The 57,671-nt window shown below is 49.9% G+C and carries 49 protein-coding genes (2 of these 49 cut by a window edge); 35 read left to right on the top strand and 14 right to left on the bottom strand.

Annotation, left to right across the window (positions count from 1 at the left end; all coding sequences use genetic code 11):
- The 11 genes from HPY28_RS25205 to HPY28_RS25255 all read left to right on the top strand — a co-directional run.
- Positions 1-599, top strand: the 3' portion of a protein-coding gene (locus tag HPY28_RS25205) for an ABC transporter substrate-binding protein (RefSeq protein ID WP_017251563.1). Its footprint begins 589 nt before the window's first position; the window shows 599 of its 1,188 coding nt (coding positions 590-1,188); its start codon lies off the left edge, out of view; its stop codon occupies positions 597-599.
- Between the two features lie 84 nt (positions 600-683).
- Entirely contained in the window at positions 684-1,511 is an 828-nt protein-coding gene (locus tag HPY28_RS25210; protein WP_173622852.1) for a methyl-accepting chemotaxis protein, read from the top strand.
- Positions 1,512-1,626: 115 nt separating this feature from the next.
- Positions 1,627-2,595, top strand: coding sequence for a 1,2-phenylacetyl-CoA epoxidase subunit PaaA (gene paaA / locus HPY28_RS25215; RefSeq protein ID WP_174226323.1), 969 nt, complete (start codon positions 1,627-1,629; stop codon positions 2,593-2,595).
- Positions 2,596-2,605: 10 nt separating this feature from the next.
- On the top strand, positions 2,606-2,938 hold the full coding sequence (gene paaB, locus HPY28_RS25220) for a 1,2-phenylacetyl-CoA epoxidase subunit PaaB (RefSeq protein WP_015893218.1): 333 nt from the start codon (positions 2,606-2,608) through the stop codon (positions 2,936-2,938).
- Between the two features lie 17 nt (positions 2,939-2,955).
- Positions 2,956-3,789 carry a 1,2-phenylacetyl-CoA epoxidase subunit PaaC gene (gene paaC, locus HPY28_RS25225; protein WP_173622853.1) on the top strand — a complete coding sequence of 278 codons (834 nt, stop codon included), beginning with the start codon at positions 2,956-2,958 and terminating at the stop codon, positions 3,787-3,789.
- A 17-nt stretch (positions 3,790-3,806) separates the two neighbouring features.
- Positions 3,807-4,310, top strand: coding sequence for a 1,2-phenylacetyl-CoA epoxidase subunit PaaD (paaD, locus tag HPY28_RS25230; protein ID WP_017251559.1), 504 nt, complete (start codon positions 3,807-3,809; stop codon positions 4,308-4,310).
- A 24-nt stretch (positions 4,311-4,334) separates the two neighbouring features.
- Positions 4,335-5,777, top strand: a complete 1,443-nt coding sequence (locus HPY28_RS25235; protein ID WP_017251558.1) for an NAD-dependent succinate-semialdehyde dehydrogenase — start codon at positions 4,335-4,337, stop codon at positions 5,775-5,777.
- Positions 5,778-6,333: 556 nt separating this feature from the next.
- Entirely contained in the window at positions 6,334-7,206 is an 873-nt protein-coding gene (locus tag HPY28_RS25240) for a cytochrome c oxidase assembly protein (RefSeq protein WP_017251557.1), read from the top strand.
- A gap of 43 nt (positions 7,207-7,249) precedes the next feature.
- On the top strand, positions 7,250-7,708 hold the full coding sequence (locus HPY28_RS25245; protein WP_173622854.1) for a DUF420 domain-containing protein: 459 nt from the start codon (positions 7,250-7,252) through the stop codon (positions 7,706-7,708).
- A gap of 96 nt (positions 7,709-7,804) precedes the next feature.
- Positions 7,805-8,740, top strand: coding sequence for a heme o synthase (cyoE, locus tag HPY28_RS25250; protein WP_017251555.1), 936 nt, complete (start codon positions 7,805-7,807; stop codon positions 8,738-8,740).
- 122 nt (positions 8,741-8,862) lie between these two features.
- Positions 8,863-9,777: a COX15/CtaA family protein gene (locus HPY28_RS25255; protein ID WP_017251554.1), complete on the top strand. Its 915-nt coding sequence runs from the start codon at positions 8,863-8,865 to the stop codon at positions 9,775-9,777.
- A 495-nt stretch (positions 9,778-10,272) separates the two neighbouring features.
- Here the strand turns inward: HPY28_RS25255 and HPY28_RS25260 are convergent, their stop codons facing one another.
- The gene (locus HPY28_RS25260; protein ID WP_174231662.1) at positions 10,273-11,022 is read right to left on the bottom strand and encodes a hypothetical protein; all 750 of its coding nucleotides are present in this window, start codon (positions 11,020-11,022) and stop codon (positions 10,273-10,275) included.
- A 172-nt stretch (positions 11,023-11,194) separates the two neighbouring features.
- Between HPY28_RS25260 and HPY28_RS25265 the strand changes: the two genes are divergently transcribed.
- The 8 genes from HPY28_RS25265 (at position 11,195) to HPY28_RS25300 (ending at position 27,613) form a co-directional block, all read left to right on the top strand.
- Complete coding sequence (locus HPY28_RS25265) at positions 11,195-12,436, top strand: exonuclease SbcCD subunit D (protein WP_017251552.1); 1,242 nt, start codon at positions 11,195-11,197, stop codon at positions 12,434-12,436.
- Positions 12,433-16,083, top strand: a complete 3,651-nt coding sequence (locus tag HPY28_RS25270; protein ID WP_174231663.1) for an AAA family ATPase — start codon at positions 12,433-12,435, stop codon at positions 16,081-16,083. The genes HPY28_RS25265 and HPY28_RS25270 overlap by 4 nt, the downstream gene beginning before the upstream one ends.
- A gap of 15 nt (positions 16,084-16,098) precedes the next feature.
- Positions 16,099-19,596, top strand: coding sequence for a helicase-exonuclease AddAB subunit AddB (gene addB / locus HPY28_RS25275; protein WP_174231664.1), 3,498 nt, complete (start codon positions 16,099-16,101; stop codon positions 19,594-19,596).
- Positions 19,565-23,398, top strand: coding sequence for a helicase-exonuclease AddAB subunit AddA (gene addA, locus HPY28_RS25280; RefSeq protein WP_174231665.1), 3,834 nt, complete (start codon positions 19,565-19,567; stop codon positions 23,396-23,398). The genes addB and addA overlap by 32 nt, the downstream gene beginning before the upstream one ends.
- A 427-nt stretch (positions 23,399-23,825) precedes the next feature.
- Positions 23,826-24,293, top strand: coding sequence for a DinB family protein (locus HPY28_RS25285; RefSeq protein ID WP_174231666.1), 468 nt, complete (start codon positions 23,826-23,828; stop codon positions 24,291-24,293).
- Between the two features lie 116 nt (positions 24,294-24,409).
- The gene (bcaP, locus tag HPY28_RS25290) at positions 24,410-25,831 is read left to right on the top strand and encodes a branched-chain amino acid transporter BcaP (protein WP_305820439.1); all 1,422 of its coding nucleotides are present in this window, start codon (positions 24,410-24,412) and stop codon (positions 25,829-25,831) included.
- Between the two features lie 118 nt (positions 25,832-25,949).
- Positions 25,950-26,468, top strand: coding sequence for a ribonuclease FAU-1 family protein (locus HPY28_RS25295; protein ID WP_017251546.1), 519 nt, complete (start codon positions 25,950-25,952; stop codon positions 26,466-26,468).
- A gap of 242 nt (positions 26,469-26,710) precedes the next feature.
- Positions 26,711-27,613, top strand: coding sequence for an Ig-like domain-containing domain (locus HPY28_RS25300; RefSeq protein WP_174231667.1), 903 nt, complete (start codon positions 26,711-26,713; stop codon positions 27,611-27,613).
- A gap of 295 nt (positions 27,614-27,908) precedes the next feature.
- Here HPY28_RS25300 and HPY28_RS25305 read toward each other — a convergent pair whose 3' ends face one another.
- The 3 genes from HPY28_RS25305 to HPY28_RS25315 are packed head-to-tail and all read right to left on the bottom strand — an operon-like array spanning position 27,909 to position 30,395.
- Complete coding sequence (locus HPY28_RS25305; protein ID WP_174231668.1) at positions 27,909-29,456, bottom strand: MFS transporter; 1,548 nt, start codon at positions 29,454-29,456, stop codon at positions 27,909-27,911.
- Positions 29,453-29,893 (bottom strand): SRPBCC family protein, encoded by a 441-nt coding sequence (locus HPY28_RS25310; protein ID WP_173622862.1) that lies wholly within the window; start codon positions 29,891-29,893, stop codon positions 29,453-29,455. The genes HPY28_RS25305 and HPY28_RS25310 overlap by 4 nt, the downstream gene beginning before the upstream one ends.
- A 13-nt stretch (positions 29,894-29,906) precedes the next feature.
- Positions 29,907-30,395, bottom strand: a complete 489-nt coding sequence (locus HPY28_RS25315; RefSeq protein WP_017251543.1) for a MerR family transcriptional regulator — start codon at positions 30,393-30,395, stop codon at positions 29,907-29,909.
- A 203-nt stretch (positions 30,396-30,598) separates the two neighbouring features.
- Between HPY28_RS25315 and HPY28_RS25320 the strand changes: the two genes are divergently transcribed.
- Entirely contained in the window at positions 30,599-32,797 is a 2,199-nt protein-coding gene (locus HPY28_RS25320; protein ID WP_174231669.1) for a DNA topoisomerase III, read from the top strand.
- 66 nt (positions 32,798-32,863) lie between these two features.
- Here the strand turns inward: HPY28_RS25320 and HPY28_RS25325 are convergent, their stop codons facing one another.
- Entirely contained in the window at positions 32,864-33,241 is a 378-nt protein-coding gene (locus tag HPY28_RS25325; protein WP_026043325.1) for a VOC family protein, read from the bottom strand.
- A gap of 316 nt (positions 33,242-33,557) precedes the next feature.
- On the opposite strand from HPY28_RS25325, the gene HPY28_RS25330 reads away from it, so the two are divergent.
- From HPY28_RS25330 to purU, 5 genes are all read left to right on the top strand, one after another.
- Positions 33,558-34,748 (top strand): HlyD family secretion protein, encoded by a 1,191-nt coding sequence (locus HPY28_RS25330; RefSeq protein ID WP_174231670.1) that lies wholly within the window; start codon positions 33,558-33,560, stop codon positions 34,746-34,748.
- Positions 34,745-35,503 carry an ABC transporter ATP-binding protein gene (locus tag HPY28_RS25335; RefSeq protein ID WP_174231671.1) on the top strand — a complete coding sequence of 253 codons (759 nt, stop codon included), beginning with the start codon at positions 34,745-34,747 and terminating at the stop codon, positions 35,501-35,503. Before HPY28_RS25330 ends, HPY28_RS25335 begins: the two co-directional genes overlap by 4 nt.
- Positions 35,500-36,639, top strand: coding sequence for an ABC transporter permease (locus tag HPY28_RS25340; RefSeq protein ID WP_174231672.1), 1,140 nt, complete (start codon positions 35,500-35,502; stop codon positions 36,637-36,639). The genes HPY28_RS25335 and HPY28_RS25340 overlap by 4 nt, the downstream gene beginning before the upstream one ends.
- 18 nt (positions 36,640-36,657) lie before the next feature.
- Complete coding sequence (locus HPY28_RS25345) at positions 36,658-37,338, top strand: TetR/AcrR family transcriptional regulator (protein WP_017251537.1); 681 nt, start codon at positions 36,658-36,660, stop codon at positions 37,336-37,338.
- A 116-nt stretch (positions 37,339-37,454) separates the two neighbouring features.
- Complete coding sequence (gene purU, locus HPY28_RS25350) at positions 37,455-38,351, top strand: formyltetrahydrofolate deformylase (protein WP_017251536.1); 897 nt, start codon at positions 37,455-37,457, stop codon at positions 38,349-38,351.
- A gap of 77 nt (positions 38,352-38,428) precedes the next feature.
- Here purU and HPY28_RS25355 read toward each other — a convergent pair whose 3' ends face one another.
- Positions 38,429-39,322 (bottom strand): LysR family transcriptional regulator, encoded by an 894-nt coding sequence (locus tag HPY28_RS25355; RefSeq protein WP_173622867.1) that lies wholly within the window; start codon positions 39,320-39,322, stop codon positions 38,429-38,431.
- A gap of 124 nt (positions 39,323-39,446) precedes the next feature.
- Between HPY28_RS25355 and HPY28_RS25360 the strand changes: the two genes are divergently transcribed.
- The gene (locus HPY28_RS25360) at positions 39,447-40,679 is read left to right on the top strand and encodes an MFS transporter (RefSeq protein ID WP_174231673.1); all 1,233 of its coding nucleotides are present in this window, start codon (positions 39,447-39,449) and stop codon (positions 40,677-40,679) included.
- On the opposite strand, the gene HPY28_RS25365 is transcribed toward HPY28_RS25360, so the two are convergent.
- The 3 genes from HPY28_RS25365 to HPY28_RS25375 all read right to left on the bottom strand — a co-directional run bounded on the left by HPY28_RS25365 (position 40,657) and on the right by HPY28_RS25375 (position 42,918).
- Positions 40,657-41,421: an alpha/beta hydrolase gene (locus tag HPY28_RS25365; protein WP_174231674.1), complete on the bottom strand. Its 765-nt coding sequence runs from the start codon at positions 41,419-41,421 to the stop codon at positions 40,657-40,659. The two genes, HPY28_RS25360 and HPY28_RS25365, sit on opposite strands and share 23 nt — an antisense overlap.
- A 101-nt stretch (positions 41,422-41,522) precedes the next feature.
- Positions 41,523-42,179, bottom strand: a complete 657-nt coding sequence (locus tag HPY28_RS25370) for a CoA transferase subunit B (RefSeq protein WP_048034676.1) — start codon at positions 42,177-42,179, stop codon at positions 41,523-41,525.
- A gap of 46 nt (positions 42,180-42,225) precedes the next feature.
- Entirely contained in the window at positions 42,226-42,918 is a 693-nt protein-coding gene (locus HPY28_RS25375) for a CoA transferase subunit A (protein WP_015893185.1), read from the bottom strand.
- 265 nt (positions 42,919-43,183) lie between these two features.
- On the opposite strand from HPY28_RS25375, the gene HPY28_RS25380 reads away from it, so the two are divergent.
- The 5 genes from HPY28_RS25380 (at position 43,184) to HPY28_RS25400 (ending at position 50,008) form a co-directional block, all read left to right on the top strand.
- Positions 43,184-44,431, top strand: a complete 1,248-nt coding sequence (locus HPY28_RS25380; protein WP_174231675.1) for an efflux RND transporter periplasmic adaptor subunit — start codon at positions 43,184-43,186, stop codon at positions 44,429-44,431.
- Positions 44,424-47,672, top strand: coding sequence for an efflux RND transporter permease subunit (locus tag HPY28_RS25385; RefSeq protein ID WP_174231676.1), 3,249 nt, complete (start codon positions 44,424-44,426; stop codon positions 47,670-47,672). The genes HPY28_RS25380 and HPY28_RS25385 overlap by 8 nt, the downstream gene beginning before the upstream one ends.
- A 110-nt stretch (positions 47,673-47,782) precedes the next feature.
- Positions 47,783-48,286, top strand: coding sequence for a VanZ family protein (locus tag HPY28_RS25390; RefSeq protein WP_017251529.1), 504 nt, complete (start codon positions 47,783-47,785; stop codon positions 48,284-48,286).
- Between the two features lie 62 nt (positions 48,287-48,348).
- Positions 48,349-49,467, top strand: coding sequence for an acetate/propionate family kinase (locus HPY28_RS25395; RefSeq protein WP_173622873.1), 1,119 nt, complete (start codon positions 48,349-48,351; stop codon positions 49,465-49,467).
- Between the two features lie 127 nt (positions 49,468-49,594).
- A complete protein-coding gene (locus HPY28_RS25400) occupies positions 49,595-50,008 on the top strand; it encodes a S1 RNA-binding domain-containing protein (protein WP_007718541.1) in 414 nt (137 codons plus the stop codon).
- Positions 50,009-50,063: 55 nt separating this feature from the next.
- Here HPY28_RS25400 and HPY28_RS25405 read toward each other — a convergent pair whose 3' ends face one another.
- Complete coding sequence (locus tag HPY28_RS25405; RefSeq protein WP_174231677.1) at positions 50,064-50,450, bottom strand: rhodanese-like domain-containing protein; 387 nt, start codon at positions 50,448-50,450, stop codon at positions 50,064-50,066.
- A gap of 120 nt (positions 50,451-50,570) precedes the next feature.
- Between HPY28_RS25405 and HPY28_RS25410 the strand changes: the two genes are divergently transcribed.
- Positions 50,571-51,458, top strand: a complete 888-nt coding sequence (locus HPY28_RS25410) for a LysR family transcriptional regulator (protein WP_017251526.1) — start codon at positions 50,571-50,573, stop codon at positions 51,456-51,458.
- A 5-nt stretch (positions 51,459-51,463) separates the two neighbouring features.
- Positions 51,464-52,264: an alpha/beta hydrolase family protein gene (locus tag HPY28_RS25415; RefSeq protein WP_174231686.1), complete on the top strand. Its 801-nt coding sequence runs from the start codon at positions 51,464-51,466 to the stop codon at positions 52,262-52,264.
- Here HPY28_RS25415 and HPY28_RS25420 read toward each other — a convergent pair.
- Both HPY28_RS25420 and HPY28_RS25425 read right to left on the bottom strand, forming a co-directional pair.
- Entirely contained in the window at positions 52,261-54,081 is a 1,821-nt protein-coding gene (locus tag HPY28_RS25420; RefSeq protein WP_017251524.1) for a sensor histidine kinase, read from the bottom strand. The genes HPY28_RS25415 and HPY28_RS25420 overlap by 4 nt on opposite strands.
- Before the next feature lie 5 nt (positions 54,082-54,086).
- Positions 54,087-55,097, bottom strand: a complete 1,011-nt coding sequence (locus HPY28_RS25425; protein WP_173622876.1) for a BMP family ABC transporter substrate-binding protein — start codon at positions 55,095-55,097, stop codon at positions 54,087-54,089.
- A gap of 168 nt (positions 55,098-55,265) precedes the next feature.
- Here HPY28_RS25425 and HPY28_RS25430 point away from each other — a divergent pair, with 168 nt between their 5' ends.
- Positions 55,266-55,457, top strand: coding sequence for a hypothetical protein (locus HPY28_RS25430; RefSeq protein WP_174231678.1), 192 nt, complete (start codon positions 55,266-55,268; stop codon positions 55,455-55,457).
- 119 nt (positions 55,458-55,576) lie between these two features.
- Positions 55,577-55,930 (top strand): response regulator, encoded by a 354-nt coding sequence (locus HPY28_RS25435; protein ID WP_017251521.1) that lies wholly within the window; start codon positions 55,577-55,579, stop codon positions 55,928-55,930.
- A 66-nt stretch (positions 55,931-55,996) separates the two neighbouring features.
- Here HPY28_RS25435 and HPY28_RS25440 read toward each other — a convergent pair whose 3' ends face one another.
- On the bottom strand, positions 55,997-56,983 hold the full coding sequence (locus tag HPY28_RS25440; RefSeq protein ID WP_174231679.1) for an ornithine cyclodeaminase family protein: 987 nt from the start codon (positions 56,981-56,983) through the stop codon (positions 55,997-55,999).
- Between the two features lie 17 nt (positions 56,984-57,000).
- Positions 57,001-57,671, bottom strand: the 3' portion of a protein-coding gene (locus tag HPY28_RS25445; RefSeq protein ID WP_174231680.1) for an MFS transporter. 631 nt of this gene lie beyond the right edge of the window; the window shows 671 of its 1,302 coding nt (coding positions 632-1,302); its start codon lies beyond the right edge, outside the window; it ends in the stop codon at positions 57,001-57,003.

A 57,671-nucleotide genomic window follows, 5' to 3' on the forward strand; every position in this document is an offset into this window, starting at 1 on the left:
AATTGCAAAAATATGCGCCTGAATACGGCATCACGATTGTAGCCGAGGAAAAGTACGGCACAAAAGATCCGTCTATGAGCTCCCAATTGACCAAGATCAAAGGGACGGATGCGCAGGCACTGATTGTGGCAGGTACGAATCCTGGACCCGCTACGATTGTGAAGGAAGCCAAGCAACTGAACCTCACTATTCCGATCATTAGCAGCCATGGCTCTGCGAATAGCAAATTCCTCGAACTGATTGGAGACGCAGGCGAGGGTGTCCTGATGGTAGCTGGAAAACTGCTTATTCCTGAACAAGTAGCGGCAGACGATCCGCAATCTGCCATCATCAAAAAATTCGTGGATGGTTATCAAGCTGCCTACAATACACAGCCAGACGGCTTCGCGGGATACGGATACGACGGCTTGAATCTGCTCGTGGAAGGCTTGAAGCAAGCAAGCGGCGACACCTCTAAACTGGGCGAAGTATTGGAAAAGGCGAAATACGTAGGGGTAACCGGAGAATTCAAGTTCACGGCTGATGATCATAACGGTCTGACAGAAGACAGCATGATCATGGTTGAAGTGAAGGATGGAAAATTCCAGCTCGTTAAATAAGAGAAAGAAGTTCGTTCCCTCCGCGTCGTGAAGAAGAATGCGGGGGGAATCGTTGTTTTCATCACAAGGGTAGGAGGATCATGCATGTCTCAATTGCTGAATAGCGTCTTAATGGTCGCACCGATTTTACAAAAGGCGTTTTTGTCTGAATGTATGGTAGGAGTCACCGACAAAGAGAAGTTTCTCGCCTATTATCCGGCACAGGGCTTGAACCTGGGGATTCGAGTAGGAGACGAATTGCGCCCGGGGAGTATCAATGCGACGGCGGTAAAAGAGGGCAAGCGGGTCGTGAAGAAGATTTCCAAAGAGCTCTACGGCATTCCGTATATCGCAGTCGGTTATCCGCTTGTCGAAAACGGGCGTGTAGTTGGTTGCTTGGCGACAGGCGTGACGACCGATGAAGAGGATCGTTTGCACGGTTTGGCTCAAAACTTGACGGACGCGCTGGAAAATATCGCACAGCATACAGAAAGTCTGGCAAAGGACGCGGACAATTTGGCACAAGCTAGCCACACGCTGAGTGATGCAGCTGGTCAATTAGAGCTGAAAATTGCAGAAACGACCCAAATCAACGAATTGATCCGCAATATCTCGACGCGATCCAATGTACTCGGCTTGAATGCCGTCCTCGAAGCGGCACGGGCAGGTACTGCTGGTCGCGGCTTTTCCGTGGTCGCAGAGGAAATTCGTCAGCTTTCCCAGACGACCGCTACTTCAGCGAAAGGTATTTTCCAGCTATTAGATGAAATGAATGCACTCGTCGGGACGGTAACGGGCGAAATGGAGAAGACGATGAATCACAGCGTGCAGCAGTCAACGCGAATACAGGAGCTGGATGCAGTCATGCAGGAGCTGCGGCAAATGGCCGAGCAATTAAAAAAGGCAGCAGAAATAACTGGGCGCGGAGAATAGGAGAGTCTCAATGTAAGCGTATTGCAAAAACGTATGACGATATGTTATTATTGCGTTATAAAAACGTATTATAATTTTAACATAATGCATATCTGATAAAAGGAGGGCGTTCTCCATGCAAATGAGGCTCGAACATGCCGATCTGACTGAAAACGAAAAGTTGGAAGCGTTTTTAGCGAGAATCGAACGCGGGGAAAAAATAGAGGCAGACGATTGGATGCCAGACGACTATCGCAACCAGTTGATCAAGTTGATTTCGATGCATGGCATCAGTGAGATCATGGGTGCCTTGCCGGAAAAAGAATGGGTACCAAAGGCGCCGACACTGCGCAGAAAGCTGGCAATTATGGCGAAGGTCCAGGACGAGATGGGGCATGGTCAATTGCTGCTTCGCGTCGTAGAAGACTTGCTTGGGCCATTGGGCAAGACGCGCGAGGATATCATGAATGATTTGTTTACAAAAAGACTGAAATTTCACAATGTATTCCACATGGAGGCGCCTACCTGGGCTGATGCTGGTGTGATTGGCTGGCTGGTTGACGGCGCGGCTATCATTACGCAATCGATGTCCCTCGATACATCTTATGCACCTTACGCCCGTGCTCTGCATCGGATCTGTGCGGAAGAAAAGTTCCACGCCCAACACGGGGAGAGCATCGTCTTGGAGTTGGCAGAAGGCACCGATGAACAGCGCCAAATGCTGCAAGATGCTATCCATCGTTGGTGGCCAGCGCTCTTGATGTTTTTCGGACCGCCGGAAAACGGCAACATTACGAGCAATCAGGAATCCAACATGCGCTACAAGATTCGTACACAGACCAATGAAGAATTGCGCCAAGTATTCCTGAAAAAGTATTTGCCGCGTATTTTCCACCTTGGCTTCACAGTTCCAGACGATACGATTTACTTCGACGAGGCAGAAGATAAATGGGTCTACCAACAGCCTGACTGGGAAGAGTTCAAGCAAATCGTCAAGGGGAACGGACCACGCTCCGCTCACCGTCTGAATCTTCGGGTAATGTCTTATGAAGAAACCAAATGGGTGCGTGACGCGATCATGTCGTACGGCCGACAAGTAGGGTAGGTGAATGTGGATGAGCAACGAAAACTTTTTCATATACGAAGTATTCAGCCAAAAAAGCGTAAATGCTCCGTTCGTCCAACAGTTCAGTTTGTTGGCACCCAATAAAGAAGTCGCATTGAGCATGGCGAGGGAAAATTTCTTGCGCCGCGAGCCTTGTTTTAATTTGTGGGTAGTCAAGCGCGACGACATTTTTGGACTACCGCCAGAGGAGCGTCCTTTCCTGGAAAGACTCGACAACAAGAGTTATCGGGAGACCAAAGGATACGGCGACTTGCAGTCGAGATGGCGTCACCATCGCGAGCAGTACGAAGAAAAACAGAAGCATGCAGGCAACGGCAGTTAAGCAGGAGGGATACAATCATGGGCGACATTTTACATGTAGAAACAGTGGAAGTAGCAAAACAAAACCCGGCATTCGCAAAAGCCTTAACCGACCTGTTGTTCCAGCTTGCTGATGACGATTTTATATTAGCTTATCGCGGATCGGAATGGCTTGGGCTTGCTCCGCATATTGAAGAAGATGTGGCCTTTTCTTCGATGTCCCAGGACATGATGGGCCATGCCGTGATGTTTTATGAAATGCTGGAGCAACTAGGAGTGGGCAAAGCAGATGATCTCGCACAGCTGCGCGAGGCGAAGGCGTTTTCCAATGCGATCTTGGTAGAGCGTAAAAACGGCGAAGGTGAATACAACGATCATCCTCATTACGATTGGGCTTATGCGATTGTTCGCAGCTATGTGTACGGCTTATACAAGCAGGTTCGCTTGGAGGCACTTACGCAGTCGTCATACGCACCACTCGCGCTCGTCAGTCGCAAAATGATGACAGAGCATCGCTATCATCTGATGCACTGGCAAGTTTGGCTGAAGCAACTGGCGAACAGTACGGCTGATGCACGTCAGAGGCTGGAGGCAGCCATTGCAAAAGTTTGGAAGGATGCCGGGGAGCTGCCTCATCTCGGACCAAACGAGGTCGATATCGTTCAATTTGGCCTGATTGTAGAAGAAGAGCAACTGAAACAAAAATGGCTGACACTGACCCAAGACATTTTCGAAAAAGCAGGACTCGAATGGCAGGGGGAGCCAGGAGTGCCACAAGAGCGCGGACGTCACGGTGAACATACTGCTGATCTGGTGCAAGCTTTGGCTACCTTGTCTGAAGTGTACCGCATTGATCCGGCTGCAGGCTGGTAAAAAGGAGTGATTCTCTCATGGCGCAAGAAGAACTGCAACTGCATGAAGGGCTTGAAGCGACATGCTGGGAACTGCTGCAGCAAGTAACAGATCCCGAAATTCCGGTGATCAGCATGGTAGAGATGGGGATGATTCACAAAGTGCGCGTCGAGACAGACGTCGTACACGTCGAGGTGCTCCCTACCTTTGTCGGCTGTCCGGCACTCGAGATCATGAAGAAGAACATCACAGAAAAGCTGGTGGAGGTAGAAGGAATCAATCAGGTTCAGGTAGCGTTCGTCTATGATCCAGCCTGGACATCTGATCGTATCGCCTTGGATGCTCGTGATAAGCTGAAAAGCTTTGGCATCGCGCCGCCACCGCTTGACTTCAAACCGGGAGATACATGGGAAGTGGCATGTCCCTACTGTGATTCCCCTTATACACAAATGGAAAATTTGTTTGGCCCTGCTGCTTGTCGAAGTATTTTGTATTGCCGGCACTGCAAAAATCCGTTTGAGGCCCTAAAACCAATCTATTGAGAGAGATTGAGAGGAGCGAATGTCATGGGAGAGTACAAGCAAATGTTTATTAATGGAGAATGGGTGAATGCCGAGAGTGGCGAGTCCATTCAAATTACGAATCCTGCTACAGGCGAAACAGTTGGAACAGTAACCTTCGGCGATGGTCGTGATGCCAACAAGGCCATCGACGCTGCTCATCAGGCATTTGCAAGCTGGTCTCGACTGACTGCTCGCGAGCGCGCCAAATATTTGTACAACTTGTCCGAGCTGGTGAAAAACAATCGGGATGAACTAGCGGGCATCATTTCTGCTGAAATGGGCAAGCCTTTGGGCGAGGCAAAAGGCGAAGTTCTGGGTGCCGCTGATAATTTCGTTTGGTACGCAGAAGAAGCCAAACGTGTCAACGGAGAAACGATCCCATCCTCCGTTGCGAACAAGCGAATCATGGTGCTGCGTCAGCCTGTAGGGGTGGTTGGGGCGATTACCCCGTGGAACTTCCCGGTGAACATGGTTGCACGCAAGATCGCTCCGGCATTGGCTGCGGGCTGCACGGTGGTTTTAAAGCCAGCAGAAAGCACGCCGCTGTCTGCGATTCGTATGTTTGAGCTGATTGAGCAGGCTGGTTTTCCAAAAGGCGTCGTAAACCTCGTCATTGGAAATCCTGAATCGATTGGGAAAGAGTTCATCGACAATCCGAAGCTTTCCAAAATCGGATTTACAGGCTCCACTCGTGTCGGCAAGCTGCTGATGGAGGGGGCGGCGAAGCAAGTGAAGCGCGTCAGCATGGAGCTTGGTGGTCACGCACCGTTCATCGTATTCCCGGATGCCGATCTGGATGCAGCCGTAAAAGGTCTGTTTGAGAGCAAATTCCGTAACTCCGGTCAAATGTGCATTTGCACGAACCGTCTGTACGTCCACGAGGATGTCGCAGATGCGTTCACAGAAAAGCTGGTAGAGCGTCTGAAGCGTGCGAAGGTAGGAGATGGTCGCCAGAAAGAGACAGAGATCGGTCCACTGGTGAACGAGCGTGCCTTGAACAAGGTGCTCGAGCATATCGAGGACGCCAAGGACAAAGGCGGGCAAGTGGTATACGGCGGAAATCGTTTGGTTGAAGGTGATTATGCGAAGGGCTTCTATTGCGAACCGACCTTGCTTGCTGGCGTTACATCGGATATGAAAATCTCTTTTGAGGAAACGTTCGGTCCAGTCGTTCCACTCGTGCGTTTTACAGAGGAAGCGGATGTTGTACAGATGGCAAACGACACACGTTACGGCTTGGCTGCTTATGTGTATACCCGCGATAATCAGCGTTGCTTCCGTATGGCTGAGCTCCTCGAATACGGAATCGTAGGGATCAATGATGGTTCTCCTACGCAGACGCAAGCGCCGTTTGGCGGATTCAAGGAAAGCGGAATCGGCCGTGAAGGTGGCCGCTACGGAATGGATGAGTATTTGGAAACCAAGTTCGTTTCCTTTGGACTGTAAGATAGGAAGAGAAGAAGAGTTCAGACAAGATCTGGACTCTTCTTTATTTTCATATAGGAAAGATTTTAAAAGGTACTGATGAACAAACAAAGCAGGTGAGAAGAAAAAGCACAGGGCTCGTAGACCTTGACACCGCCAACCCAGTCGGAACTTCAAAAAGGGGACCACGCTTGTCGAACACTTCTTCCTTGAGAAACGTCCGCCCGTAGGGTGGCTTTGGCTCGACGGTCCCCTTTTTGAAGTGGAGACGGCCAGTCAATCCCACATGCTGGCGTGTCAGAGTCGAAGAGAACTGTGCTTTTTCTTCTCCTCCACTATGCTGACTCCACTCATAAGGAGTTTTTTTTATGTAAATTTTGTGAATTGTTTTGTTCAACACTTTGTTCATTTTTATCTACAAAGAAAAAGGGAATCAACGGTATAATGGAGATTGGATCAAGGGCAACATTTAATAGATAAAAATTGGTATTTCATATTGACGCAATATGTACATATGACGACGCCCAGCAAGAGTGTATCGTCCAAGATTTTACATTTTGGAAGGGAGGATATAAACATGGGAAATGAACATCAAATGCACGAGATGTCACCGGCTGTCGGAACCGCAACCTTTTCAGATTTGTGGAGTCCGGATGTGATGCTTTTGTCGTTACTCGTGACTACTGTCTATTTTCTCGTAACCGGTCCTATGCATAAACGTTTTGAAAACGCTACACCGGCGACTGGCAAGCAAAGATTACTTTTTGTGTTGGCAATCGTGTTGTTTTACACCGCACAAGGAAGCCCTATCAGTTATTACGGCCATCATTACATGTTTAGTTTGCACATGCTCCAACAATCGATTTTGTACTTTGCCCTGCCACCGCTTATGCTTCTCGCAATGCCTGAATGGCTTTTGGCCAAGATTTTCCGTCCGAAAGCGATGAAGTTCATACTAAACTCTTTGACACACCCGTTAGTGGCAGCGCTGTTGTTCAACTCACTGTTTTCGTTTTACCATGTTCCATTTATTTTTGATGCCGTCGCGATTAACCATGAGTGGATGACGTTTTATCATGTCATTCTCGTGATTGCCGCATTTGCGATGTGGTGGCCGATTGTGAGTCCGTTGTCTGATAACAAGCGACAACTGGCTGGATTGAAAAAACTGTCGTACGTTTTTGCAAACGGTGTCTTGATTACGCCCGCCTGTGCGCTGATTATTTTTGCTTCGGAACCGCTGTACGCTACGTATATAGCTGCGCCACAGCTATTCCAAAGCCTCGACGCGTTTAACGATCAGCGTCTTGGCGGAATCATTATGAAGCTGGTACAGGAGCTTGTTTACGGCTGTGTGCTGGCCTATGTCTTCTACCATTGGTACAAGGCAGAGAAGCAGGACGACATGCCGATGGATCAATCTTTCGGTGCTGAAAAGCCGACTTTTTAAATATGCGCGAACAGCAGAAACGTTTGTTGAATGAGGTGAAAAAATGGGGCTCATATTGCCTACGGTAAGTACGGCTTTTATCGTGATTAGCGGAATTCTCGTTGCGATTGGCTGGTACGCCATTGCGAAAAAGCAAGTAGAAAAGCATATGAAGATTATGAAATGGGCTGCGTTCTGTGCCACGATTTTCTTTATCACTTATGTATCCAGAACGGTCTTTGTCGGAAACACACATTTTGGCGGACCAGACAGCATCAAGCCAATCTATCAGACGTTCTTGTTCTTCCACATCATCCTGGCAACAGTCGGTGGTGTGATGGGTCTGATTACACTCAGATACGCTTACACGAAAAACTATGCTTCTCATCGTAAGATCGGTCCTTGGACATCCATTGTGTGGTTTGTCACTTCCATTACAGGAGCGGCGGTTTATTTGCTGCTGTACTGGATTTATCCGGGTGGCGAGACGTCTGGCGTACTGGATGTAATTTTTGGTAAGTAATCGTTTTAGTAGTTTTTTGGGCATTGGATACAATGTAGTTAGTTTATCCAGTCATGATTCGGATGTTCAGATAGAAGGAAACAGGAGGTACAAAACGTGGACCAGCAAATGCCGATGCAGGAATCGCTTGATGCCGATGCTGCTTTGCAGACACAGCCGGTAGGGCCAGCTACCTTTCAGGATTACGTACAACTGACGAAGCCTGGTATTACCCTGTCAAACTTGATGACCACTTTTGCTGCTTTATGGTTAGCGTCCTACGGTTATCCGAACTGGAAACTGGCTTTATTCACCATGCTAGGAACCGCTTTGGTCATTATGTCGGGTGCGGCTTTAAATAATTTCTACGACCGTGATCTGGACAAAAAAATGAAGCGGACGCAAAATCGTGCGGTAGCGACAGGAAGAATTTCTGCACGTAACGCGATCCTCTTAGGGATTGGCCTGCTGTTGGCAGGGGTTACTGTGTTGGCTGTATATGCGAATCCCTTGGCGGCGGTTTGGGGATTAATCGGTCACATTTTTTACGTCTTGATTTACACGCCGCTGAAAAGAGTAACAACTCTCAATACGGTGATTGGTGGTATTTCAGGTGCAGCTCCTCCAGTGATTGGGTGGGTAGCAGTAACAGGCACCATGGACATGACGGCTTGGCTGTTGTTCCTGGTCTTGTTCTTGTGGCAGCCACCCCATTTTTTGGCGTTGGCCATGCTGAAAACAGAAGAATACCGTGCAGGTAATCTGCCGATGCTACCGGTAGTAAAAGGCTTTGCCGAGACGAAGCGACAAATGGTGCTGTGGGGTTCGGTGTTGTTCCCGGCTTCTTTGCTGCTGTTCGTCCACGCTAGCCTAGGCTATGTGTATTTGCTTGTCATGGGCGTGATGGGGATTGTGTACATGGTTCTGCTTTTACAGGGGTTTAAAACCAAGGATGATCTTGCTTGGGCACGCAAACTGTTCGGCTATTCCATCCTTTATTTGACCGTGTTTTGTGCAGCGATTGTCATTAGTACCATGGTCAACTATTATTGACACGAAACACTCACTAAATGTTCACGGAACATCCCTTGCTTAGCAGGGGATGTTTCATTATCGTAAAAGAGGACATAGAACGAGGTGTTGTTTGATCCTCACAAGAAACAGGGTGAATTACTATGGAAAAATGGCTGAAGCCGTTAGCTTTTCTTGCTACCTTGATCATGTTTATCGTGATGGTAGCCGGTTCGCTTGTTACCAAGACAGATTCAGCACTCGGCTGTGGAAATGACTGGCCGCTGTGCAACGGAAAATGGGTTCCGGAATACACGTTGGCATCCATTATTGAATATTCTCATCGCCTGATTACAGGTGTTGCCGGTATTGTTGTCGTGATTTTCTCTGTACTTTGCTGGCGCTATTACAAAGGCAACCAAGAAGTTCGCAATCTCGCTATTTTTGGTTTGTTTTTCATCGTAGTGGAGTCCATTCTCGGCGCTTCTGCCGTCATTTGGCCACAGTCCTCATCTGTTTTGGCTCTGCACTTCGGATTCTCCTTGCTTGCTTATTCAGGCGTGTTCTTATTGAGTGTGTTCGTTTATCAGCGGGAAAAAACGCAAAGCTTGGTGAAAACGACCGTCTCAAAAGGCTTCCGCAACTGGATGTGGTTCGTCGCTACTTATACGTACGCTGTTGTTTATCTCGGAGCGTATGTCAGACATACGGGTTCAAGTATGGCATGCAGTGACTGGCCGCTGTGCCAGGGACAGATTATCCCAGAGTTGTACGGACAGACTGGTATTCATTTTGCCCACAGAATCGCTGCGATGGTGTTGGGATTCTTGTTGTTGGGGACAATGATTTACTGCATACGTCATTTCAAGGAAAAACGGCGTGACTTATACGGTGCGAGTATCCTGAGCTTTATTCTTTGCATCGCGCAGGTGTTCAGCGGTGGCTTCGTCATTATTTACAAGCTTCACCTGTACGCTACGCTGACTCATTCCATGATTATCACCATTTTGTTCGGGATCATCTGCTACATGTGCTTGCAGACATTGAAGTCACCGACAAATGAAAAGCTGAGAAGATAATAATGAGGAAAAGCTGCGCTCCTAATTCGTGGAGGCAGCTTTTTTATTATATAGCTGTAGTGGTGGGGAAGAAGCGCATTTCCAGTCAACGCTTCAGCCTACGCCCTGCAAGGGGGATTCACTGTCCGCTCCGAAATGAGTGGCAGGAGCGCTTCAAACGTTGAAGTTTCGAGGAAGGATCTCATAAGTGAAGCTGAAATTCCCTGCCATTCATTTCTGCGCTGGGTAGGGCTCCAGAGGCGCTTGGACTGGAAATGCACTTCTTCCTACGCAACTTTTTATTAAACGTCTTGTGAGTAAATTCAAGAAGCTCCTTGTCATACTTTCACAATGATGTAAAAGCATCGAATCAGATACACAGCTGTTGGGAAGACCTGTCACATGTTCGGAAGGAGACCGCCCGAACGAAGAGAGGAAAAAGGCGACTGGAGAACATGTGGCAGGGCTTCGCCCCCACCACAATCGATAGAGGACATCGAATTACAGACCGTCAGGCTATTGCCCAGACGGTTTTTCCACATTCATAGGAACAAAAACACCATTTTCCCAACGATAAATTTGCAAAGCAGTCTCAGGCTTGCCCGGCAGCAGTTCACCTGTATCCGGGTTTAGCTCCTGCTTCGTTTGCCAGTGGTAGAGCAGTGGTTTTGTTTCGTCATCATGTACGATTTGATAACTGCCGACCGTCCGGAAAAGTTGACCACCCGGCACGGAAACCGTTTCCCGCAGCAGTCCTTCCCATGCTTTGACCAAACGACCTTTGTCCAAATACCACAGATTCGCCTGGTAGACCGATATGCCTGATCCGCCAGTATGCTGGACGGTTTCAAATACTCGTTTTTCTGCGAGTAGACGCGGTTCAACTTCAGTGTTCTTATCAATCTCGGAGTAATTTACTTCACGTGTATAGTCCCAATGATCCAATTGCAGGCGCGGTGGATTCCATTCCTCTTCCGCGATGAGGGCATACGTACGATCAGGCTTTTGATCCAAAACGTAAAAACTCCCGATATGTACGCTGCCGTTATGCTTGGCGGCAATTTCTGGTTCCGGGTCATCATCGAGATTGACGAGTTGAAAATCAAAGTTGTCGGAAACAACTGGATTTTTGGCTTGCTTGTTAATCCAATCCATTATTTGGGTCTTGGTAGGCTCTCTGGAGGCAAGGGAAGAGGGGGCAGTGAGGACGAGACTGGAGACGGCAAGTCCTACTGTCAGGGTGAGCAACAGGCGGGAATTACGCAACGGTAACGAGCTCCTTTCCGGGATGAGATCGATCAATCGCGACCTTTTCAGTTGGAAGACGAGCAGTCAGGAGCAAAAGTAACGGGGAAGTGGAGTAAATTTCAACCGCGAACCGCGCTGTCTTTTGTTACAATGAAAAGCAAACACATGATCGTGGAGAGTGATAGTAGACATGCGGATATTACATACAGCCGACTGGCATTTCGGGCGGCAGCTGGAAGGGCGGGACCGACGGATAGAACAAACAGCTTTTGTGGACGAGCTCTGTCACATCGCTGATGAGCGGGAAGTGGATTTGGTGCTCATTGCTGGGGATGTGTACGATTCGGTCAATCCGCCTGCTTGGGCGGAAGAGCTTTTTTATGATGCATTAGAGCGCTTGTCTTCGGAAGGCAGGCGAGGTGTTGTCGTGATCGCGGGGAACCATGACCAGCCTGAGCGGGTGCGGGCAGCAGCGCCGCTTGCCACAAAGCACGGAATTGTATTGTTGGGGTTGCCGAAGGAAGCGCCATTGCTGACGCAGGAAGCATCGACTGATCGCGTGCAACTTGTGCAGGGAGGCCCTTCTTGGCTAGAAATGAAGATTCCTGGCTGCGCAGCGAATGCGGTCATTTTGGCTTTGCCGTATCCTTCTGAATCGCGATTAAAGGAGCTGTTGAGCGAAAGCTTTACCCAGGAGCAGATGCAGCTTGCTTTTTCCGAGCGCATTGCACAATTGCTTGCTGATCTGTCTGTTCATTTTCGTGAGGATACGGTCAATCTGGTCACGAGCCACTTATTTGTCATGGGCGGTAAGGAAACAGATTCGGAGCGACCGATTCAAATTGGGGGAGCGTTGACTGTATCACCGCAGGCTTTTCCGAAGAACGCTGATTATGTGGCGCTCGGCCATCTCCATCGACTGCAAAAGCTCAGTGACAAGCCGTTGGTGCGTTACAGCGGTTCACCGATTTCGTACAGCTTTTCCGAAGCAGGTCAGAGCAAGGCAGTCGTACTGGTCGAGGTGGAGCCAGGGCAAGAAGTGCGTGAGGAGATCATTTATTTGACGAGCGCACGGCCATTGGCACGTTGGAGGGCGACGGAGGGAATTGAGCAAGTCGAGCGCTGGTTGGAAGAGGGACGCGATGCAGGGGCGTGGATTGACTTGGAGCTGCATGTATCTGGCGTGATCGACCCGGCAGAATTTCAGCGTGTCCGCAAGCTTTCGGATGATTTTTTGAAAATACAACGTGTTGTCGTGAGGGAAGAGCGTGAGGAGGAAGAGGAGCAGCGGGTCGAGCTGACAGAGCTGACGTCCGATCAATTGTTCAAACGCTTCTATGAACGGAGACGGGGAGCAGAGCCGGATGAGCAGCTGGTGGCCTTGTTCCAGCGTCTATTGGCAGAAACCGGAGGAGAGGGGGAAGAAGAGTGAGACCGATACGATTGAAGCTGGCAGGGATGCACAGCTACAGAGAAATGCAAGAGGTCGATTTCGAAGTGCTATGTCAGGCGGGACTGTTTGGGATATTCGGTCCGACTGGAAGCGGGAAATCGACAATCTTGGACGCGATCACGCTAGCGCTGTACGGGCAGGTCGTCCGGTTGGGCGGGGGAAACCATCCGAAAGAAGTGCTGAACCAGCTGGAGCAGCGCGTATTTGTGTCCTTTACCTTTGAGCTGGGGACTGGCGATGAGCGCAAGCAATATACGGTGGAACGGGAATTTGGCCTGGATAAAAAGGGGAACAAGAGACAACCGGAAGTAAGGCTGATTCAGTCGGGAGCCTTGACCGGAGAGCCGGATGTCGTATTGGAATCCAAAGCCACGTCCGCGACTGCCGCGATTGAGGCGCTGATTGGTCTCACTTTGCAGGACTTTACCCGGGCGGTCGTTTTGCCACAGGGGCAATTTTCCCGTTTCTTGATGCTGAAGGGCAGTGAGCGCAATGAAATGCTGCAACGAATGTTCCGCCTACATATTTATGGGGAAAAGCTGAGCGAGCGCGTACGGCACGCGTTGGAGCAGGTCAAGGAACAGATGCATCGCTTGCAACTGGCGAGTGCAGCTCTGGGTGACGCAGGTCCGGAAGCCTTGGAGCTGGCGAGACATACATGGGAGGAAGCTGCGCAAAAAGAGCAGGAATTCACCCAGCAAAAACAGGAGCTGGCCGGGAAGCTAAAGGAGCTGGAGCAGCTGAACCAGTGGCATCAGGAGCTAGTGCAAGTCCAGGCGCAACTACAGCAGCAGGAAGCAAATGAAGCGGAAATGGCATCCCTAACCGCGAAGATTCGCGAATGGGAGTCGAGTATTCGATTGTGGCCATTACTCCAGCAATATGAGCGTTTGGATCAGGAATGGCATGCGACCGGTACGGCATTGGAACGCAGCCGCGAACAACAGGAGAGTGCTCGTTTGGCCGTAGATGAGGTAGAGCAAGCGTATCAGAAGGTTCATGCCGAATTGGCTGTACAGGAGCCGTTACTGATTCAGCAAAAGGGCAGGCTGGTACAGGCACAGGAGTGGGAAGAGGAGCTAAAGGCGATCCGGGAAGAGTGGACAGGTCTGGAGCGAGAGTGGAATGAAGTGTCAGTCGCCTTGACCAACATCGAACAACAGTTGGAAAAGGATGAAGCCGAATTAAAAAACTGGGAGCTAGCGTGGGCGGATCTGCAAGAACAGATGAAGCAGGTCACGATCTCTCCAGAATGGCGAGCACAAATAGCGGCAGCCAGAGAAGCGAAGCAGCAGTGGGAACGGGACTATGCCAAGGTACGTGAGCTGGAAAAAGAACAACTCGCAGCAGAGGAGCACATCCAGGCGGCAACCCATACGGCCGATGAGAACAAGCGCAGCTGGGAAGTGTGTGCGAATCGGTTGGCACAAAAAAGAGAAGAGCTTGCAGCACCTACCGACTCGGCTTTGATGAGCGAAGCAGAATGGGAGAAAGCAAGAAATGTACTGGTAGACATGAAGCAGGTAGGCCGCCAGTGGCGGGAAGTATTGCAGGCTTTCTCATCATGGCAGGAGAAGTCGCAACACATCGTCCAGGAGCGTAAGCAGTTGGATGAGCGCAATCAAGAGCTGACTCGGGCAGTAGAGGCAAGCGAAGCACTTGTGAAGAGTCAACTGGTCCAACGAGATGAGCTGCGCCAAGAATGGGAACGCTGGCAGCAGGAAAACATGGCGCGATTTTTGCGCGAACGTTTAGAGGAAGGCAAGGAGTGTCCGGTATGTGGTTCCGAACACCACCCACACGGGCACCAGAACCATACAAAAGCGTCTGAAGTGGGGACGGAGGGTGATGCCCTGCGTGCGCGAATCAAAGCGTCAGAAGAGGCTTTGCGTGCGGCTGAGCAAGAAGCAGGCAAGACCAAGGAAGCTTGGTTGGCAGCGAAGGGAGCGCTTGCTGCTTTTGATGAGCGCCTAGCAAGCGTAAAGGCTGAACAGGAACAGCTGGAAGCGCGCTTGGAAGCGATCAAGGCAGAGTGTCGCGGGTACGGACAGCCTTGGATCGTGGATTCTTTTGAAGAGCTACTCGGAGTCTATCAGCGCGAGGAAAAAGAACGGATCGCCAAGCAAGCGGAAAGAGAGCGACTAAAAGCAGAGCGTGAGCAATTGCAGCAGCAGCTGGAGGCCTTGCGTGAGGAAGAAGCGGAAAAGAAACGCTTGATGGAGCGGAGCACGCTGTTGCTCGAGCAGGCACAGAAGGCAATCAATGACAATAAAGCTCGCCTGGACGCTGCATCCATGCAAGAAAAGCATGCAAGAGAAGAGCTCGACAAGAAACGCAATGAGCTTCCCATCGAGGAAATCGAACAGCGGTACGAGGAAATCGGAAAATCAGATCGCCGTTTAGCAGAACTACAGCAGGTACGATCCGAGAAAGAAACGCTGCGCGGAAAGCTGACGATGCAAGTAGAAGCCGCCAAGTCGCGTAAGGTAGAGGGCAAATCACGGGAAGCGGCGCTGAAGGAAAAGCTTGAAGATAGAAAGCGCATGTGGGAACAAAAACATGCCCAATGGCTGGAACGCACGGGAGGACTTACTGCGCAGGAGTGTCTGATGCGGGTAGAGGATTCTCTCCTCGGTTTGCGTCAGGCAGTCACGTTGGCAGAGACAAAGCGCAAAGAGGCCGCCGAGGCGCGGGAAACGGTGCAAAACAATCTGGTCAAATATTCGGAGACGTTGGCCATCCTCACACGGCAACGTACGGAAGCTCACGAGACATTGTACCAAGGCTTGCAAGAAACAGGTCTCGGCACTGTCGAGTATGTACGGGAGCGGTACGCAGAGCGCGAGCAATTGCCACAGGCACAGGAACAAGTCGAGGCTTACACGCGAATCGCAGGGCAGCTTCGTTACGAGGAAGAAAGGCTACAGCAAGCAGTAGCAGGCCGTTCGTTTACGCAAGAAGAGCTCACCACTGCAAAAGAGGCATGGGAGCAATGGGAGCAAGCCTTCCAGGAGGCGCAAAAGCAAGTCGCTGTCGCCAAAGAGCACGTGGATCGCATGGAAAAAAATCATGACAAATGGCAAGAGCTTCATAAAGAGATGGTACAGCAGCAGGATGAGCAGAGCCGCTTGGAAGAGTTGAAAAAGTTGTTTGAAGCCAAGGCGTTTGTCCAGTTCATTGCGGAGGAAAAACTGGTATCAATCGCCAGAGACGCTTCGTATCACCTGAAGCGGATGACCGCCAATCGTTACGGGCTGGAAATCGGCGACGAGGGCGAATTTGTTTTGCGAGATGAAGGAGCTGGAGGAATGCGCCGTCCAGTAAGCACATTGTCTGGCGGGGAAACATTCCTGACTTCCTTGTCGCTGGCTCTTGCCCTGTCGATGGAGATTCAAATGCGTGGCGGCCGCCTGGAGTTTTTCTTCTTGGACGAAGGCTTTGGGACACTCGATCCGGAGCTATTGGAAGTCGTTATGGATGCGCTTGAACGACTGCGCATGGACGATTTTACCATCGGGGTCATTAGCCACGTCCCGGAAATACGTGTGCGCATGCCGCGTCGTCTGGTCGTGACACCAGCAGAACCGATGGGAAAAGGCAGCATGCTGCATCTGGAAATGGAGTAGGGAAGGGGAAAAATCATGGCAGTCCAATTTATACTGGGACGGGCAGGAACGGGGAAGACAGAATCGATTCATCGGCAGATGCAAGCCCGGCTACGGGAAAAGCCGTTGGGTTCGCCTATGATTCTGCTCGTACCGGAACAGGCCAGCTTTCAGGAAGAGTATGCGCTCGCCACACTGCCAGAGCTAGGCGGTGTGATGGGGACACAAGTGCTCAGCTTCGGTCGATTGGCTCACAGGCTCATGCAGGAGCTGGGCGACCTGACTACCGTGCCTGTTGACGATCTGGGCAAGCATATGGTTTTGCGCATGCTTTTGGAGAGGCACAAGGAAGAGCTGAACGTATTCGGGCGCTCGGCGACACAGCCTGGGTTTGCTTCTCAGCTCGGTCGCTTGATTAGCGAGTGCAAATCGTATGGGGTATCCTTCACCGATTCCGAGAATCTGGAGTGGGGAGGAGCCAATCTCAATCAAAAAATACATGACCTTCGCTTGATTATGAATGCGTACGAGGCTTACTTGTCGGAGGGGTATTGTGATGCGGATGACATCCTGAACCGAGTGGCCACAATGGTACGTGATTCCATGTACATCAAGCAGGCTGAAATATTTATCGATGGCTTTACCGGATTTACGAATCAAGAGCTGCGCTTGATCGAACAGTTGATGCAGCACGCCAAGCAGGTGACGATTGCGCTGACGCTTGACCCGAATGAACGGGACGCCTCTGTGGATGAACTGGGGCTGTTCCACCCTACACTGCGAACATACCAAGCCTTGACACTGATGGCGCGTGAATCGGGTGTCTCAATCGCCAAGCCGCTTTTATTGACCGAGGCACAGCGATTCAAGAGCAGTCCATGGCTGCGTCAGGTCGAACAAGTGTATTTCCAATGGGGAGACCCGCCAATCCCGGATCAGCCCGGACGTTCGGACGAAGTGACGATGCTCTCAGCAGTGAACAGGCGAGCAGAGGTAGAGGCTGTGGCGCTGAAGCTCCTGACTCTGTCGAGAGAAGAGGGGTATCGCTGGAAGGACATGGCGATTTTGCTTCGGGAAATTGGTACGTACGCTGACGAGATTTCGGCTGTATTTACCGAATACGGCATCCCGCACTTCTTGGACCAGAAGCGCTCTGTCATGCACCATCCCTTGGTCGAGCTGGTGCGCTCGGCATTGGAGGTCATTGTCACAAAATGGCGCTACGACGCTGTTTTCCGCTGCTTGAAAACAGACCTGCTCCTGTTGGATATCACCGATGAGCATACAGCCCGGAAGGAAATCGACCGACTGGAAAACTACGTGCTGGCTCATGGTGTCTTTGGCTATCAATGGGCAGAAGAATCTGCTTGGCATTTCCGCGGGCAAGCTGGTGCTGAGGAAGACGCGAAAATCGATGAATTGAGACGCAAATACGCAGCGCCGCTCCTGTTCTTTGAAAAAGAGATGAAGCAAGCAACGGGCAATAACGTACAGGAAATGACTCTTGCTCTGTACAATCTTCTGATCGCGCTGGATGTGCCTAACAAGCTAGAGAATTGGCAGAGGAAGGCAGAAAATGACGGTGATCTCGATGCAGCACAGGTGCACGGGCAAGTATGGACGGGATTGATCGAGCTGATGGATCAGGTCGTGGAGGTCATGGGCGACGAGAGCATGGATCTGGCGACATTTGCTCGTGTGCTCGACAGCGGTCTGGAGACGATTGAATTGGGACTCGTTCCCCCGGCGCTGGATCAGGTGCTGATCGGGGCCATGGAGCGCTCCCGTCAACCGGATGTCAAAGCTCTGTTTTTGCTTGGCGTTAACGAGGGCATTATTCCGTTGCGTCCAAAAGAAGAAGGAATTCTGGATGAGGCGGAACGTGAGCGACTGGCTGAAATGGGCATGTCGCTGGCACCGAGTGCAAAGCAACGGCTGATGGCTGAGCCTTACCTGCTGTACCAAGCGATGACGAGACCATCGGAGAGACTAATCCTGAGCTGTGCGTTGGCAGATGAAGAGGGCAAGGCACTGCTGCCCTCCTCCGTGTTTACACGCATCCGGGAAGTGCTGCCAGATATCCCGCATCAGGTGTTTTATAACGAACCGACGGGGCAGCACGAGACCGATGCATTCTTGCTCGGTCATCCGAGACGTGTGTTCCGCCACCTGTTGACGCTATTGCGATCTATGAAGAAAACAGGAGAGCTGCCAGATTTCTGGTGGGAGGTATACGATTGGTATATTCGTACCTCTTCCGATGTCAAACGGGAGCAGTGGCTGTTGTCCGGCTTGCGTTACTTCAATCGACCGCAGGAGCTGGATTTAGAAACGAGCACGACCTTGTACGGCAAACAACTAAAAATGAGCGTGTCTCGTCTGGAGCGGTTCCAGTCATGTCCGTTCTCGCATTTCTCTTCCCACGGTCTCAGATTGGCAGAGAGAACGATGTACAAGCTGGAGCGTTTCGATGTGGGAGAGCTGTTCCACGCATCACTCAAGCGAGCCGTTGAAAAAATGAACGAAGACAATCTGGAGTGGAGCAAGCTGACGGAAGACAATAGCATGCAGCTTGCAAATGTGGTTGTAGAAGAACTGGTTCCTGCGACTCGCAGCAGCATTTTGACGCGGACAGCCCGGTATCGTTATTTGTCCGGCAAGCTGAAGCGAGCAGTTGGCCGCGCGATTTACGTACTCGGGGAGCATGCGAAGCGCAGCCGTTTTGCACCAGTAGGACTGGAGGTTTCGTTTGGGCCAAGTTCAGATTTACCGGGATTGGCTTTAACACTTGAAAATGGCGTGGAGCTTCAGTTAATCGGACGAATTGACCGCGTTGACCAATCACTGGATAGTGAGGTCCCGTATTTGCGCGTGATTGACTACAAGTCCAGTCCCAAGCAGCTGTCTCTCTCCGACGTGTGGAATGGTCTGAACTTGCAACTGCTCGTCTATCTGGATGTCGTCGTGGCAAATGCGGAGGAATGGCTGGGGAAAAAAGCCGAAATGGGAGGCGTTTTCTACTATCAGGTAGCCGATCCTTTTGTGACGGCAAAACGCTTGCTAACGGCTGACGAAGCGGCAAAGGAGCGGGCAAAGCGCTTGCGCATGAAAGGCTTGATGCTCGCAGACCCAGAGCTGGCACGAATGATGGATGGCTATGTAGAGCAAGGGGCGTCAGAGCTGGTGCCATTTGAAATCAAAAAGGACGGAACGCTTTCGTCGCGATCATCTGTGGCAACAGCCGAGCAATTCCAAGCCTTGACCTCCTATGTTCGCGATACCGTGAAGCAAATCAGTACGCGCATGACCAACGGGGAAATCCAGATCGAACCGTACACAAATGGGACGATGACTGCTTGCGATTACTGTTCGTACAAGCCTGTATGTAAGTTCGATGGAGATGCAGGCGGGAATGAGCACCGCCAGCTTGCCAAGTGGAACAACAAGCAAATATGGAGCATGCTGGCAGAACAGCAGATGGCAGGAGAAGGAGGAATGACCGATGGCGGATCAACAATTGCAGGCCAAGCCTGAACAATGGACGGACGAGCAATGGCAAGCGATTATCCAGCGCGGGAATAATCTCCTGGTGGCAGCGGCAGCAGGCTCAGGGAAAACCTCTGTTCTGGTTGAGCGGATTATCCGACGGATCATGGACGAGAAGGACCCGGTTGGAGTCGATCAGCTGTTGGTGGTGACCTTTACCAATGCGGCAGCGGCTGAGATGCGTCACCGGATTGGCGATGCATTGCGAAAAGCATTGAAAGATGACCCGCACTCTTCTCATCTGCGTCGACAACTGGCGCTGCTTCAGCGGGCGACGATTACGACGCTTCACTCGTTTTGCTTGGGGATTTTGCGCCAGTATTACTATCTGATTGAACTCGATCCTGATTTTCGCATTGCCGATCAGATGGAAGGCGAGCTTTTGCGGCAGGATGTCTTGGAGGAACAGCTGGAGAGCTGGTATGAGAATGACGTGGATTTTCATGCATTAGCTGATGTGATGCTGGACGGTCAGGACGATCATGCTCTCACCATTTTACTGCTCAGGCTGTATGAGTTTTCACGCAGTCATCCGGCACCAGAACAATGGCTCGGGGAAGCAGCTGGAATGTTTGCGGTTCACGATAAAAACGCTCTGGACGGACTGGAGTGGACCAGAAGCGTGCTGCGTTCTGTGGAGCTGGCACTCGGTGGAATGACGGCTAAGATGCGCAGGGCAGTTCTATTGGCAGGCTCACCGGAAGGGCCTGCTGGCTATTTGCCTTTGCTTGAGGCGGAAGCAGCTGCCCTAGAGCGTGCTGGAGCGGCTTGCATAGATGGCTGGGAAGCGACTGTCGGAGCTGTCCGAGGAGTTGTATTTGCCAAGCTGCCTCCAGTGAAAGGTACAGATCCGCTCGTGAAGGAACAGGTGCAAGACCTGCGAAACAGCGTGAAAAAGGAACTGGCAGAGCAAATCGAGCAGTACTTTTCTACGACAGCCGAGCAGTACGTTGCGGATTTGCAGCGGATTGCTCCTCACATGCAGACATTGGCAAGACTGGTGACAGCATTTTCGGACGCATTTCAATTGGAGAAGCGCTCGCGTGGCTTAGTCGACTTTGGCGACTTGGAGCATCTTGCACTGCGCGTTTTAACCGAAACGAATGAGTCTGGGGAGACTGTTCCATCGTCTATCTCGACCCAATTGCGTGAACAGTTCGCTGAAGTGCTGGTAGACGAATATCAGGATATCAACCTCGTGCAGGAGACCATCTTGCAAATGGTTTCCCGAGACGGAGCGGATGGTCAGCCAGCGAATCGCTTCATGGTAGGTGATGTGAAGCAGAGTATTTATCGGTTCCGCTTGGCAGAGCCGAAGCTGTTTCTCGAAAAATATGTGACCTATCAAAAAGATAGGGACGCTGACGAAGTGTGCATCGGACGGCGTATTGATCTGGCGGCAAACTTCCGCAGTAGAAGAGAAGTCGTAGATGCCGTTAACTTTTTGTTTCGTCAGATCATGTCTCACGGGGTAGGTGAGATTGGTTATGATCCTTCGGCGGAGTTGATCAACCGTGCGTCTTATCCTGAAGCACAGCCGAACCGTTTGCAGGCAGAGATGCATCTGATCGACCGGAATACAGCGATAGCAGAAGAAGGTCAGGTGGTAGTTGCCGAGTCGACAGATGAGGGCGAAGCAGGTATTCCCGAGACAGCAGGAGAGTCCGCAGAGGAAGCGAGTGTAGCACAGCTGGAAGCGCGACTGATTGCCAGCCGCATTCGACGTTGGATGGAGCCAGGCGAGGGAGAAGAGCCACTGCTCGTTTTCGATAAAAAGACTGGGGGAATGCGTCCGCTGGCCTATCACGATATCGTTATTTTGCTTCGTGCGACCTCAGGTTGGGGGCAGACAATGCAAGAGGAGCTGCACGCGGCAGGAATTCCCGTGTATGCGGAGCAGACTGCGGGTTATTTCGCGGCGACGGAGGTAGAAACGATGCTCTCTTTGCTGCGTGTCATTGACAACCCGCTCCAAGACATTCCATTGGCAGCTGTATTGCGGTCTCCTATCGTCGGCTTGCGGGAGGAGCAACTTGCTCAAATCCGCATTCACTACGCGACAGGGCCGTTTCACCAAGCTGTACTCCAATATGCAGAGGAACGCCCGGCCCAAGAGTCGTGGGAGAAAAGGCTGCGACAGTTTTTTGGCCGATTGGATCTATGGCGGACAGAGGCTCGCAGAGGTGCTTTATCGGAACTGCTGACGATGCTATACCGGGAGACGGGCTATCTCGATTATGTGGCGGCTCTGGAAAACGGTCAGCAGCGACAGGCCAACTTGCGTGCGCTCTATGATCGTGCGAGACAATACGAAGCTGGCTCCTATCGAGGTTTGTTCCGCTTTTTGCGCTTTGTCGACCGTCTGCAAGAGGCGGGCAATGATATGGGCGAAGCAAGAACCATCGGAGAAAACGAGGATGTCGTACGAATCATGACGATCCATAAAAGTAAGGGGCTGGAGTTCCCAGTTGTATTTGTGGCGGGCATGGGTAAGCAGTTTAATACGATGGATTTGAAAAGCCAGTTTTTGCTGCATAAAGATCTGGGCTTTGGCCCAATGGCAATCGAGCCCTCCATGCAGCTGCGCTATCCGAGTCTGGCTGCGCTAGGCATCCGGCAAAAGCTGCGTTGGGATATGCTGGCAGAAGAAATGCGTGTGCTTTATGTGGCTTTGACGCGTGCACGCGAGAAGCTCATTCTTGTCGGTTCATCGAGGGATCTCGCAAAAAGTGTGACGGACTGGGGCAGACAGGATGATAGCGAGCGGCTCAGTGACGAAGATTTGATACAGGCAAAAGGTTACCTGGATTGGGTAGGGCGTGCGATGCTTCGACATCCTGGCGCAGGATTGCTGCGGGCATATCCAGAGCAACAAGGCTCAGGAGATGTCGTGAGAGTCAGAAGTGTGCAAGATGATTCGGTTTGGTCGTTTCATTTCTATCAGGCAGATGAGCTCCGTGCTCAAGGAGAGTCAATCAACGACGATGCGTCTCTGTGGGAGCGTATGACCAGACGAGAGGCGATTGAGGAACGGCCGTCTGATCACACGTTGCGAGAGATTGTAGACACGAGATTAGGTTGGCAGGACCCGCATCCTATTGCGCCACGCGTCGCTGCGAAATGGAGTGTCAGCGAACTCAAGCGACATGCCAAAGTCAGCAAAGGCGGACAGCCACTCACACTGCCGTCGATTACGGAAAAGCCAAAGTTTTTGTCTGAGCAAAAATCCAATCGACTGACAGCAGCAGAAAAAGGGACAATCACGCACTTAGTGTTCCAGCATCTCGATTTGAAGCGTCCGCTGGATGAAGCGGATATTCGGGAGCAGGTGATGGCACTCGCGGCACGTCGCTTTTTGACTGACGAGCAGGTACAAGCAGTAGATGTTCCCCAGATCGCCCGATTCTTCGCTGATCCTTTGGGGCAGCGAATGAAGTCGGCGGCGGTCGTGCATCGTGAATTACCATTTACCCTCGTGCTTCCTGCTTATGAAGTAGAAGCGGAGTTGGGTGAAGAGAGCAACGAGCAGGTTGTCGTTCAAGGGGTCATTGATTGCCTGTTGGAGGAACAGGATGGAAGCCTCGTCCTGATCGATTTCAAGACAGATTGGATGGCAAAAGAGGCGACTGCCGTAGCCATCGAAGAGATGAAAAGAAGATACGAAGGCCAGATCAGGCTATACGTTCGGGCGATCAAGCAGATCATCAAGCCAAAAGGGAACGTGTCTAGTTTTCTTTATTTACTCTCAGGTGGATTCTCTCTTTCGTTTTCGGATGAAAGCATGGATTAGTATGTTGGACCGTCAGGGTTAGCTCTGGCGGTCTTTTTGTTAGTTACTGCTACTGTAGTGGAGGAAGAAGCGCATTTCCAGTCTACGCTTCGGCCTACGCCCCACAAGCGGGAATGACTGTCCGCTCCGGAATAAATGGCGGGAGCGCTTCAAACGTAGAAGTTTCGAGGAGGCTTCTTTGAACGGCCACCATTATGATCTAACAGCCAGAAGAGATCAAAGCTATACGAAAGCACTGTCACATGTTTGGAAGGAGACCGCCCGAACGAAGAGAGGATACAGGCGACTGGAAAACATGTGGCAGGGCTTCACCCGACCACTACCGTTAGAAGACAAGCACACAGGATTTCACAAAACACGAACGTACGTGCTATAATTAGTTAAAATTTTCCTAATCTACAAAATGATCAAACAAGGAGCGAATCCAATGAAAATGTTTTTCCAGTATAACTGGCAGGTACGGGACGAGTGGATGGAATGGTGCAAGCAGCTGTCGTCAGATGAATTGCTCCGCGAGCGTACAGGTGGGGCTGCCACGATTTTGTACACGCTGTTTCACATTACAGATGTGGAGTATAGCTGGCTTCGAGGTGTACATGGGAAGCCGGATATTCAGGTATCGTATGAAGATTACAAGTCTCTGGAAAAGGTAAAAGAACTATCAGATGCATGGCGCATAGAATTGCGTGATTTCATCGAGAATTGGTCAGACGAGATGGAGAACGAATCGGTAAAGGTCGCCTGGGATGATGAAGTGTACACGAAGGGGGAGCTGCTTCGCCATGTCATCGCCCACGAGATTCATCACATGGGACAGTTGTCCATTTGGGCGAGAGAGCTTGGGATTACACCAGTTTCCGCCAATGTCATTGGGCGCGGATTAGCAAGTAGGTAGCCCTGACAAAATCCGCCCAAACTGCACATGTGCATAATTTTCCTCCAAACGGATCATACTCCAACTGTTTTCAATCACGGTTGGAAGTGAATGACCCGCTTGGGAGGTCGCACATGATGTCATGGAAAAATCAATTGCTGAGGAAAAAGTCAGTTGCACAAATGCTGGAGCAGGTGGATAAAAACGAAAGCTCTCTCAAAAAGTCATTAGGTGCTTTTGACCTGACGATGCTGGGCATCGGCGCGATCATGGGAACAGGGATTTTTGTGTTAACGGGAGTTGCCGCTGCCTTGCACGCTGGGCCAGCACTTGTTTTGTCTTTTGTTATTGCGGCACTTGCCTGTGTGTTTGCCGCACTCTGCTATGCGGAATTTGCTTCGACTGTTCCAGTGTCGGGAAGCGCATATACATACAGTTATGCGGCATTTGGCGAGTTTGTCGCCTGGATGATTGGCTGGGACTTGATTCTCGAATACGGAGTGGCTTGTGCTGCGGTGGCAAGCGGATGGTCGGGGTATGCACAGGGATTGCTAGCCGGGTTTAACATCCACCTGCCACATGCGCTCACGAGTGCATTTGATGCATCGAAAGGAACGATCATGGATCTACCTGCGGTCCTCATCATTGTCATCATTACAGCTTTGTTGATGAAGGGAACGAGAGAGTCAGCGAGCTTGAATACTATTATGGTGTTAATAAAAATAACGGTAGTTGTCCTGTTCCTCGTCGTTGGGGTCATGTATGTCAAGCCGGAAAACTGGAGTCCATTTATGCCGTTTGGTTTTGCGGGAGTAGCGACTGGTGCCGCAACGGTGTTCTTTGCTTTTATCGGGTTTGATGCGGTGTCCAGTGCGGCCGAAGAAGTGCGCAATCCCCAGCGCGACATGCCAATCGGGATCATCTCGTCCTTACTCGTGTGCACGATTTTGTACATTGCTGTCTCGCTGACATTGACAGGGATTGTTCCGTACAAATTGTTGAATGTCAAAAATCCGGTAGCGTTTGCGCTCAGTTATGTCAATCAGGACTGGGTAGCCGGCTTCATTTCGTTGGGTGCTATCGTCGGGATCACGACCGTTTTGTTAGTCATGATGTATGGACAAGCCCGGATGTTTTTTGCGATGAGTCGAGATGGCTTGCTCCCTGAGCTCTTTTCGCACGTACATCCCCGCACACAGGTACCACAAAAGAGCACGCTCGTCGTGGCAGTATTAGTTGCAACCTTCGGTGGATTATTGCCCCTCTCGAGCTTGGCCCAGCTCACTAACATCGGAACGCTGTTTGCTTTTATTTTGGTCTCGATTGGACTAGTTGTACTGCGCCGTACTCATCCGCAATTACCGCGGGCTTTTCGCGTCCCATTTGTTCCGCTTGTTCCCTTGCTCGCGGTTCTCTTTTGCGGATATCTCGTTTTCAATCTGCCTACGCTGACCAAGATCGGTTTTCTCGGTTGGCTGTCGGTCGGAGCGATCGTCTATTTCCTTTATGGGCGCAAACACAGTCGATTGGCAGCAAAAGACGACTCCTCCCAAACATAAGTGGCAGGTTCATCCGTTTAGGCATGTTCTACGTGAGCATGTCTTTGTTTGCTATCTGACAAAGCGATCCCATTCATGTTAGAGTAAAAGCAACCAAAACGACGAGGGAGAGCAGGCTATGAAGCGAAAACGAGCAGATCGACCTGGTTGGAGACGCGTGAAGCGATTGGGCTACCAGCAAAAGTGGGTAGAAGCTTTATCTTTCTCTGGGTACACTGTCCGTCTGACTCTGGACGAAGTGAGTGAGCCTGCTTACATGCCTGTCGGGGATAAAACTCTGTGTGTGGGCGATCGAGGATATGTGTACTTGCAGTATTTTCCCCATGGTCAAGCTTATGCCGTTACGAAAATGATGGATGAGTTAGGGAATACGGTGCAATGGTATATCGATATTTGCCGGGGACATGGCAAGGATGAGAACGGGCATATCTGGTATGACGATTTGTACCTCGACATCGTGGTACTGCCGACAGGAGAAGTATACCTGCTTGATCAGGATGAGCTCGATGAGGCATTGAAAAAAGGCGTTATCACGAGCGAGGATCACCAGTTTGCCTCCGAGACCGCTGATCTGTTATTACGAAATATTTTGGCGGGCAAACGGGATGACTTTGACTTTCCGAATTTTTTTGCATAAACGTATGGAAGAACGAAGGCGGTTGTTGCTTTCGTTCTTTTTTTGGTCGACGTACCGCTTTTTGGAGTGGAGACGGAGGCCGGGAGCTTGCTCCGAGTTTTCTAATTTAGGAAGGTCACGATGGATGAAAGAGATCCTAGTCCAAAATAACCGTATTTTTATTTCGTGTAAAAAACTGTATGTTACGCCTTAAAAATGAAATACGATTTTTATGAACAAACAAACCATTTTGGAGGAGAAGCATGAAGAGTTTATTTCAAGCCTTACTCGCAGTAACACTCATGTTCAGTCTAACGCTTAACAGCAACAACGTATCAGCAAAATCGGAGCAAGAAGAGCTTGGTGTACCGAATCAGTTCCTTGATGATGAGCAGCTAGAGGAAATTGTCGCGAAATTCGAAAGTGAATACCAGCTCGATAGCACGTATATTTCCGACAACCTAATCAGTTATCCAAAACCTGGGGATGTGTTCGTATCCGTTTCTAATCCTATTATTGCGCAGACAGATGTTCCTACAAACATTCAACCTGCGCTTACATTCTCGGTGCCAATTGCTTTTGACAATGATCCGTCAACAGTAGTATCTCTCTATAAGGTTGAAGGAAAATCACCAGTCAGCGGAAAATTGGAGATTAAAAATAACACACTCTATATTCGTCCTGACAAGACTTTGAAATCAAATACGAAATATGCGATCGAGATCGACAAAGGAGCAATTGTAAGCACCACTGATTCTACTAAATCGATCGATAAGTATTCATTTCAGTTTGTGACCAGCAACAACCAAGCGCCTATCGTAATCGATGTAAAGCCGTATGAAGAGGAAACAAAAGTGGATGTAAATGCGGTGATTAAAATGAAGTATGATCGCAAAGTGAAAAGTGGCACAAACGAATTCCTATTAATGGATGATAATGCTGCGGAGGTTCCTGCAACTTTTATCGTCAAAAATGACACGGTAACGATCCAACCGAATGCACCTTTAAAAAATAATGCAGAGTACTTCTTAGGGGTAGCCCAAGGAGCAGTAAAGGATACATCAGGGAATGAAAGCTATAAATATTTTTCCGTGTTCTCAACAGGCACCCCATCTGATGGAGGGGATGATCTAGAATTAGGTGACCTCTCAACAGAGGTTGAGTAGAAGAAATCAGTGAAGCATCTTCCTTTGACACCTCTGTTGCGACTGCTACAGGAAAGGGAGACAAGTGTATAGGGTGAAATGTAAAGATAGAAGGGTTGTCCCTATTCCAGAGACGGCCCTTTTTTCATTCATTCCTGCATTGGATTTCCCCTCCTACGGCTTTTTTGTTTACAATCGTTACAGGGTTGCTTGAATTGCCGATTGGTGCGCTTGCGTTTATGAAAAAGTTGTCTCGCATCCATGAGACAGCGGCAGCCTAGGACGAGAAAATTAAGTCCTTGACTGCCGCAGACAATTACATCTCACCTGGTGTTTTCTGCCCGATGCGGGGGATATGCCGAAGCTTGATCACGGTGAGTATGGCGATAGCGATCATGAGCCCGCCACTAACGGCCACAACAGCATGCATGCTGTCGGTAAATGCTATCTGGGCGCCATGAAGAAGTGTTGAACGAATAGGTTCGGGTAAAGCTTTAGCTGCCGAGACTGCCCCAACGAGACTTTCGCGGGAGGCTGCGGATGTGGAGGTCGTAACATCTCCCGGTATGAAGCCGGCAATTTGAGTGCGGTACACGTACGTTCCAATGCTGCCTAATACAGCGATACCCAGTGCGAATGCGAATTCACCGCTCGTTTGCAGCAAGGACGCCGCCGAACCCGCTTTCGCAGGAGGGGCTGAGCCGATAATGATATCGCTGGACAAGCTCGCAAACGGGGCTGCTCCCATATTAAAAAAGATATAACCGACGATCAGGGTAGAGAGTCCGGATCCCGCTCCTACCTGGGACAGTAGAATACAACCAGTCGCCGAGACGGCAAGGCCTGCCCCGATAAGGAGCGACGGTCGGACCCGCCGAGCGATGATCGGCGACAACAACATGCCTGCCATCGACGCAACCACTCCCGGGAGCATGCACATCGCTGCCGCAAACGGCGATAGTCCTTCCACGAATTGAAGATGCTGTGCGATGAAGAGCATGCAAGCGCCTGTCAATGTGATGCCGAACATGCCGCCCAGTGCTGTGCTGAAGGCGGGGGTTGCGAATAGGCGCAAATCCATTAGCGGACTGTCCAACCGTTGCTGCCGTCTTACGAATAACGTCCCGAAAACAACACCTGCCACGATGGCAATGAGCGGCAAGATATGTAGACCTTGCTTAGCGATTTCCTTTAGGCCGTATATTGCCGGTAGAATGGTGCACATCGACAGCATGACGCTAGTCATATCCAAATGACCAGGTGCGGGATCCCGATATTCTGGCAGAAGATGGGATGCAGTCAACAACAGCAGCGCCATGACTGGAACCCCGAGTAGAAAAATCGAACCCCATGAAAAATGCTCCAGCATCATCCCGCCGACTACTGGGCCAAGCGCCATGCCTCCCATGGAGCACATGAACCATATGCCTATGGCGAGGGAACGTTGCTTATGGTCGCGGAACATATTGCTGATCAATGCCAGGGACGAAGGCGATATCATCGCCCCGGCTATGCCGAGTAGCGCCCGTGCTGCAATCAACATTCCAGAGGTGCTGGAGTAAGCGGCCAACACCGATGCCGAACCGAATGCCGCTGCGCCGATCATCAGTAACTTACGGCGGCCGAGCCGATCTCCGAGCGAGCCCATCGTGATCAAAAAACCCGAGAGCATGAAGCCGTAAATGTCCATGATCCATAGCTGCTCTGTACTGTCAGCGCCGAGAGAGACGCTTATGTGAGGAAGTGCAAGAATCATGACGGACAAGTCAATCGAAACGAGCAAGGCAGGCAAAGAAAGCACGGCAAGCCCAATCCATTCGTTCAAACCGGCCCGGATATTCGATTCAATTGCAGCATCTTTCATTGGCCGTCCAGAACCTCTCCGAGCCGATCTAACATCACCTTTGTTCCGTGCTCACGCTGTTCAGCCGTATCGAGATCGTCAAGAAAAACGCCCTGCTCGGTATAGATCAAGCGCGTGCCGCCGTCCACGGAATCGAATTCCACCGTCGTCACGGAGACAGACATCCGCTTGTCTTCCATGTCCAGCGTATATGAGTATACAATTCGCCTATTCTGAACGATCTCCTGATAGCAGGCATCGAATGTGTAAACGGGTCCCCCAGGCGGACCACCGCGATTGAATTCGCGTCCGCCGACGCGGAAGTCGAACTCTTCGGCTTTAGGAAACCAGCTGGCTTTGGCTGCTTGACCCGCCCATGCAGCGAATACACGGGCAGGGGCATGTTTATAGTTCCTTTCGATAACAAATGTGGAATGTTTGGCAGATCGTTCACTCACAGTCGAAACCTCCTTATCCGGGTTCTTCCGGATGCTCGTCTAAATATTCACCAAGTCGATCGAGGTGGTGATCCATACTCGATTTTCTCTCGGCGAAAAATTTCTCATGCTTCATTCTCATCGTCCGTATGATGTTCATGAAATGCTCAACGGTAAACGGTTCGTTCCTTTGCATCCGACTCGATACATTCTCAAGCTCGTGCAAGAGTTTCTGCTGCATGCGGATACTTTCTTTCAGGCTATCTATTTGAATGGTAACAATGTCTGACAGGCTGAGTTGGTCTCCGGCCATAACGGCTTTAATCTGCTCCAGCGATAGCCCCAACTCCTTTAAGGACAAAATTTGCTGTAGACGTGAAATGTCCTTTTCGGTGTAGAGTCTGTATCCGGATGGCGAATAGCCGGATGGTGAAAACAAGCCTATCTGATCGTAAAAACGCAAAGTTCGTATCGTAATACCCGCCATTTTCGCAAGTTCTCCTACTTTCCACTGTTGCTTCATGATCAGCCCCTTTCTGGGTCGCTAGCGTTTCACCGGTGACTTCACTATAAACCGTTACGTTACGTAATGGTCAAGGAGCCTTATGAAGTTTTTTCCAATTCGTCTAAAACTTTATGATCTCGGAACATTTAAAAGCCCCTTCTTCCTGCTTTTTTGTTTACAATGGATACAGATTGTTGAATTGGTTTGAAAGGATGTCGTACATGAGTAAAACAGTTGTACTGGCAGAAAAGCCTTCGGTTGGACGCGACATTGCGAAAGTATTGCAGTGTCACAAAAAAGGAAACGGCTTTTTTGAGGGAGATAAATATATCGTAACGTGGGCGCTTGGGCATTTGGTCACTCTCGCTGATCCTGAAGCGTACGGGCAACAATTCAGTTCGTGGCGAATCGAGGATTTGCCGATTATGCCGTCCCCATTGCGCTTGGTCGTGATCAAGGAAAGCAACAAGCAATTCCAAGTCGTCAAACAACAATTGCGTCGCAACGATGTCGGGCAGATCGTCATTGCGACGGATGCAGGGCGTGAAGGAGAGCTCGTTGCCCGGTGGATTCTCGAGCTGGTGCACGTGAATAAACCAATCAAGCGTTTGTGGATTTCCTCGGTGACAGATAAGGCGATCCGTGAAGGCTTCCGCAATCTAAAGGACGGCAAAAACTATGAAAACTTGTTTGCCTCCGCCGCTGCTCGTGCAGAAGCAGACTGGCTCGTAGGAATCAATGCCACCCGCGCTTTGACGTGCAAGCATAACGCACAGCTCTCATGCGGTCGAGTCCAGACGCCCACACTCGCCATTGTGGCATCGCGAGAAGAGGAGATTCGTCGCTTTACACCCAAGCCATTTTACGGGCTGTCTGCGGTGGCCCAAGGTCCGATTCAACTCCAATGGCAAGATCAGCAAACGAAGGATGTCAAAACGTTTTCCAAGGAGAAAGCGGATCAGCTCACAGCTTCGCTCAAACAGGAGAAAAGCGCAGAAGTCATCGAGATTACTCGTGCACACAAAAAGACGTATGCTCCACAGCTGTACGATTTGACGGAGCTGCAACGGGATGCCAACCGGATGTTTGGCTACTCACCAAAGCAGACGCTGTCCATCATGCAAGGGCTATATGAGCATCACAAGGCCGTGACGTATCCACGAACAGACTCTCGCTATCTCTCTGCTGATATCGTCGAGACGCTGCCGGATCGAATCAAGGCTGTCCAAATGAAGCCATATGCGCCTCTCGCTGCCAGAATCCTGCGTGCGCCGATCAAAGCGAACAAATCGTTCGTGGATGACAGCAAAGTATCGGACCATCATGCGATCATCCCCACAGAGCAAGCTGTTTTTCTCGGTGATTTGAGCGATAAGGAGCGCAAGATTTTTGACCTCATCGTGAAACGCTTCCTGGCTGTTCTGCTGCCTGCCTTCGAATACGAGCAAACGACCATCCAGACGAAAATCGGGAATGAAACGTTCCTGGCAAAAGGAAAAACCGTGCTCTCCCAAGGCTGGAGAGAGGCGTATGACCACGATGTAGAAGAAGACGATGCGAAGGATGACGTAAAGGAACAGATTCTGCCTTTTCTAGCCAAAGGAGATCGCCTGCACATCCAGTCGATATCCCAGACTAAGGGCGAAACGAAGCCGCCAGAGCCTTTCACAGAAGCGAGTCTGCTGTCTGCGATGGAAAATCCGGCGAAATACATGGCGAACGAGAGCAAGGATTTGATCAAAACGATTGGGGAAACGGGCGGACTGGGTACGGTAGCCACACGCGCGGATGTGATCGAGAAGCTGTTCAACAGCTTTTTGCTAGAAAAGCGCGGCAAGCATCTTTTTGTCACCGCAAAAGCTAAGCAATTGCTAGAGCTCGTCCCAGATGAAATGCAGTCGCCGACCTTGACCGCCCAATGGGAGCAAAAGCTCGGTGCCATCGCCAAGGGAAGCTTGAACAAGCGAGCGTTTATCGAAGAGATGAAATCGTACGCCAAAGAAGTCGTCCAACAGATCAAGAACAGTGATCAGACTTTCCGGCACGACAACCTGACCAGAAGCAGGTGCCCGGAGTGCAATAAGTTTTTGCTGGAGGTAAACGGAAAGCTCGGCAAAATGCAGGTGTGCCAGGATCGGGAATGCGGCTATCGCAAAAGCATTGCCAAGCAGACCAATGCCAGATGTCCAAAATGCCACAAAAGATTGGAGCTGCGCGGAGAAGGGGAAGGACAAACCTTTGTCTGCGGTTGTGGGCACAAGGAGAAACTGAAGACCTTCCAGGAGCGTCGCGATAAGGAAAAGGGCAGCAAGGTTTCGAAGAAAGAAGTAACCAAGTATTTGAAGGGGCAAGACAAGGAGCAGGACGAAGGAATCAACTCAGCATTGAAAGACGCCCTGTCCAAATTAAAGTTCGATTAAACAGTCATGAAACAAAAGCATGAAACAAAAGGCGGCCGACCATTCAAGTCAGCCGCCTCATTATATTTACTTTTTCTCCAGCACAGCAAAGTAATTTTCTTCATCGTCTGCGAAGTTAAAGACGCGGCCCGAAGGCATCGTAACAATGTCTCCAACCTTCACATTTTTATTCATGAGGTCGTTACGCAAGTCCTCGATATTTTCCGAAAAGAGCAGGAGCGAAGGAGTGCCAAGATTCATTCCGGGCGACATTTTCGCAACCCATTCCTTATTGTGCAGAACGATGCTTGTTTCAGCGCCTTGTGCGGGAGCAATTTCAATCCATCTCATTTCACCGTTTTTCTCTTCTGAAACAACACGAAACCCTAGTTTTTCTGTCCAAAAGCTCACTGCTTGATCCTGGTTATTGACATACAGCATGATTTGACCGACTTTGCTAATCATCATAGACATTTTCACTCCCTACATGGTAGTTAAAAACCCGATGCTCCTAATCCTTTCCATCCCGACGGTATCTGATACACGATGCCAACGGACTTGTCTTCATCATAGCATGAATAATCAGACAGGGTTTCTTTTCGATTGCGCATTCTAGAAAAAGGAATTGCATTTCGTAAAAGAGGAGCATATACTCACAATTAAAAGTGAGTAATCACTCGCTAATCAAAAAGATCATCTAGAGCCTGGTTCTGTGGCTTGCTTTTTTCTCATAAAAAGAAAGTGATTACTCACTCTATTACGTAGGTAGGGGGAAGCGTTTATGAAACCAGTTGTTCGCTCTATATGTATCGGGGGACTGTTACTGGCATTGTCGGGCTGCAATTGGACATCCGAAAATCATCCGTCTCTGTCCGGCACAATTGAGGCCATCGAGCTGCCGATCGTAGCGGAAGTAGGCGGATTGGTGACAAACGTTACGGCAGAAGAGGGAAGTGCAGTAAAAAAAGGACAAGTGCTAGCCCAAATCGATAAACGAAGCTACCAAATTACTGTGGCAGAAGCACAGGCAGCATTGGACCAAGCGACAGCTAGACTAGAAGAGGCGAGGGCTGGTTCACGCGACACGACGATCCAAAGAAACATGGCCAACGTCCAGCAAGCAAATGCGAATATCCAACTGGCACAAGCGAGAAAAAATCAGGCGGAAGCAGGAAAAGCACGAGCGACTGAGCAGATGACGCAGGCAGAATCACAATGGCATGGGGCGCAGCAGACCCTTTTGTATCAACAAAAAAGACTCGAGGAAGCAACAGCGCTCTTCGAAAAAGGAGCAATCTCTGCCAAAGACCTCGACACGCAAAAAGAAGCAGTAAATCAGGCAAAAACGCAGGCAGATCAATGGACGGCACAAGTAGCTCAGACACAGGCACAGTATCGCTCTGCACAAGAAGACATCGCTGCTGCTGCGGCCCAAATCGGTACAGCACAAGCCGCGCAAGCCGGAGCGCAGGCGGATCTCGATCAGGTGAAGGAAGGAAGTACCGATTACGCAATTCGGGCAATGCTCGCCACCCAGCAGCAGGCGAAAGCGAAACTGGATCAAGCCTTATTGCAGTTGGAAAAGTCCAAGATTACTGCAACAGACGATGGTACTCTCTTGCGCTCCTCTATCGAACAAGGGGAAGTAGCCAAAACAGGCGCTACCTTGTTTACGATGATGAAGCCAAATCTGCTCGAGCTCGTCGTGTACATCCCGGAAGCACAATTGAATCGGGTGAAAAAAGGGCAAGAGGTTGGCATCAAGGTGGATGCCTATCCTGAGGAGACCTTTACGGGAACGATCAGTCGCATCTCAGAAAAAGCAGAGTTCACGCCGAAAAATGTACAGACGCCAGATGAACGCACCAAGCTTGTGTTCGCTGTTACGATACACATCACAGAAGGACTCGACAAAATCAAACCAGGTATGCCTGCCGATGTGCTCCTTGCAGACGAGGAGGGAGGTCAATGAACGCCGCTATCCAATGCGAGCAATTGACGAAGCGTTTCGGAGAGCGAGTAGCTGTGAACAGCTTGACGCTGACGGTTCCGAGAGGTTCGATTTACGGTTTTTTGGGTCCGAATGGCTCAGGGAAATCGACCACAATCCGGATGCTTTGCGGTTTGTTGACCCCGACGACGGGAAAGGGGACGGTACTTGGCTTCGACGTCATGACACAGAGCGAGGAAATCAAGCAACGGATCGGGTATATGTCACAAAAGTTCAGCCTGTATGAAGATTTGACAGTAGAAGAGAATCTCGATTTTTATGCCGGAGTTTATCAATTAAACAGCGCAGAACGTAAGCAGCGGAAAACGGAACTGATTGAGATGGCAGGCTTGACCGGCAGGGAAAAGCAGCTTGCGGGTTCGCTGTCAGGGGGATGGAAGCAACGCCTCGCGCTCTCCTGCGCTCTTTTGCACAAGCCGGAGCTGTTGATTTTGGACGAACCGACAGCAGGAGTCGATCCTGTTTCCCGCCGGATTTTTTGGGACGTCATTCATGAGCTGGCGAGACAGGGGATCACGGTGCTGGTGACCACACACTACATGGATGAGGCACAGACATGCGATTGGATTGGCTTTATCTTTTTTGGCAATCTGCTGGCGGAAGGCACTCCCCAAGAATTGATTGATCGCATGGGAGTAGGCAATCTGGAGGATGTCTTCATTGATTTGGTTAGGCAGGAGGAAGCCAGACAGGTGGCGGAGGAGGGAGTCCGATGAGGCATTTTGTCTGGGAGCGTTACTGGTCTGTCGTGAAGAAGGAAGTTATCCAAATCAAGCGAGATCGTCCCAGTCTGGCGATTGCACTGGTCATGCCGCTGATGCTGTTGTTTTTGTTCGGATATGCGGTCAACACAGACGTCAATGACATCCAAATGGCAGTCTGGAATCAAAGCCCTTCTGCTGCCAGCCGAGAGCTGGTGGATCAGTTCGTCAATACACGTGTATTCGAGGTGGCTGCCCATGTAAGTGGCTACGAGGAGATCGAAGCCATGTTAGACGATGGCTCCGTAAATGTAGCGCTCATTATCGGACCAGACTACACCCGCAAGCGTGATCGCAACGAGCCAGTAGATGTGCAGATGCTTATTAATGGTTCCGATCCGAATATCGCCCGGACTGCCACTTCTCAAGCTCAGTTGATCGTTCAACATCAAGCGATCACGTTGCAGGAAATAAAGCTGCAAAAACAAGGCTTGGGGGAGCTGGAACAGCCACTCGGCTTGGATACACGCGTGCTGTTTAACCCTAATATGGAGAGTATTGTCTTCAATATTCCCGGCCTGATCGGCTTGATTATGCAAAACGTCACGATGATTCTGACGGCATTTTCCCTCGTACGAGAGAAGGAGCGGGGAACGATGGAGCAGTTAATCGTGACTCCGATACGCCCATTGGAGCTGATGCTCGGCAAAATTACCCCCTATGTAGGTGTAGGTCTCTTTTCGTTTTGTCTGGTGCTATTGGTTGGAACGTATTGGTTCGGGGTTCCGGTCAAAGGCAGCATTTCGCTTCTGGTGACGTTGTCTGTCTTGTTTTTGGTGACGACGCTTCTTTTGGGCATTTTCATTTCTACGGTGGCAAAGACCCAGCTTCAAGCGATGCAAATGGCATTCGCCTTTATCCTGCCCAGCGTGCTTCTCTCCGGCTTTATGTTCCCGCGCGATTCAATGCCGCTCGTGATACAATGGTTAGGCGGGCTCGTCCCGTTGACCTATTTTCTGGAAATCTTGCGAGGAATTTTCTTAAAGGGCGTGGACATCGATGCGCTCTGGAAGGATGTCGTCGGAATGAGCAGCTTTTGTCTCTTGATCCTGACCGTCGCGATCCTGCGATTCCGCAAGAAGATCGAATAAGAGGAGCGTAATAGAAGGATGAACAAGCCGCCAACATTTGTAGAAGGCCTGTTGCAATATGTAGAAGAGTTGAAAGACGAGAGTGAGATGACGGAGAAGCAGCGCAATATTTTGCGTGCATCAGTGAAGCTGTTCGCCGAAAAAGGCTTTCATGCCAGCTCAACCTCTGAAATTGCCAAAGAAGCAGGAGTGGCAGAGGGAACGATTTTTCGCCACTACAAATCGAAAAAGGATATTTTACTTGCCGTCGTAGCACCTGTGTTGGTCAAATTCGCGGCACCGTTCATTTTGAAGGATGTCCGTGAGATCTTCAAAGAGCAGAATAAAAAAACATTCTCCCAAATCGTGACAGAGCTATATCGAAACCGGATCGACTTGGTGCTGGCGAATGAAAAGCATATTCGCATTTTGCTGCAAGAAGCCTTTTTCCACGACGAAATCAGAGAAGCACTAATCGCTACAGTTTTTACAGGTGTGAAGGAGATGGCAAATAAGCTGATCGAGGCAAAGGTAGATGTGGGCGAATTGCGTCCGCTCCCGACGCAGGCTGTCTTTCGGGCGATCCTGTCCTCGATGATCGGACTCGTTTTGTTCCGGCAAGTTTTGGATACCGATGAATTTACACAGTTCAGCGACGACGAGCAAATCGCCCTGACCGTAGATATTTTGCTAAACGGGATTGGAAATCACTCTATCTAAAAATTTTTATCGATAAGTGAACATTTTTCTCTCGATTTGGGTATAGAAATCCCTTCTGGGAATGGTATAATTGCAAACAACTTTTTGCTGTTTTTTATGATGGAGGAGAGTAAACCATGCAATTGTTATCAGAGAGAGAATGGCTCGCGTATCGAGAGAAAAACAAAGATCGTGCGCGCATGCTGATTTCTTGCCCGGACCGCGCGGGTATCGTCGCGGCGGTGTCGAACTTCTTGTTCCAACAAGGAGCAAACATCGTTCAATCTGACCAGTACACGACCGATCCGGAAACAGGCCGGTTTTTCATGCGCATTGAATTCGATCTCATTAATCTGGACGAGCGCTGTGAAGAGATCAAGAAAGCATTCATCCCTGTAGCCGAGAGCTTTGGCATGGAATGGTCCTTGGTTGAAGCGAACAAGCGCAAGAAGGTCGCGTTGTTTGTTTCCAAAGAAGATCACTGTCTTTTGGAGCTCTTGTGGCGCTGGAAGTCTGGGGAGCTGTTCGCGGATATCGCGGTTGTCGTCAGCAACCATCCTGACATGCAGGAGACTGTCGAGTCCTTCGGTATTCCGTATCGTTGCATCGCCGTTACGAAGGATAACAAGCCGCAGGCAGAAGAAGCGCAGCTGGCAGCAGCAGAGGGCGTTGATCTGATCGTTCTGGCTCGCTACATGCAGATTTTGTCTCCGCGCTTTTTGGATGACTATGCGATGCGGATTATCAATATCCACCATTCCTTCCTCCCAGCCTTTGTCGGAGCGAAGCCTTACGAGCAGGCGTATCGTCGCGGCGTGAAGCTGATCGGGGCGACTGCTCATTACGTCACAGAAGAGCTGGACGCAGGGCCGATTATCGAGCAAGACGTTCAACGTGTATCGCATCAAGAGGACGTCGAGGCACTGAAGCAGCTGGGACGTCAGGTAGAGCGTACAGTGTTGGCGCGTGCGGTTCGTTGGCATCTGGAGGATCGGGTGCTGGTGTACGGCAACAAAACAATTGTGTTCCCATAAGCATTGCGGATAAGAAGAGGCTATTCCTTCGAGGAAGAGCCTCTTTTTTTTGCGTGTTTTCTGGAAGAAGGCTGCATTCACGAAGACCTCTCACGCTTTAGCAAATCCAAAAACTGAGCCACAACAGGCCGCTGATCTGTCTCATCATCACGCGTGCAGACATACAGGGGACGCTTGATCTCTACGCTTGGCACGGTTACTCGACCGACCTCCCCACGCTCTACCATTTCCCTAACGGCCAGAGCAGGAGCCAACATCGTCCCATATCCCGCCCGGACGGATTGGATAGACTCGACCAGACCGTGATACTGCATACCGACCTGTGGACGTTTCACACCGTGCTCGCGACAGAGAGCAAAAAGCCAATCACGGGTAGAACTGCCTTGTTCCCGCAACAAAAACGGCTCCTCCACGAGCTGCTCCATACTGATCTTTTTTCCTGCAAGCGGATGGTGAGCAGGCAATATAAACCAATAAGGCACATCCATCAAATGATGCCGATTGATAGGGAGCTCATCCCACGATTCCTTGATAATAACGGCCACGTCGACCTCACAGCTAAGAAGCAGTTCAATGGATTGCATGGAATTGCGCGTGCGAATTTCCACATCCACTCCTTCAAAATCGCGCTTGTACTGAGCCAGCCACTGTGGCACGAGATAATGCGAGGGGAGAAAGGTAGAAGCAATGCGGAGCTTTCCTTTCTTTCCTTGCTTCATCTCTGTCAGCTGTGTTTCGATTTCGCGTTCCCAGTCGTAAATACGACGTGCTTTTTCAAAAAGAAAACGCCCCTCATAGGTGAGAGAAATGCCGCGACCATCCGGGACGAGCAAGGTCATGCCCAATTCATTTTCGAGTTTGCGGATTTGGGCACTGACGGCAGGCTGGCTGATCGAGAGTGCGATTGCTGCCTCGGTGACACTACCCCGAGACGCTACTTCTACAAAAATGCGGAGTGCATGTAAGTTCATTTTGTACCTCGATTCATAACTTTTGTTTATGAGTTGTAGATAAATATGTATTAGAAATGATGAGTGATTGCGCGTAAGGTATAGCTCAGAAAGACAGAAAACGAGTAGAGAGAAGGATCAGGAGATGAGAGAGGTCAGTGGAAAGACACAAGTCGTGGCAGTCGCACTGGTGACAGCATTATGTATGGTAGGAGATTCGATGCTGTATGTGGTGCTTCCTCTTTTCTGGAAAGAGGCGGGGTTAACTTCGTTGTGGGAAGTAGGGGTATTACTGGCGGTGAACCGCTTTATCCGTGTACCACTCGGGCCCCTTGTTGGAAAATGGTATGAGCGCTCAGGAGGACGTACGGGTTTGATTTTGGCAGTGGGGCTGGCTTTTCTAACGACGCTTTCGTACAGCTTGGAAGGCTTTTGGCTGTGGCTTGTGATGCGATGCTTGTGGGGAGTAGCTTGGACATTTTTAAGACTAGGTGCGTATTCCTTGATCGTGACTGTTTCCGAAGGGCATAATCGCGGGCAGCTCATGGGCTTGTACAACGGACTGTATCGATTAGGGAGCCTCGGGGGTATGTTGGTCGGAGCAATTCTGGCTTCTTGGTACGGGCTGTCTGTTGCTTCCATCGCTCTCGCGGTGCCTTCCTTGTTTGCAGCGATTCTCGTTTTTCGCTATATACGGCCTTCCTTTAGCAGTCAGGATCAGACAGACGTGAAGCGGATGGTAACAGGAAAACGTATATGGAATCAGGGAGCGATGCTGATGACGATGATTACGGCACTACTCGTCACGATGGTGTACCAAGGGATATTTACCTCCACGTTAAGTAGAGTGGTCGAAGTGCGCGATCCATTTATTGTGGTCGGCGGAGTCGTATTAGGGGCAGCAGTCATTGCGAGTCTGGTACAAGGCATACGCTGGGGATGGGAACCATGGGCTGCCCCGTTAGTTGGTACATTGTCTGACAAGCATGGCAGGACGAAAATGTTCATCGTGACTTTGCTTGTCGCTTCGTTTCTCTTTGCTGCGTTACAGGGAACGACACGCCTGCAAGGAACGAACGCACTCGTGATATGGTTTGCCATTTTATTCGGCATTCAGTTGACAGCGACGATTATCACGACTGTGCTGGATACACTCGCGGCGGATGTAGCAGCGAGACAGGCCAACAGCCATGCATGGATGACACAATATTCAGTCGTGAGCGATCTGGGCGCGGCGTTGGGGCCGCTCCTTGCCTTTTGGCTGGATGAACATGTAGGACTGAGTGTGATGTACATCGGAATTGCTATTGTGCTGTTTATGCTTGCACTCGCCTGGTTGGGCCGACCGAAGCTGATCAAGATGGAAAACGTCTCTTGATCGTGGCCATGACGTGGGCAATCGCAGCCTCTTTATCAGGACCATGCAGCAGCATATGATTGGAATTCTCGTACCAAGAAATGTGCGGGGAAGCTGCTTCATCCACACTTGTCGCGAGTATTTGTGCACTCACGGCGTGGACAGTATCATCCCGCCTTGCTTGCAGCAGGACGTATGGCGTCGTAATTTTGGACAAAAGCGGCTTCGTTTCTGCCAACAGCCTGCGAAATTGCAGCATGCTGCTAATAGGGATTCTGCCGATGCCATGTATGTAGCGTTTGGAGTGGGTAGAGAAATCCTCACGCAAATAGTGCATCGCCTCTTTTACATCCCAATATTTATAAGGAGTGTTGAGGGTAAACAGCAGGGCGACGGGGTATTTCGTCGTCAAGTGAAAGGCGAGCAGTCCCCCCATGGAAAATCCGATGACCACGATGGTGTCAGCGCGCATGGCCAGTCGCTTGTAGCCTTCTTCTGCCGAGCGGAGCCAGTCGTGGCGGGTGCTTTTTGCCATGTGACGACGAGTAGTCCCATGACCCTCCAAGGTAGGGCATTCCACGTGATAGCCAGCCTCGCGGAGCTTTTTGGCGAGTGGGAGTATGTCGTTGATGTCTCCGGCAAATCCATGGATGAGTAAGCAACCGACTGTTCCAGACATGGAATCTCTTCCTCTCAGATACTGGGAAATTTGATGGATCATCCATATTATATACGAAAAGGTGAGTAGGAGGCGACCGCGCAAGTGTGCGCACACCAAGCAAAAAAAGGAAAGAAAAAGCGACTTCACGCGGCTGCGATGAAGTCGGCTATTTTACTAACGGGGTTCTGTACCTGAAAAATAGGTTACAGCCCAATGGTTTTCAGTTCTGGAGAGATAAGTAGAGTAGGCTGCGTGCAGGCTTGGATATCTTCGGCTGTATAGCCTTCTGCTACTTCGACGAGGACAAGTCCGTCTGGTGTTACGTCCATGACAGCTCTGTCCGTAATGATACGGTTAACAACCTTCTTGCCAGTAAGCGGCAGGGCACATTCATTCAAGATTTTTGTCTCACCATGCTTGTTGACATGATCCATGATGACGACGATTTTTTTTGCGCCGTGGACGAGATCCATGGCACCGCCCATGCCCTTGACCATTTTTCCAGGAATCATCCAGTTAGCGAGATCGCCCGCAGCAGAAACCTCCATCGCCCCCAAAATAGCGAGGTCGATATGGCCGCCGCGAATCATCGCAAACGATTCAGCACTGGAGAAGTAGGCCGCACCTGGAATAGCCGTAACGGTTTCTTTTCCGGCGTTGATTAGATCAGGATCGAGGTTTTCCTCTGTCGGGTAAGGGCCAATTCCGAGCAAGCCGTTTTCCGATTGCAGAACGACCGTTTTTCCTTCCGGGATGTAGTTGGCGACGAGCGTGGGCATTCCAATCCCCAAGTTGACGTAAAAGCCATCTTCTATTTCCCCAGCGGCACGAGTGGCGATTTGCTCACGTGTAAGCGACATCTGTGTTTTCCTCCCTTGAATGTAATCCGGTTCTCTCTTTTGCTGTTTACGAGCGGACAGTGCGTCGTTCGATGCGTTTTTCGAACGAAGGTGCCTGTATCACACGTTGCACATAGACACTTGGTGTGTGAATATGCTCAGGGTCCAGTTCACCTGTCTCTACGATTTCTTCTACTTCGACGATGGTGATTTTTCCGGCTGCTGCCATCATCGGATTGAAGTTTTGGGCTGTTTTGCGGAAGACGAGATTACCCATTTTGTCAGCTTTCCACGCTTTAATGAGTGCGAAATCACCCGTGATGCCATATTCAAGCAGGTACTCTTTTCCTGCAAAATCGCGCGTTTCCCGTCCTTCAGCGATAGGTGTGCCGACTCCAGCTGGGGTATAGAATGCTGGAATGCCAGCTCCGCCTGCACGAATTCTCTCCGCCAGCGTCCCTTGTGGTGTCAACTCAACTTCGAGCTCACCAGACAGAAATTGACGTTCGAATTCCTTATTTTCTCCCACATAAGAGGAGACCATTTTTTTGATTTGCTTTTCGCGTAAAAGGAGACCGAGTCCCCAATCGTCTACCCCACAATTATTTGAGACGACTGTCAAGTTTTTCACTGCTTTGTCTCGCAGGGCGATAATCAGATTCTCCGGAATTCCTACCAGTCCGAAGCCGCCCACTAATAAAGTGGCACCATCGTGAATATCAGCCACGATGTCCGTGTACGAAGTGTAAATTTTGGCCATGACGATCACTCCCACCATGAAAAAATAAAGGATTTGTGTAAGCGCTAACAATAGGAGCAATGCAGTTGCCCCGTTTTCCTGCCCTTCTATCATACTAGATACGAGTTACAAACAAGTGACGAGACATTTGGATTATAAAAAATAATGTAAAATGACAGAAAAGTAGTACAACTATACCATTTTTTTCTGTAAAATATATTTTGTCAATATTCGTCGTTTCTTTGTCAGTATAGGAAGATTCAGGGGGAAATGTGGGGTTGCAGGAATGAAAAATACGAATAAATGGATAAGTCTCTCGGTTGTGGTCCTGCTACTCGTAGGGTGCGAAAAGCTAAATGAGGATGTTTCAAGTCTGAAACGAACAAAAGAAGAAACGGTTATCAAGGTAAAAACGGTAAGTGCGTATACGGTGGAGAATGGCAAGGATGAGCGACTGATGGAAGTCGCAGGTGTAGTGGCACCGCGTCAGGAGCTTGCTTTATCGTTTGGCGCCTCAGGCAAAATTTCAGGCATTCTTGTTGAAAAAGGAGCCACTGTCAAGGCGGGGCAGACGTTGGCGACATTAGATGGAACGGCCCTGCAGCAAGGAATTCACGCAGCTCAAGGACAGGTAGCAAGTGCTGCAATCAAGCGGGAAAAGGCCGCCAAGGGGCCGGAGAGTCATGAGGTGCAGACCAAGAAGCTACAGGTAGAAAAAGCGAGAGAACAGATGCAAAAAGCTCGCGACGAGCTCTCCAAAGCGGAGGTTCTGTATGCGAATGGAGCCATCTCGAAAGATGAAAAAGACAAGCTGGCCTCAGCACTGCGACAGGCCGAGCTGAGTCTGGAAGAAGAGCAAGTTGCGTACAACAACCTGCTGACGGGCGCCGATCCACTGGATATCGAAGAAGCGAATGCAAGCGTCCAGCAGGCCAATGTCCAATTGAGCCGCGCGAAGCAGGAAGCGGCTGATGCGGTGATCAAAGCTCCGTTTACAGGTGTGGTAGCTGCGATCTCCAAGACAGCGTCGGAGCAAGCAGGACCTGGGACAGAGGTCATTCGGATGGTCGATACGAGCTCTTGGCTTGTCAAGCTACAGGTAGAAAGGGAGCAAATCGCCCATTGGCAGGCAGGTAAAGTGGTAAAGGTGAAAGCTCCGGACGGCAGTGAAGCAGAAGGAAAAGTGACGTTTGTCTCACCTGTTATGGATACCAGCTTAGGGTCTTATCCAGTCGAAGTGACCGTAGACGGCAAGAATGTAGCGTGGAAAGGTGGCATGACTGTCACTTGTCAGTATCAGCTGCCAGCGTCAAATGTTGCGCTCGTTCCTGTTAGCAGCATCGGTGTCTCTGATGAAGAATATTACGTCATGAAAATCAATGAAAACTCAGTGGAAAAGACGTTTGTCAAAGTGGGGGCATTGCAAGGAACCTTCTATGAGGTAGTGGAAGGTATCGTGCCTGGTGACCAGATTGTCGCGGCAGGCTTGTCGTATGTAGTGGATGGTGAGGCGGTGAAGGTGGCGGATGAATAACAAGACATTTTTATCGATTGTCCCGTCCTTTACCCGCATTCTGGTGGTCATTTGCTGTCTACTTGCGGTAGGAGCTTGGTTCGGTCTGGATATCAAGACTTTTCCGGATCGGTCTGTGCCGGAATATACAATTAGTCTCTCAGCACCCAAACTCTCCTCTGCGGAAGTAGACGAATCAGTCGCAAGAAAAGTAGAGGAAGCGGTACGTTCATTGGGCAGTGTGCTTACGATTGCTTCCGAATCTCGGACGGGGTCGGCGGTTATTACTGTAAAAACATCGGAACAAATCGGTTCGGATTACAAGGAACGATTGGAAAAGAAGCTGGGAGAAATCACGAAGCAGCTGCCAGTACAGGAATGGAGCGTCAGTCAAAGCAATCTGGCAGACAGCAAAATTGGCTTTTATGTACTGTACGGCACGGACTTGCAGACCTTGTCTGACGTTGCCCAAAATACCGTCTACGACAAATTGATCAATCTGCCAGGGATCGCTCGCATCGAAATGGACAAGCAAGCCTTGAAAGAGCAGGTAGATATCATTTTCCGACCGTCCATGCTACTCGCCTACGGGCTCACACCTGCTGATGTTTTGGCGCAACTGCCGATAGATGTGGTTGGGGAAGAGGTAGGCTCTGTTGGAGCTGATAAGGATCGAACCATTATTCAATGGACGAGTAAATCGGAAGGGCTGCAAGATCTGGGTAAGCACTTGATCCCCACCGATAAAGGATACGTACCACTACATACGTTGGCTGACATTCGTGATCGACGCGGGAGCAAAGGCGAACAAATCGGGATGTATCGAGGCTCGCCTGCATTAGGAATCACGGTGTATGCAGCAGATGTCGGGCAATTGCCTGTAATCAGTAAGCAAGTAAAGGGAGCGGTTGCCGAGTTGAACCAGGCTTCAGGCGGCAAGTACCGCCTCGATTTGTTTCGTGACGACGCGCAGACAATCACCGCTGCATTGAGGCAGCTTGGGGCATTAGCTGTTCTAACTGCTGTCATCTGTTCGCTCTTTATGTACTTGACCCGAAAACAATGGGCAGGGGCTGTACTTGCGCTTTTTGCAAACGTACTTGCGGTCGGCAGTGTTCTTGGGGGAATGTGGCTTTGGGGAATCCCATTGACGCTCTCCACGCTTGGGCCACTCGTGTTGTTTTCGCTATTGTTCACAGGAGCAGGCTCTGCGTTGTTTCATCAGTTTTCTCGCCTGCCCTCGTACTCGTTTGTTCGTTGCTTGCAAATGGCGTGGGGGTTGATGAAGCCGTTTTTACTCACGGTTGTCGTAGTGGCAGCCTGTTGGACAGGTGCCGTATTCACTGATTTCCTCAAGGCAGAAGACAAGGTTGTCTTGTACGATGCTTGGCCCGTTCTTTTGCTGGGCACGTTTGCTCTTATTCTTGTCTATGGATTTATCACACCTGTACTGACAGGAACGTGGCTGGAAGCTTCCGAACGAGTAGAGAAGGAAACACCACGGGCCTCCAATAAGGTGACAAGTTTTTTTCAAGATCGTTGGGAACGACTGGTGGAACAAGGGTATTTGCCTTATGGAATCACACTGGTTGCCTCGCTTGTCTTCGTCTTTTTGCTCAAGTCGTTTATTCTTGTAGATCCGTACGCCAAGCTTGATTATGGGGAAAAGTCGCTTTCTTTGCCAATGGTGCAGGGAAGCAGCATCGATGAGGCCATGCGGGCAGCACAAATAGCCGAGGAGCGTTTGCTCGCCATTGACGAAGTCCGAGATGTCTACACGATTGCTTCCGAAGAAAATCTGAGTTTTCAACTAAAGCTCGTGGACAAATACGATTGGACGCAATCAGTCTCGGAGCTGGAAAAAGTACTGGACAAAGAGCTACGAGATATTCCTCAGACAGATCCGTTTGCGCTGGTCATTGATAAAGATAAGGCAACACGTCTCGTCTTGACGATCATGGGGCCATCCTTGCAAACGACGCAGAACATTGCCAATGAAGTATTGGCATTCATGGAAAAACAGAGTGCGAAGGATAAAGAGGGGCGAGAACTTGTAACAGATGAACGAATCGGTCCAGGTGCAGAGGGGACCTTTATCGACATTCGTCCGAAACAAGAGATGCTGGCACGTTACCGGATTACGCAAGAGGAGATCAAGAGACAACTGGAGAGCTATTTGGGAGAAAAAACAGCTGGCAGTGTCTATTGGAACGAGCGTCAGGTACCGATCCACGTCCGATTCCCTGACGGGTGGATGGACTATCCGGATCAAGTGAAAAATATATTGATTCGAACATCACAAGGTACGGTGCGGTTATCTGAGCTGGTAAATTGGTCGATCGGCAGCGAACCGCCCACTTATCAACGGGAAGACGGACTGTATGTCTTCAAGGTAAGCAGTGCCGTCTCAGACCAAAGTCGAATTGAGCTATGGTCTTACATCATTCCATATTCCATGCAAGAAAAGGTGACGATACCCGAAGGCTACACGGTATATAACAACGATGAGCTGAAGAAATTGGAGGAGAAAAAGCTCAACAAGGTTGATTGGAGCAGCCGATTCTTGACGATTGGCAGTCTGATTGCCCTCGTACTTATCATGAGCTTGCTTTTGCAACGCAGAACGCGCGATGGATTATTTGCCCTCGTTCTCTTGCCTGTCTTGTCTGGAGGCTTTGCGCTGGGATTGCTGTGGCTGGATCGACCGATGAACGTGATGAGCTTCTATGGTATGGTTGCTGTCATTGCCGTCATCATTTTGCAGGCACTTCTTGCGCTGGATGAGCTGTACAAGGCCCAAGCCGAACAGGAACGAGTTTGGGACGGTATCAAGCTGGGGGCAAAACGCACCATGCTTAATCAAGCGGGGATATATTTGGCGATCGCGTTAGCCAGCCTTCCGCTAGCTGGGGGCTTGGGGAGTGGGAATGATTCGTTTGCGTCCTTTGCCAGCGTATTGTTGCTTGGCGTTCTAATGGGGGCTTTTGCCACAATGGGACTCCTTCCTGGTATGCAACATGCAGCTGTTCAAAGACAGGCTGCTCATTCTGAGATGTCCTTGCCGATCCTTGCTCGTCATTTACGGATTTGGTGGGAAAATAACCAAGTACGTCGCCGCGATTTTAAAGAAAGAAAACGGGAACAGGCTCGCTCACAAAAAACAGGGCAAGTCGAAGCCTCGAACCACGATTCCAGGGAGTATGTACCTGTACAAGAGGACTTCCTGCCACTTTCTTCTTCTACACATGACGCCAACCGCTAAAATAGGTTGGCGTTTTTCTTTTTCAATCGTTCACGTAGCTGTAACCGACTAACTAGGTATACGTCATGGTAAGATAGGAAAGAGAATCGAAAGCAGGGGGTAGCAAACACGTGCGTCGATATCGAAAAGTATGGGATTACTTGCTTTTGATTGGCATTCTACTCGGGTTGTTCATTTCTTCTTCACAGCCATACGCCAAGCAAGACATGCGAGGGACGATAGACAAGCTAGTAGATGAACAGAGCTTACAAGACCGTATAGGCGACATATCCATTCCTTACGGAGGCAAGGATGTGAGCTTGGAAGAAAAGGGAGCGGCTGGTTTTATAGAGTTCTTGATACGGAAAGGGACACACTTTACTGTTTTTGCCCTCTTGGCTTATAGCTGGTATCGCGTGTTTTCGCATCATCTCTCGTTTGGGCAAGCACTGCCCTGGAGCGCTTTTTGCAGTGTGATGACGGCTGTTTTGGATGAATGGCACCAGACGTTTACACCGGATCGAACCGGAATGGTACAGGATGTTTTGCTCGATGCATCTGGATCTGTCACGATGTTGTTGATAATTGCTCTCAATTACCTGTATTCACGGAGAGCATATCGTTATAAAATGTAGGAAGCCTATCCATCCTAGTAGGAGAGAAGGCTGTGATGAATGATTGGAGAGTGGATTAGATCGTGGTAGAAAAAAAGAATGTCCTTGTACTGAACTGCGGAAGTTCTTCGGTGAAGTACAAGCTGTATGAAATGCCTTCCAAAACATTGATTGCACATGATTATTTGGAGCAAATCCAGCGTGGCCAATATGAAGATGCTATTCGGGGAGTGTTTGAATCCCTCAAACAATATTCGATAGATATCGTTTCCCATCGTGTTGTTCACGGCGGCGAAGCATTTAAGCAGTCCGTTATTATCAATGACCAAGTAAAAGAAGAAATTCGTAACCTGTCCCGTTTCGCCCCGCTGCATAACCCCATTAACCTGACCGGGATTGAAGTTGCTCAAAGTCTGTTTCCTGATTTGATTCACGTTGCTGTTTTTGATACAGCGTTCCACCAAACAATGCCACCATCCTCGTATTTGTACGCACTGCCTTATGAATACTACGAGCAATACGGTATTCGCAAATACGGTTTCCATGGAACGTCTCACCGCTATGTAATGGGCCGTGCAGCAGAAATGATGGGTCGCTCGAAAGAACAGCTTCGTCTGATCAGCTGCCACATCGGAAGTGGGGTTAGTATCACGGCGATCAGAAATGGTGAATCGTATGATACATCGATGGGGATGACACCGTTGGCTGGTTTGTCCATGGGTACGCGCAGCGGAAACATTGACCCAGGTATCATCCCGTATATTGAGGAAATTGAAAAGACCGACACGGCTGGCGCTATTAAGATTCTGAATAACAATAGCGGTCTTATGGGCGTATCGGGTGTATCCAACGATTTGCGCGACGTTATGAAAAAAGCAGAAGAGGGACATCTCCGTAGCAAGTTGGCGCTGGAATTGTTTACCACTATTCTGCATAAGCATGTGGGACTGTACCTTGCTCGACTGAATGGAGTAGATGGTATTATCTTTACGGCAGGTGTTGGAGAGAATAGTGCTGCCGTGCGTGATTTGGTGTGCTCTGGTCTCGAATTTGCCGGGGTAAACCTGGATCGTGAGGTAAACCGCACTAGCAAAGGTGAGGCATTCATCAGCACGAAATACTCTCCGGTAAAAGTCATGGTAATCCCGACAAATGAAGAACTTGTAATGGCGATGGATGCATTCGCACTGGGCCATAACTAGCTTGGAGTATGCGCCTAGAAAGAATAGGCTTTTCAGTATTGGAATTTCTCTGCTATACTAAGAGAATGAGGCTTCTGGTTTGAGGTTCTCACCATTTTTCTGAAAAAATAAAAGGAGTGCAAACTGGATGGCAGTACAAGTGGGAAGCATCATCGAAGGAAAAGTGACAGCGATTAAACCGTTTGGGATGTTCGTAGCAGTCAGCGAAACCGAGCAGGGGCTGGTCCACATTTCCCAAGTAGCAAACGGTTTTGTTAAGGATATCAATGATCACTTTACCGTGGGGGCACAAGTAAAGGTAAAAGTACTCTCCATTGATGATGCAGGTAAAATCTCGCTTTCGGTTCGCGCAGCACTCCCAGCGCCTGAGCGTCCGGAACGTGAAGAGCGCCGTGGTGGTGGATATCGTGGAGGCGACCGCGGAGGGAATGCAAAACGAGAAAGCGGAGCTTCTTTCGAAGATAAGATGAAAAAATGGATGAAGCACAGCGAAGAGAACCTTGCGACAATCAACAAAAAGAATGCAAAACGCGGCTACTAAGCCTTGCGATAACGTAAGAAGGACGGGATCTAGCTCCCGTCCTTTTTTGCGTTTCCTATTCGAGAGGATTCCCCTCTTTTTCCCAGTATTCAATCCCACCGAGCATCTCTTTTACTCGAAAGCCGAGAGCGGCCAGTTTCGCGCAAGCCTTTGTGGCACCGTTGCAGTTGGGACCCCAGCAGTAGACGACCATGAGCTTGGTCGGGTCCAGAGTAGCCGTCGTCTCAGCGGAAATAAGCGAATGGGGGAGATGCAGAGCCCCAGGAACATGACCGTCCCGATACGCTTTCTCGCTGCGAGCATCCAGGATGTAGAAGCCTTCTACTCGGTTTTGGATGTCATTCCATACATCAGCGACATCTGTTTCGAGAGAAAGCTTGTCGAAAAAATGAGTGCGGGCTACTTCAGATGACGCGGCGGGTGTTTGCAAAACAAGGGACATATCCAAATCCTCCTCGTACCGTGTGATGGTTTATGTACAAAGCATAGCATTGAAGCAATCATCACAGTTATCTATACTATTCAATGAAGATCATTACTAATTTCTATGGGAGGAAGCGGGATGGAGCTGGTCTATTTACATACTTTTCGCGAAGTAGCCCGGTATGGGAGCTTTACACGGGCTGCAGAAGAACTGGGCTATGCTCAACCGACGGTAACGGCACAAATGCAAAAGCTGGAGCAGTCGTATGGAGCCCCGCTATTTGAAAGATACGGACGCAAGCTGCGACTGACGCAAGCAGGAGAAGCCTTGCTGCCGTACGCTCGGGAATTGATTCGTCTGTATGGGGAATCTAAAGAAGTGATTAAGCAACAGACGACAGGTCCGATTGCCATTGGAACGATCGATACATTGGCGGCGTTCTTTCTGCCGCCGTATTTGCAGGCTTTTTGTCAGCAATATCCTCAGGTTGATTTAGTATTGCGGACGGCTGGGGAAGTAGAAATTGTACAGCAGATCAAGGATGGCTATCTCGATATCGGGATCATTTTCGACCGACCTTGTACAGACCCTGAGCTAGTCACCCATGTTATTCGCGAGGAAGAATTGGTGATCGTCATGCCACCTGCCCATCGATTTACGACAGCAACAGCACTCACTGTCCATGATTTGGGCGGAGAGCCACTTGTATTGACTGAAGAAGGATGTACGTATCGGGGGATGCTGCTGGAGGCTTTTGGAGAGGTTGGGATGAGTCAGCGAATCGCCTGTCAATTCAGCAATCCGGAAGCGATCAAGCAGTGTGTGCGCTGTGGCTTGGGTGTAGCTTTGCTGCCGCACATGGCGGTCAAGAGAGAGCTCGCAGAAGGGGTGCTCACAGCCATACCGTTTCAGTCAGATAAGCCGCCTTTTTCCATTCAGCTTATTTATCATAAAAAGAAATGGCTATCACCTTCGATGGTGACGCTTGTGGATACGATTACGAGATCACAGAGAGAGGAATCGTGAGCAGGATGCAGCTAGATACTTCACCATTTGTCGCATGTACACCTGAGGAGCCAGTCCATCCGGGAGTGGGGCTCTATACCGTCAGCTACTACAGTCAAGACTTGCTGGTAAAAGCTGCATTGGCTGTACCAGAGACCTATTTTCAGGAGGGAGCATGTCTGCCGGCTCTCCTGTATTGCAGAGGCGGGATAAAAGGAGTGGGACGCGTCAGACCCGAGCGAATCAGTCAAATGGCCTCCTTTGGCTACGTGATCCTCGCTCCTCATTACCGTGGCAACGAAGGCGGAGAGGGCCGGGATGAATTCGGTGGGGCAGACAGGCATGATGTGTTTTCCGCATTTGAATTGCTCCGCAACCTGGAGAAGGTGGACAAGGGGCGAATCAGCGTCTACGGTTTTTCACGCGGTGGCGTCATGGCCTTGTTTGCTGCAATGGAGTGCAAAGGCGTGCTGTCTTGCGTCGTTTGGAGTGGCGTCAGCGACATGTTTTTGACCTATGAGGAGCGGGTTGATCTGAGAAGGATGCTGCGCAGAATCATCGGTCACCCGCGCAAGCAGGAGGATGCCTACCGCGATCGGACGCCTTTGTATCGGATGGACGAGATTTCTTGCCCTGTGCTGATCATACATGGTACGGAAGATGAGAATGTGGGAGTGGAGCATGCTCATAAATTGGCAGATGCACTTACGCGGGCAGGCAAACCCTATGAAAAATGGCTGGCGCAAGGGGCCAGCCATCTGTTTGTCGGAGAAGATATGGAGATGTATACGCGCAAGATGTTCGCTTGGCTGGATGCGCAAGCCTAATCTTCTTTTGGTGTAAGCGGGAGCGTGATGATGATTTCCGTTCCTTTCCCCAGCTTACTGTTCACGTGCAGATCCCCACCGTGGTTTTCGACCATTCGTCGGGAAATCGGCAGCCCCAGTCCTGTCCCATCCTCTTTTAAGGAGAAGAACGGATCGAATATGCGGACCAGATACTCTTGGGAAATGCCTTCTCCCGTGTCTGTGACATGAATATGGACAGCTTGATCGTCCAGGCGGCTTTCGATGGAGAGAACGCCGCCGTCTTTCATGGCTTCAATGCTGTTTTTCATTAAATTTAACAGGATTTGCTTTAATTGCTCGACATCGACGTGAATGCGAATGTTCGGATCGCAGCGGTCGACGATTTGAATCCCATGCAGCATGGCCTCGGCATTCATCAACGGAAGAATCGAATGAACGACTCCGGTTAGCGCAACCTCGCGATAATCGGGCTTGGACGGTTTGGAGAGCATCAACAACTCCGTCACGATACGGTTGACCCGTTCAATTTCCTGCAAGATTAAGGGTAAGTAGTACAAATCGCGCTCTTGATTCGATAAACGCTGTTCCAATAGCTGAATAAAGCCGTAGATGACCGTTAGCGGATTGCGAATTTCATGAGCGGCTCCCGCTGCCAACTGACCGACCATGGCCAGCTTCTCGGATTGATTCAAGTACTCTTGAATTTGCTCCTGCTCCGTAATGTCCAAGAAGGCGAACATCCACCCGGTTTCCTGATCGTGGTGATGATTGTGCAAAGGGATGTAGGAGACCAGGGCAATGAATGGCGTGTCGTCTTTTTTGTACAAGGTCATTTTACGATTGACGAACCAGGGAGTCGGCTCATTGCGTGTGGGTGCTTCAAAGGAATCCTTGGACACGGGGTAGCCGTGATCGTCGAGCTTGACCAAATGCTGTGCCAACTGATTTACATGAAGACCAACTGTCGCATGGGAATGGGTAATAATCCCAACAGGCAGAGAGTTTAAGATTTGCTCCCGGATGTTTTTTTCTTCGGTCAAAATTTGCCGTTGTCTTTCATCTTGTGCGAATAGATCGGCGATGCTGCTCGACATTTTATTGAACTCCTGCGCCAACTCAAGGAATTCATCTTGATGGGTATAGACGATTTGCTGACCGAATGTTCCTTTCGATACTTCACGTGCTTGCTGCATCAGGGACTGGATCGGGCGCAACAGCTCATTGCGGAAGTAAAACGTACAGAACAGCCCAAACAAGATAGAGGCTACGGAAACCGAATACGTCAGGATCAACGAGACTTTGATGCTCTCATTCGAATTCTGAAACTCTTTGTTCGTCTGATACTCTAGCTGATTGAGTGAGAAAGAGAGATCTCGTTCCAATCGATCGAGCAAGGGCTTTACTTCGTTGTCTAGTACATAACTGACGGCTGGAACGTTCCCTGCTTGCAGCAACGGATTGATTTTGTTCAAAAAGATAAAGTCCAGTTGGGATATCGATTCAATAATGGTAAATAAGCCACTGTTCGCCTCGGTTTTGGGAAGCGAGGAAAAGCGAGCCGTATCGATCAGATTTGTATAGTATTGATCCAAATAAGACTCGTCGCGTGTCGATGTATACATGTTCAACGCATATGTCTTGGTGTATATCTGGTTTTTGACTTCCAGTAAGGCGCTCGTTTGCGGCAAGAGGTTTTGCGTCAAATACACTTCATCAGAGGTGACCTTGGTCATTTGATAGCTGAACAGGGTCGTCACGCAACCGATGAGAAGCATCATTACGAGATAGCTGAGCATGATTTTTTTCTGAAATCCGAGATTGCTGAAAAGGGGCATGCTGATTAACCTCCATACGAGCCACGGGAAGGAATGAGATTTTGCAATTCCCGTTCTAAATCTTCACGTACATTTGCTGGCACCATGTGACCGAATTGACTGAGATGGTTGACTCCTTCGGCAAGTCCGTACATGACTTTTCCATTCGGGAGATCCCCTTGAATAAACTGTTCCATGATGATGCGGTAGCATTGACGAACATCCTGCATCATGGAGACCAGCACGTAGTCTGGAGCGATGTAGCGCTGATCGGCAATGTATCCGATGGTGAATACACCTGCGCGCTGCGCTTCTGTAATCACTTCGAGATTGAAGCTGTCGCCTGTGGTGTAGATGACATCCACACCTTGAGCTATCATGTCGCGAGTTGTGCGAATGGCTCCCTCAATATCATTGAAATCAGGAACTTTTCCCACGACGATAGACGTGTTGGGCGATTCCTTTTTCACTCCCTCGATAAAGCCTTCTACTTGTAGGAACTCTGTGGGCTTGTCTACCAAGATGTATCCAACTTTATCCGATTTCGACATCTTCGCCGCAAGTATGCCGACGAGCTTGCCAGCAGGCTTCATATCGTAACGAATCGTCGTCTGATTCGGATGCGGAGCCTCTCCGTTAAAGGAAACAAAGTGTGATTTCGGATACCGAAGCGCCACGTCTGTAAAAGGATCAGAGAAGATGAGGCCATGACCGAGTATGAGATCATAGTCGTTGGCTGCATATTTCTCAGCCACCTTCGTGATCTGCTCCGGTTTTATATTATTGGCGATTTCGAGTGAAAAGTTAAATCTTTTTTGCAGTTCTGTCATACTCTCCAGTGCACTGCTATTCCAGCCCTGATCATAAGTGGGGCCCTCCAGCAACAGGGCGACACGCACTTTGTCAGAAGAATGGCTGCTTTTATTTATGACTTTATCGAGATGCTTCATGCTTGTAACGAATTGACTGGTAATGAGCAGAAGCAGCCCGACTACCAAACCGGTAAATAAGACGGGAAATGGCAGCAGCTTTGGCATGCGGGATTCCTCCATAGAAAAAAAGCATAAACCACATGAAAATATAAATACATGTCATGCCTATTATATCGGTTCTCTGAAGGTTGTGCATGGAAAAAAGGGATACGGACAGGCTAATCGTATGGAGAACATCCTGCCAAGCGGGAACAGAAGGGAGGCGTACACGCGATGGAAAGCGATAGGGTGGAAATCCCCCAGATTCATATTCCTGATGAGGTAACACAGGTCGATCGACCGGAGATTGGTGAGACCACTCCACACCCGAAACCAGATAGCCCTCTGGCGTCGAGCGGGACAGCTGAACCCGTCAGCGACAATGTTTCGAAAGAGAGCAGCGAGCGAATCGGCTTTATTTCATAAAACCGATCGGAGTTGGCGCTATTCGACAAAAGAAGTCATTTTCTCTCGTGGACAAGGCTTGCGATTTCTGCAAAAGTAGGAAGTAGAATAGCAAGCGAGATGCGAGGGGATAAGACTGCATGGCCCGATTGCTGATAGTAGATGACGCAGCCTTCACGAGAAGGGTGCTGGCGGATATGCTAGGCGAACAACATGAAGTTTGTGGAGAAGCGACGAATGGCTTGGAGGCAATTGAAAAGTATAAGGAGCTCAAGCCAGATATTGTCACGATGGATATTACCATGCCGCACATGCACGGGATTGAAGCCATGCGTCACATCTTGGATTTTGACCGTGATGCCAAAATTTTGATCTGCTCGGCAATCGGGCACCGGCAGAAGGTGCTGGAAGCGATGAAAACAGGAGCGAGTGATTTCGTCGTGAAGCCTTTTCAAAAAGAGCAGATACTTGATGCAATCGCACGACTTTTGTAGAAAGGAAAAAGCAAACAGCCGCCAAATCCCGGGTGGGAAGGCGGCTGTTTTTCTATAAGCCAAGATTTACAAGCTGATTTCTGTTCCAATGCCGTTTGCTTTCGCACGTTCATAAACCGTTTTGGCAACGGCTGTGTCCAAATAGGCAACACCCACGGATTTGTACAGCGTGATTTCTTCATCGTTTTCTCGGCCAGTTTTTTTCCCAATCAGAATGTCTCCCAGCTCAGCGTGCATTTGTTCAAAGCTCCATTCGCCGCGTTCTATCGGAATGAGCAGATCGCCTGCCTCGTGCCGGGCTCCCTCGAGTGTATCGACCACGACTTTGCTGCTTTGTACGGTAGTTGAGTCGACTTCCTGCATATGCGGAAGAAAAGCACCGATGGCATTGATATGCGTACCAGGACGCAAGCGTGATCCATCAAACAACGGGCTGGTAGCCTTGGTGCTGCAAATCACGATTTCGGCATTCGCCACCGCTTCATTGGCATCATCCATAACCGTGATTTCGCCTTGCCACTCCGGATAGAGGGAGAGGAGTGTTTGTTTCATTTCGTCCGCTTTCTCACGTGTGCGGTTATAGAGATAAATGTTTGTCAGCGGACGGACTTCCATGACGGCTTGAATTTGTCCGATGGATTGTGCCCCGCATCCCAATACAGCGCAGCTTTGCGCATTTTCTTTTGCCAAGTACTTGGTTGCAACGCCACTGCTTGCACCTGTGCGCATTATCGTCAACAGGCTCGCGTCCATCATCGCCACATGCTGTCCTGTTTTTGCTTCGGTCAACACGATTACACTTTGGAGTGCTTTGATATCGTGCTTGTGATTCTCCGGGAAAATGCTGATGATTTTTACCGCTACGTAATCGTCCGTTTCCAAATAGGACGGCATGTATAGACTGGTCGCTCCGTATTTCGGATGGTCAATAGCAGTACGAACAGGGGTGCTGACGTTTCCTAGCATATGCTCTCGGAAGACGTGTTCCACATCCTTCAAGCAATCTTTCATCGTATAGATTTGTTCAATGTTTTCACGGCTTAATAGTAGCATCTCATTCTTCCTTTCCATCAGGATTCGTCCAAATCCAAATCCTTTGTTTCCTTCGTAGCAGAAACCGCAATGAGAGAAATAATTCCGGAAATTACGATGTACAAAGCGATTGGCACCCAGGAGTTAAAGGAGCTTAACAAGGCAGTAGCGATCAGCGGAGCAGTACCACCCGCCAAAGCAGCACCGAGCTGGTAGCCAACCGTTACCCCAGTATAGCGTACATTCGTGCTGAAAATCTCCGAGAACATCGTACCCAATACAGCTGTGACCGGAGCCCAGAGAATCCCGAGTCCGATGACTGTAGCGACGGTAAGCCAAAGGGCTGATTTCAATGACAGCATATAAAAGTAAGGGAATGCAAACAGCATCATCGCTACAGTCCCCGCGATATACAAAGGCTTTCTGCCGACTTTATCTGACAGCATGCCCATGTACGGAATCGCGATGGTTGTCACTAATGTGGCGATCGTCACGGCATTGAGTACCGTTATTCGGTCGTAGCCCAAGTAATTCGTCGCGTAGGCAATAATAAACGTCGAGAAAATATAGAACGGCGCCGTCTCTACCACTTTGGCTCCGACGGCAATCAAAACAGCTTTCCAGTGATAGCGGAATGTATCTACGATGGGAACTTTCGCAATGTTCCCCGTCTTTTTTGCTTCTTGAAAAGCTGGCGTTTCATCAATGC

Origin of the sequence: Brevibacillus sp. HB1.2, assembly GCF_013332495.1 — a bacterium.
Taxonomy (GTDB): Bacteria; Bacillota; Bacilli; order Brevibacillales; family Brevibacillaceae; genus Brevibacillus; species Brevibacillus porteri.

Excerpts from the sequence above, each read along its gene's own strand:
- HPY28_RS25210 (WP_173622852.1), top strand. The coding sequence starts at position 684 with ATGTCTCAATTGCTGAATAGCGTCTTAATGGTCGCACCGATTTTACAA.
- paaA (WP_174226323.1), top strand. The coding sequence starts at position 1,627 with ATGCAAATGAGGCTCGAACATGCCGATCTGACTGAAAACGAAAAGTTG.
- paaB (WP_015893218.1), top strand. The coding sequence starts at position 2,606 with ATGAGCAACGAAAACTTTTTCATATACGAAGTATTCAGCCAAAAAAGC.
- paaC (WP_173622853.1), top strand. The coding sequence starts at position 2,956 with ATGGGCGACATTTTACATGTAGAAACAGTGGAAGTAGCAAAACAAAAC.
- paaD (WP_017251559.1), top strand. The coding sequence starts at position 3,807 with ATGGCGCAAGAAGAACTGCAACTGCATGAAGGGCTTGAAGCGACATGC.
- HPY28_RS25235 (WP_017251558.1), top strand. The coding sequence starts at position 4,335 with ATGGGAGAGTACAAGCAAATGTTTATTAATGGAGAATGGGTGAATGCC.
- HPY28_RS25240 (WP_017251557.1), top strand. The coding sequence starts at position 6,334 with ATGGGAAATGAACATCAAATGCACGAGATGTCACCGGCTGTCGGAACC.
- HPY28_RS25245 (WP_173622854.1), top strand. The coding sequence starts at position 7,250 with ATGGGGCTCATATTGCCTACGGTAAGTACGGCTTTTATCGTGATTAGC.
- HPY28_RS25255 (WP_017251554.1), top strand. The coding sequence starts at position 8,863 with ATGGAAAAATGGCTGAAGCCGTTAGCTTTTCTTGCTACCTTGATCATG.
- HPY28_RS25265 (WP_017251552.1), top strand. The coding sequence starts at position 11,195 with ATGCGGATATTACATACAGCCGACTGGCATTTCGGGCGGCAGCTGGAA.
- addB (WP_174231664.1), top strand. The coding sequence starts at position 16,099 with ATGGCAGTCCAATTTATACTGGGACGGGCAGGAACGGGGAAGACAGAA.
- addA (WP_174231665.1), top strand. The coding sequence starts at position 19,565 with ATGGCGGATCAACAATTGCAGGCCAAGCCTGAACAATGGACGGACGAG.
- HPY28_RS25285 (WP_174231666.1), top strand. The coding sequence starts at position 23,826 with ATGAAAATGTTTTTCCAGTATAACTGGCAGGTACGGGACGAGTGGATG.
- bcaP (WP_305820439.1), top strand. The coding sequence starts at position 24,410 with ATGTCATGGAAAAATCAATTGCTGAGGAAAAAGTCAGTTGCACAAATG.
- HPY28_RS25295 (WP_017251546.1), top strand. The coding sequence starts at position 25,950 with ATGAAGCGAAAACGAGCAGATCGACCTGGTTGGAGACGCGTGAAGCGA.
- HPY28_RS25300 (WP_174231667.1), top strand. The coding sequence starts at position 26,711 with ATGAAGAGTTTATTTCAAGCCTTACTCGCAGTAACACTCATGTTCAGT.
- HPY28_RS25305 (WP_174231668.1), bottom strand. The coding sequence starts at position 29,456 with ATGAAAGATGCTGCAATTGAATCGAATATCCGGGCCGGTTTGAACGAA.
- HPY28_RS25315 (WP_017251543.1), bottom strand. The coding sequence starts at position 30,395 with ATGAAGCAACAGTGGAAAGTAGGAGAACTTGCGAAAATGGCGGGTATT.
- HPY28_RS25320 (WP_174231669.1), top strand. The coding sequence starts at position 30,599 with ATGAGTAAAACAGTTGTACTGGCAGAAAAGCCTTCGGTTGGACGCGAC.
- HPY28_RS25325 (WP_026043325.1), bottom strand. The coding sequence starts at position 33,241 with ATGATTAGCAAAGTCGGTCAAATCATGCTGTATGTCAATAACCAGGAT.
- HPY28_RS25330 (WP_174231670.1), top strand. The coding sequence starts at position 33,558 with ATGAAACCAGTTGTTCGCTCTATATGTATCGGGGGACTGTTACTGGCA.
- HPY28_RS25335 (WP_174231671.1), top strand. The coding sequence starts at position 34,745 with ATGAACGCCGCTATCCAATGCGAGCAATTGACGAAGCGTTTCGGAGAG.
- HPY28_RS25340 (WP_174231672.1), top strand. The coding sequence starts at position 35,500 with ATGAGGCATTTTGTCTGGGAGCGTTACTGGTCTGTCGTGAAGAAGGAA.
- HPY28_RS25345 (WP_017251537.1), top strand. The coding sequence starts at position 36,658 with ATGAACAAGCCGCCAACATTTGTAGAAGGCCTGTTGCAATATGTAGAA.
- purU (WP_017251536.1), top strand. The coding sequence starts at position 37,455 with ATGCAATTGTTATCAGAGAGAGAATGGCTCGCGTATCGAGAGAAAAAC.
- HPY28_RS25355 (WP_173622867.1), bottom strand. The coding sequence starts at position 39,322 with ATGAACTTACATGCACTCCGCATTTTTGTAGAAGTAGCGTCTCGGGGT.
- HPY28_RS25360 (WP_174231673.1), top strand. The coding sequence starts at position 39,447 with ATGAGAGAGGTCAGTGGAAAGACACAAGTCGTGGCAGTCGCACTGGTG.
- HPY28_RS25370 (WP_048034676.1), bottom strand. The coding sequence starts at position 42,179 with ATGTCGCTTACACGTGAGCAAATCGCCACTCGTGCCGCTGGGGAAATA.
- HPY28_RS25375 (WP_015893185.1), bottom strand. The coding sequence starts at position 42,918 with ATGGCCAAAATTTACACTTCGTACACGGACATCGTGGCTGATATTCAC.
- HPY28_RS25380 (WP_174231675.1), top strand. The coding sequence starts at position 43,184 with ATGAAAAATACGAATAAATGGATAAGTCTCTCGGTTGTGGTCCTGCTA.
- HPY28_RS25385 (WP_174231676.1), top strand. The coding sequence starts at position 44,424 with ATGAATAACAAGACATTTTTATCGATTGTCCCGTCCTTTACCCGCATT.
- HPY28_RS25400 (WP_007718541.1), top strand. The coding sequence starts at position 49,595 with ATGGCAGTACAAGTGGGAAGCATCATCGAAGGAAAAGTGACAGCGATT.
- HPY28_RS25405 (WP_174231677.1), bottom strand. The coding sequence starts at position 50,450 with ATGTCCCTTGTTTTGCAAACACCCGCCGCGTCATCTGAAGTAGCCCGC.
- HPY28_RS25410 (WP_017251526.1), top strand. The coding sequence starts at position 50,571 with ATGGAGCTGGTCTATTTACATACTTTTCGCGAAGTAGCCCGGTATGGG.
- HPY28_RS25415 (WP_174231686.1), top strand. The coding sequence starts at position 51,464 with ATGCAGCTAGATACTTCACCATTTGTCGCATGTACACCTGAGGAGCCA.
- HPY28_RS25420 (WP_017251524.1), bottom strand. The coding sequence starts at position 54,081 with ATGCCCCTTTTCAGCAATCTCGGATTTCAGAAAAAAATCATGCTCAGC.
- HPY28_RS25425 (WP_173622876.1), bottom strand. The coding sequence starts at position 55,097 with ATGCCAAAGCTGCTGCCATTTCCCGTCTTATTTACCGGTTTGGTAGTC.
- HPY28_RS25430 (WP_174231678.1), top strand. The coding sequence starts at position 55,266 with ATGGAAAGCGATAGGGTGGAAATCCCCCAGATTCATATTCCTGATGAG.
- HPY28_RS25435 (WP_017251521.1), top strand. The coding sequence starts at position 55,577 with ATGGCCCGATTGCTGATAGTAGATGACGCAGCCTTCACGAGAAGGGTG.
- HPY28_RS25440 (WP_174231679.1), bottom strand. The coding sequence starts at position 56,983 with ATGCTACTATTAAGCCGTGAAAACATTGAACAAATCTATACGATGAAA.